This is a genomic window from Nocardia vermiculata NBRC 100427 (genome assembly GCF_001613265.1).
GTDB lineage: Bacteria > Actinomycetota > Actinomycetes > Mycobacteriales > Mycobacteriaceae > Nocardia > Nocardia vermiculata.
In genome coordinates this window covers 113,247-170,140 of sequence record NZ_BDCA01000010.1, presented here as the reverse complement: position 1 = coordinate 170,140, position 56,894 = coordinate 113,247, and the positions used below count along the sequence as shown (strand labels likewise).

Genomic DNA, 56,894 nt, shown 5'->3' with positions numbered 1-56,894 from the left:
CAGCAGGGTGAGGCCCTTGTGCTTCTCCGGCCCGGTCCGCACCGCGACCACGAACAGATCACCGTTCTGGCCGTTGGAGATGAAGGTCTTACTGCCGTTGACGATGTACTCGTCGCCGTCGCGCACCGCGGTGGTGCGGATGCCGGTCAGATCGCTTCCGGTGCCCGGCTCGGTCATCGCGATGCCGAGCACGGTCTGTCCGGTGACCACTCCGGGTAGCCAGCGGGCCCGTTGCTCGTCGTCGGTGAGATCGGTCAGATAGGGCAGCACCACATCGTTCTGCAGCGAGAAAGCGATTCCGGCCGATGCTGCACCGACACACGTGATCTCCTCGATCACGATGGCGTGATAGCGAAAATCCTCGACTCCGGGCCCGCCGAACCGTTCCGGCACCGGGAACCCCAGCAGGCCGAGCTTGCCCGCCTCGGTGAACAGGGAACGGTCCAGGCAGCCGGCCTGCTCCCAGTCCTCGTGCACCGGGACCACCGCCTGCTGCACGAAGTCTCGGACCACCTGCCGGAACTGGCGATGCTCGGAGTCGTACTCCAGTCGTGCGTTCATCGAATGACCTCTTGTCGAAAATATGTCAGCGGAAGGCGTTCTGGCCGGTGAAGGCCTGACCGAGTACCAGCTGGTGCATCTCCGGGGTCCCCTCGTAGGTGAGGACGGACTCCAGATTCACCATGTGCCGGATGATGGGGTACTCCAGTGAGATGCCGTTGCCGCCCAGCACCGTTCGCGCGGTGCGGCAGATCTCGATGGCCTCGCGGGTGTTGTTGAGCTTGCCGAAGCTCACCTGCTCGGGGCGCAGCCCCACCGAATCCTTGAGCCGGCCCAGATGCAGCGAAAGCAGCTGCCCCTTGTGCAGCTCGACCGCCATATCGGTGAGCTTGGCCTGGGTGAGCTGGAATCCGGCGATCGGGCGGCCGAACTGGTTGCGCTGCATCGAATAGTCGCGGGCCGCCTCCCACGCGGAGCGTGCGGCACCCATCGAGCCCCAGATGATGCCGTAGCGCGCCTCGGACAGGCTCGACAGCGGTGCCTTCACCCCCTTGCCCTCCGGCATCATCGCCTCGGCGGGCAGCCGCACGTCGTCGAGAACCAGCTCGCTGGTGACCGAGGCGCGCAGTGAGAGTTTGTGCTTGATGGTGTGGGCGGTGAAACCCTTGGTATCGGTCGGCACGATGAAGCCGCGGATACCCTCGCCGGTGTTCGCCCACACCACCGCGACGTCGGCGATCGAGCCGTTGGTGATCCACATCTTGCGGCCGTTGAGGATCCAGTCGTCGCCGTCGCGCACGGCGCGGGTCTGCATCGCCGAGGGATCACTGCCCACATCGGGCTCGGTCAGACCGAAGCAGCCGATGGTCTCGCCCGCGGCCATGCCCGGAAGCCAGCGTTGTTTCTGCTCCTCGGAGCCGTTGTTCCAGATGGAGAACATTGCCAGCGAGCCCTGCACCGACACCAACGAGCGGATCCCGGAATCGCACGCCTCGAGTTCCAGACAGGCCAGCCCGTAGTGCACGGCCGAGGATCCGCTGCAGCCGTAGCCCTCGAGGTGCATGCCGAGGACCCCGAGTTTGCCGAACTCTCGCGCCAGTTCCCGGGCGGTGGGCAGCTCGCCGGCCTCGAACCAGTCGGCGATGTGCGGGGTGATGTGTTCGGCGCAGAAGCCGCGCACGCTGTCGCGTACTGCCCGTTCGTCCTCGGAGAGCAGCGAATCGAGGCTCAGCGGATCGAGTGCGTCGAATGCGGGTGGCCGGGTGGCGCTCATACGTTTTCCTTGTCCGGGTAGGTGAACAGTCCGGCTTCGGCATCGCCGCGAGCCTGCTCGGTGACCTTGTAGTGCAGCTTCTTACCGGTGGCCGAGACCGGCAGCGAGTCGACGAACCGGTAGGCACGCGGGCGTTTGAAGGCCGACAGCATCGGATGCTCACGGCAGTGCCGGTCCAGATCGGCCACCCCGAGTCCGGGGTCGGCGGCCACGACATAGGCGACGACGAGCTGACCCCACCGCTCGTCCGGAATGCCTACGACCAGCGAATCATTCACTCCGGGATGTTCATTGAGCGCCTCCTCGACCTGGACCGGGTGCACGTTCTCACCGCCGGAGATCAGCATGTCGTCCTTGCGGCCGACGATGGTGACGAACTCCTGTTCGTCCCAGGTGGCGAGATCACCGATATACAACCAGCCGTCGTGGAATTTGCGGGCCTCCTGATCGGGCGAGTCGAAGTAGGCGTTCGACCCCTTCGGGGAGCGGACGATCACCTCACCCACCTCGGTGCCGTCCCTGGCGACCGTTTCGTGCGGCGCGGCTACCCGGTCGTCGAAGATCTTGACCACCGCGACGTCGTCGTCGATGCAGGCGCGGCCCGCGGTACCGGCCATGGCGGGCAGATCGGTGGGCCGCAAGAAGGTGTTCCAGAATCCCTCGGTACTTCCGTAGCCGTTGAAGATGTTGGGATTCAATACGTTCTGGTACCGCAGTGCCGCCTCCCGCTCCAGCGGCGCACCCATCGTGACGATACCGCGCAGGCTGGACAGATCACGCGGACGGGCTTCCTGTGCGTGCGCGAGCATGGCCAGATTGGTCGGTGCGCCGATGAGGAAGGTCAGCCCGTAGCGCTGCACGTAGTCGAGGGTGGTGTCCGCGTCGAAGGTGCGCATCGGCACCAGTGACGAACCCAGATAGAAGGTGGGATTGGGGCCGGCGCAATAGAGTCCGCCGCGGTGGAACCACGGGGTCATATTCATCGCCTTGTCCTCCGGCGACAACGGAAAATGCATGATCACGTCGTGCGCGCTGAAGATCTCGGCCATGCTGTTGAGCGGCACGCCCTTCGGCATTCCGGTGGTGCCGGAGGTGTAGAGCCGGGTGGTTTCGTCCCACACCGTGCGGTGCACGTCCAGTGGGCGTGGCGCTTCGGCGAACAGTTCGCCGAAGCGGACGGCCCCCGGCAGCGGCTCACCCGCGCCTACAGCGACCAGCACCGGTGGGCGAAAAGCGCTGCGCTCCAGTGCGCCACGCACCATATCGGTGAGGTCGGTGTCGTAGACGAAGACCCGGGGGCGGCTCGAGTTCAGGATGTAGGACGTCTCACCGGCCGCCAGCCGGAAGTTCATCGGTGAGCCGACCGCGCCCGCGGCCTGGGTCGCCAGATACAGGGTGGCGAACTCGATTCCGTTGAACAGCTGGTAGGCCACGACATCGTCCGGAGCGACTCCCGCATCGGCGAGACCGGTGGCCAGCCGGTCGACCTGCTCGCCGAGTTCGGCGTAGGTGAGGGTGGTCCCGGTCAGGGGATCCTCGATGGCCGGGCGGTGGGCGTAGCGGTGGACGTTGCGCCGAAAACCGTTGAGATAGGTGAAATCGTGCTCGAAATACTGCCGGTAGGCTTGCGCGTCGTACATCTGAATCGTCCTCCGAGATCTCCGTCGGCCCGTCAGCCGGCCATGGTGAGGCCGCCACTGACGCTTATCACCTGGCCGGTGATGAACGACGCGTCGGGGGAGGCGAAGAAGAGTGCCGGTGCCGCGACCTCCTCGGGCCGGGCCAGTCGGCGGAACGGAATCGCCTTGATCAGAGCCTCTTTCAACCGTTCCTCCTGTGCCTGGAACAGCGGGGTGTCGGTGGGGCCCGGGCAGACACAGTTGACGGTGATCGAGTGCCGGGCCATTTCACGAGCCAGTGATTTGGTCAGTGCGATGACGCCGCCCTTGGCGCCGGCGTAGATGGTCTCTCCCGAACTGCCCACGCGGCCCGCATCGCTGGCGAGGTTGACCACCCGACCGCCGCCGGCCTCCACCATGCCGGGCAGGAAGGTGCTGCACATGTGCACCGGGCCGAGGTAGTTGATCGCAACGACCTTCTGCGCGAATTCCGGTGTGGCGTTGAGGAATTTGTCGGTGCGGTCCCAGCCGGCCGCATTGACCAGCACGGTCGGCACACCGACCTCGGCGTGAACCTGGTCGCGCAGGGCTGCGACCTGCTCGGGGTCCGCGATATCGACCTTCATGGCGAAAATTCGGTCCGCCTGCTCGTCGGCCGTGCGTTCGGCCGCATCGAGATCGAGATCCGCGGCGACGACCTTGTCGCCGCGGGCGGCGAGCGCCAGGGTGATGGCGCGGCCGATACCCGAGCCCGCGCCGGTGACCAACGCAATGGTGTTGTCGCTCATATCGTTTCCTCAGTTGCTGGTGGGCTGGGCGGAGGGGAACTGTGGTGCGCGCTTCTCCCGCAGCGCGGTGTAGCCCTCGGTGACGTCGGGGCCCATGAAGCAGAGCATTTCGTAGGCGGCGGACTGGTCGAAGATCGGACCGGCCTGCTTGAGCCAGTTGTTGAGCGCCTTCTTCGTCCACCGGATCGCCAACTGCGAGCCGCCGGCGAGCTTGTTCGCGACCGTCAGCGCATCGTCGAGTACCTGCTCCCGCGGCACCGCGCTGGTCACCATGCCGATCCGCTCGGCCTCGGCACCGCCGATCATCTCGCCGGTCAGCAGGTAGTACTTGGCCTTGGCCATCCCGGACAGCAGGGGCCACAGGATCGCGGCGTGGTCGCCGGCGGCGACGCCGAGCTTCACGTGCCCGTCGCCGAGTTTGGCGTCCTCGGCGCAGATCGAGATATCCGAGAGCAGGGCCACCACCAGCCCCGCGCCCACGGCGACGCCGTTGATCGCGGCCACGACCGGCTTCTCGCAGTTGATCATGTTGTAGACCAGATCGCTCATCTCGTGGAGCATGTTCGCGACCCGCTCGTGGTTACCCGCCATGCGTTCGACCATCGCCAGATCGCCACCCGCGGAGAACGCCTTGCCGGCGCCGGTGATCACCGCGACCCGGGTTTCCGGATCGGCCGACACATCCGTCCAGACCCGCGCCAGCTCGGCATGCATTTGCTCGTCGGCGGCGTTGTACTTCTCCGGCCGGTCGATCGTGATGAGCAGGACGCCCTGGTCGAGGCGTTTGAAGGTGAGCTGTTCGTAGGTCGAGAAATCCATGGTGCTTCCCTCGCGTCGCTGGTGCGGCGAACCCGTGTCCACCGGATGAGTGAATTGATATTTGTTGTGAATGAACGTACATTCATCTCTGATCATGTGTCAAGGACCACATTCGTCAGCGGGGATGAAACCGTGATCCGATTCCAGGAGAAGAGGCAACAATGAGCGCATTTCCCACCCGAACTGCGGTGATCGGCGGCGGCCGGATGGGGATCGGCATCGCCCACGTATTCGCGGCGGCCGGCGCCACGGTCACGGTGTGCGAGGCCGGCGATCTCGATGCGGCCCGGCAGCGGCTGGCCCGCAGCCTGGCTCGAGCCGAAGAGCGGGGGAAGCTGGGTGACACGGTCGAGGTCGTCACCGCGCGGGTCTCGTTCGTCAGCGAGGTGAACAGGATCGGGGCCGACGTCGAACTCCTGGTCGAGGCGGTTCCCGAGGTCATGGCGCTAAAGCTGGAGGTACTCGCGGCAGCCGAACGGATACTTCCTGAGACGGCGGTGCTGGCCACGAATACCAGTTCGCTCTCGGTCGGCGAGATGGCCGCGGCCCTCGAGCGACCGGGGCGCTTCCTGGGCACCCACTTCTTCAACCCGGTCCCGGCCTCGGCACTGGTGGAGATCGTGCGGCCGGTCGACGTCACCGACGAGGGGGTGAATGCGGTCACCGCCTGGGTGCGGACACTCGGCAAGGAACCGGTGGTGGTACGCGATTCCCCCGGCTTCGCGACCAGCCGGCTCGGGGTGCTGCTGGGACTGGAGGCGATCCGAATGGTGGAGGAGGACGTCGCCGACGCCGAATCCATCGATAAGGCCATGGAGCTGGGCTACCGCCACCCGATGGGCCCACTGCGCTCTACCGACCTGGTCGGCCTCGATGTCCGGCTCGCGGTCGCCGACTACCTGCGTTCGACGCTCGGTGAAAGGTTCGCGGCACCGCAGCTGTTGCGCGACAAGGTGGAACGGGGAGAGCTGGGGCGCAAGACGGGGCACGGTTTTTACGGTTGGTGAAGGAGGTGCCTAGCTGCCCGCTCGGAGGGCAGCGAAATGACAGCGAGGTGGGAAGTGTCGAACCTCAACCTCTGCCAAAAATGTTGCGGTTCTGCGATCTGGTGCGGAACTCGACGACATTCTCTCCCAACTCAAATCTCGCAAGCGCTGTGTTCTACACGCCATCAGCGGGAAAGTAGCGGTGGTTGATCAAGAGGGCTCCTGGCAACCGGTAGGGTGCCAGCTTTACGTGCGCTCCTCCTCGATCAGCAGTAGGTACGCCGCTTCCAGATGCACGATGCATTCGTCGGGAGGGTGTCGGCGGTGGATATCTATGAGTTGTCGGGCGCGGTCGGCGGTCAATTCCATCATGTGCACCTGGCACATGAACTCGGCGAGTGTGCCATCAGCATGAACGAATACTCTGTGCTCCATAGTTTTTGGGCCGATCATCCAAGCTCTGTTGGTTGCATGGCTGGTGGGGCGATCTCAATCCCCCCTGGGAACCGAGGGGCGGTTCCCCAGGGCTGCTGATGGCAGTAGGGCGTGAGGCGGCCTTGCGACGGCCGCGATGTTGGGGTGAAGGGGTTTTAGGGGATGCCGCGAACCGGCCGCCCTCGGAACGCGGCAAATGAGCACTGACGGGTGTCAGTTGTGGCTCATTTGCCGTCTCGTGAAACGGATTTGCTGTCCTACACCGCTCGATAGGTAGCCAAGACCTGCTGCACGGCGTCCGTGACGGGCGGCTCGTCCTTCGGCTCTGTCCAGGTGTACGCGTCGTGTTCTTGAAGCTGCACGGAATCAGGGTTCTTCACGTCTACAGCGAAGTTGAATTGACGGGAGGCCCTACCGCTGCCGGACCGGTAGTCGAAGCTGCCGAGGTAGGTGCGCAACGCGGTCACGTCGAGTGCTGTTTCTTCTGCAACTTCTCGAATCAGGGCTTGGTCGAGGCTCTCCCCGGCTTCGACTTTTCCGCTCGGGAGTTCCCAGATGCCGCCCATGAAGTCGTCTTCGGGGCGTTGCAGCAGTAGCACTTTGCCTTCGTGATGGACGACGGCGCCGACGACGAGTTGCTGTATGCCGTCGTTCGCGGCTTCCGTGGTGAGCCTTTCGACCAGTTCGGCGTCCATACGGTTCATTGCGGGAACAACGGTCCTGGTTCCTGGAACAGCGGAAGGAGGTTGAGCGGACAGGTAGAGCCAGGACGGTCCAGCTCGACGCAGCCCTCGGCTTTGAGGGCCTCGTACAGCCGGTCGATGGAGAGGCTGTGTGCGTCCTCCTCATATTGCAGCGCAAGGCCATACCAAGAAGGGCGAGTATCGGAATCCGTTCGAGGTGGGGTGATCGCAGCGAGATCGGCGAGCTCTCCGCAGATTTTGTTGGCGACCTTGGCTCGTGCTTCCAGGTGCTCATCCAGCCGAGGGAGCTGCTCCAGCGCGATTGCGGCGGCCAGTGGGTGGATTCGGTGTTTCAGCCCCATGCCGGTAACCCCGAATCGGCTCAAGCTGAAACTTGGCGGTATCTCGTTTCGGCAGCGCTTGTTGTACTGCCCATGCAAGAGGGTTCGGTAGTAGACCTGTTCGTCGTCGGTGAGAATGAATCCGCCTTCGCCGGCCGAGAGCGGTTTCGGGCCATTCATGCTGAATGCGGACGCCCGACCGAAGATGCCTACCTTCCGGCTGCCGACCATCGCGCCGTGGGCGTGCGAACCGTCCTCGAGAAGTTGTACTCCGTAGACGTCTGCCAGGCCGGCTAAGCTGCGGATTTGCGCGGGCATTCCCCACATGTGCTGAACGACGATCGCCTTGGTGTGTTCTGTGATTCGCCGTGGGATGTCGTGGGGGTCCAGGTTCCCGTTGCGATCGCAGTCGGCCAGTATTGGCACGGCGCCGAGATGTAGCAGCGGGGTTACGGTGAACCTGTTGAGCCCGTTCGATCTGAATGCCGTCCCTGCTGACTATCTTCGTGATGTCGATTCGGTTGATCGGGTCGGTTGGTCTGATGTCGACAAAGTGAAGGCGGCAACTCGCTTGGCGGCTTCGTCGGAGAATCTTCATGGCGGCGGCTCGGCGAGCAGCGTCGCGGGAGAACATTTGCATCTGTTCGTTCCGCTCCTGACCGGACGGGCGGTGCCGGCGACCCGCCGTGCACTACTCGAAGCGGTGGGAAATTTGAGTGGTGTAGCCGCGTTCTCAGCATTCGATATAGCGGACTACGCCGAATCCGAGCGCCATTTTCGGTTCGCGCTCTGGTGTGCCGACTCTGCCGGTTCCTGGGAGCTGCGCGCCAGTACCCTGGCCGATATGGCACGGAAAGTGGCATATCTGGGTAGCGCCGATGACGCGCTGTCCCTGATCGAACTCGCGCAGGTTCGATCGGATCGGCTGTCTGCGACGGCCCGAGCAATGCTCGGAGCCCTTCGAGCGCAGTTCCTCGCGGCAGTTGGAAGGCCCGATGCGGCGATAGCTGAAGTCGCACGTGCCGATGAGCATTTCGCTGAGCATACGACTGAACCCGCTGTGCCATGGTTGTGCTACTACGACGAAGCTGAGCATATGGGCAGTACAGGTAAGGCCATGGTGCCTGTCGCCGAAGCTCGGGAGCGAATCGAACTGGCCGCCCCACGTATTCGACGGGCGGTGCAACTCCAAGGCGCGGAGTATCCGCGTTCCCGCACCTTTTCGCTCATCCGCCTGGCCACAATCACCATGCGGCTGGGGGACCCAAGAGAGGCTGCAGCGATTGGGCTGCAGGCAGTTGAGAACGCAAAACACTTCAGTTCGCACCGCATTTACGATGAACTGACGGCGCTCGGTCGAGCCGCCTCAGCACATCGTCGCATCAGGGATGTCGACGAGATGCACCAGCTCATCGCCAACAGCCCGAAGCCCTCATGGGTGTGAACGGCACGGCTTCGTCTACCGAAATATTGACCGAAGCAGCCAGTATCAGCGGCTTCGAGTCGGTGGCGCCGTTTCCATTCGCAACGGTTCGAACGCCATCTTCGAGTTACCGGATGGGGTCGTGGCCAGGCTGGGTAAGCGCGGCAGCGGCGCCGACGCTCTGCGCGAACTTCGAGTATCGCAGTGGCTCAATCAGTCCGGTGTTCCTACCGTCGAGGCGATCACCTCCGTGCCTCAGCCGGTAATGGTCGACGGCCGCCCGGTGACGTGGTGGCGCCTGATTCCGGACCACCGGCCATCGACCCCCGCGGAATTGGGTGCGGTGCTTCGCGCCCTGCACAGCTTGGCGCCGCCCACTGTGTTCGACCTGCCTGCCTACAACCCCTTCGTCGGTGTACAGACACGTCTGAACGATGCGGAGGTCATCAGTGACGATGACCGGCTCTGGTTGATCGATCACTGTCGGGCCCTCGAGGAGCAATACACCGAAGTGTCCGTAACGGATTCGCCGTCGGTGATTCATGGTGATGCGTGGCAGGGCAATGTAGTGGTCCCCGCGTCGGGTACCCCCGTCGTGCTCGATCTGGACAAGGTTTCGCTCGGGCGGCGCGAGTGGGATCTGATCCAGTTGGCCGTGGATTACACGGATTTCGAGCGGATCGGCGCGGACGACTACAAGGCGTTCGTCGCGGCGTACGGCGGCTGTGATGTCACCCAGTGGTCTGGGTTTCGGGTGCTTGCGGATATCCAGGAACTGCGGTGGGTGGCCTTCGCGCTCAGTCTGGCCGGCGCCCGACCGCTGCAGCGAGCGAAGCCGTGCACCGCATCGCCTGCCTACGGGGCACAGTCCCGAAACCGTGGACATGGAGCGCGTTGTGAGCACGAAGCAGCCGGCCGCAGCGTAATCGGTGGGGCTCCCTACTTCGTCTCGTTCGGGTGGCTGGTGTGTACCTGTTCCAGGTAGACCGTGCGATCCTCGACGAAGAACCCAGATGCGGGCGTTGCCCTTGAGTGTCGGCTTGTGTTGCCACCGCTGATGGGTCTTGCCCCCGCGGGAGATCGTCCCGAGCTCGCCGCGTAGTGGATAGTTCATCGGGGTGATCGCCAGAGGGGTTCGTGTCAGGAAGTCCCAGGCATCGGCGAGAGGATTGCGAATCGTCGCAGCGAGATCCCGCCACCCTTTACTCGCGTCGGTGGTGGCGTAGCGGATTTCGTACTCGATCTTCTTCGGGGGGCGAGGGACGAGCTCGCCGCGCTTGGCAGCCACCGCTACGGACGCTCGACGACGTCGTTGCCTGCAGTCTCGTCCAACCACTCCAGATCGGCTCGGCCGAGGCCGGCGGCGATGGCGGTCGCAGTCTCTTTCCAGGAAGTGAGCTCCGCGAGTACCAGATGCGGCTGGTCTGTGGAGAACGATGCCCGCGCGGCATCGACGAGGTCCTGAGCGCAGACGGCCCGGTCCTCGGCGGACAATGCGAGCATCCACGGAAAAGCCTTGGCCATTCGTCCGGCGAGCGGACCGTCGTCGTCCACGGCAACGCCGATGAGCTGCGCGGCGAATTGGAGCAAGCGAGTGCGGCTCTCTGCTTCGCGTTGCGACATGAGTACGAGCGCCTCGCCATCGCGCCGAGTCACCGTAACCGGGTGGTCCTCGGCCTCGGCGAACACCTCGGCGGAGTGCTTACTCAGATCTGAGGAACGGCGCGTGGTGGTGCGCAGCGCTGTTGTGGACATAACAACAACTATATTCGGAACGTATTCGGAAGTCCACTCGCTGGATCCCGCGCTCACGCGAAGGCGTTGATCCCCGTCTCCGACCGTCCGATCAGCAACTTCTGGATCTGGCTGGTGCCCTCGTACAGCGTCATCACCCGCGCATCACGCATGTACTTCGACACCGGGTATTCGTCGACGTATCCCGCCCCGCCGAACAGCTGGATCGCGTTGTTCGCAGCCCGGACCGCGGCCTCGGAGCAGAAGTACTTGGCCTTCGACGCCGCGGTGCCGAACGGTTTTCCGCGTTCGATCAGGTCGGCTGCGCGCCAGACCAGCATGCGGCCGGCGTCGGCATCGACGGACATGTCGGCGATCAGTTCCTGGATCAGCTGGAACGAGGCCAGCGGGCGGTCGAATTGCTTGCGGTGGGTGGCGTAGTCGATCGAGGACTCCAGGCAGCCCTGGATGATGCCGACGCAGCCGGCGCCCACCGAGACCCGGCCCTTGTCCAGGGAGTGCATCGCAATGGAGAAACCCTGGCCTTCGGCGCCGAGCATGCAGTGTGCGGGGATGCGCATATCGGTGAAGTACAGCTCGGCGGTGGCCTGGCCGCGCAAGCCGAGTTTGCCGTGGATTTCGCGACTTTCGAAGCCGGGGGTATCGGTGGGGACCAGGAACGCCGAAATCCCCTTCGGGCCCGGCCCGCCGGTGCGGGCGAAGACCAGGCACAGGTCGGCCCAGGTTCCGTTGGTGATGAAGATCTTGGAGCCGTTGACGATGTAGTCCGACCCGTCGCGCACGGCGCGGGTCTTCAGGTGGCCGGGGTCGGATCCGTTGTCGGGTTCGGTGAGCCCGAAACAGGCCAGCACCGCACCGGTGGCGATGCCCGGCAGCCACTGATGTTTCTGCTCCTCGGTGCCGTGCGAGAGGACGACCTTGCCGACCAGGCCCATCGACACCGACACGATGCCGCGCACCGCGGAGTCCGCGCGGCCGAGTTCCTCCATGCCGAGGCAGTAGGTGATGTAGTCACCACCCAGGCCGCCGTACTGCTCGGGGATGGTCATGCCGAAGAAGCCGATCTCGCCCAGTTTGGGGATGATCGCGGTATCCACCGATTCCGCGCGGTCCCAGGCGGCGCGGTGTGGAATCACCTCCTTGTCCAGGAAGTCGCGGGCCAGCTGTTGAAAGCTGTGCTGTTCCGGGGTCAGGGCGAAGTCCACGAGCACTCCTCGAGCGGCTGAGGGTGAAGAAAACGAATGGGCGTTCATTCCTGTGTGAATGTATATTCATTCACTGGATCGGTCAACCGCATGTCGGGTCTTCCCGGCGCGGACCCGGTATTCGCTGACAGGACGGGCGGTGAATGCCACGATGATCGGTATGGGCGATTCCGACGAACGCTGGTACTACTGCCTCAAGCATCACCGCGCCGAACAGGGCAAACGTTGCTGGTTCGCTGATCGGATGGGCCCGTACCCGGACCGGGCGACTGCCGAGCGTGCACTGGACATCGTGCGCGAACGCAATGCCAGCGCCGATGCGCGCGATCGCGACGATTGAGTGGGTAGTCCGATTCACATTCCCGCTGCACCGGGCAGCTCATTCCCGCCCGGGAGGGTGGGCTACGGTTCTCCCAGCAGCGTTGTTGCCCGGACCCGGTACGGGCGCGCAATCAGGTCGAATCGAGTGGAGGGCGACTTGTGAAGGTGACGGTGGTGGTGCCGACCTACAACGAGCGGGAGAACCTGCCCAAGGCGGTGGAGCGGTTGACCGCGCTGCCGGTCGCCGACCTGCACATCCTGGTGGTCGACGACAACTCCCCGGACGGTACCGGTGAGGTCGCGGACAAACTGGCCGCCGACCTGCCGGCCGTGGTCGGCGTGCTGCACCGCACCGAGAAGGACGGCCTGGGCCGCGCCTACATCGCCGGTATCAACACCGCGCTCGACCAGGGCGCCGATGTGGTGATCCAGATGGATGCGGATCTGTCCCATCCGGCCGAGGTCATTCCGGCGATGCTCGACAAGCTGGCGAACTCCGGAGCCGGTGTGGTGCTGGGGTCGCGCTACGTCGAGGGCGGCTCCACCGCCTCGGAGTGGAAGTGGTACCGCAAGGCGCTCTCCGCGTGGGCGAACTTCTACGTCAACGCGATCCTGCGGCTCGGCGTCAAGGACGCGACGGCCGGATTCAAGGCGTGGAAGGCAGACACCCTGCGCGCCATCGAGGTGGGCTCGATCCACAGCAACGGCTACTCGTTCCAGGTCGAGATGAACTACCGTGCGATCAAACAGGGAATCTCGATCGCCGAGGTGCCGATCCGCTTCGAGGAACGCACCCTGGGCGACTCGAAGATGAGCCTGAAGGTGCAGCTGGAGTCGGCGCTGATGCCTTGGAAGCTGCTGTTCGGCCGCAGCGTGTAATTCGCGCGGCGGATCAGTCCGCCGCCGGCCAGTCGAGCAGGGTATCGACGAACAGTTGCCGCACCCGCGCGATGTCGGCATCCATATCGCGCGGATCCCAGGCGCCGACATCGATCGGCGGCAGGACCGCCACGTCCACGGTGCCCTTGCGCACGACCGCCGAATTGCGCCAGGCGATCTCCCCGGCGTTGCGGATCACCAGCGGTATCACCGGAACGCCGGCCGCGATCGCGATGTGGAAGGCGCCCTTCTTGAACGGTCCGATCCGCGGTGTCAGCGAGCGGGTCCCCTCCGGTGCCACCACGATCGACAAGCCGCCGCGCAGTGTGTCCACCACCGGCTCCAGTGCGGTCTTCGCACTGGTCGTATCGGACCGGTCGATGAAGGTCGCCTCGGCGAAGCGCAGCAGCGGGCCGAAGACCGGATTGGTGGTGACCTCCTTCTTCACGATCGCGGTGAATCCGGAGCGCAGCACCGCGGCCAGCACCACCATGTCGAATTGGCTCTGGTGATTGAACAGGAATACCGCCGGACGCGGCGCTCGCGCATGGTCGGCGCCGGACACCCGGATCCGCACGCCCGTGCTGCGCAGCGTGGCCGCGGCAGCGGTGGAGATCATGGCGTCGGCCATCGGCCGGCGCTCCCGAGTGCCCGCGCGCGATGCGGCACCGAATGCCGCACCACTCAGTAGTCCGGTGAAACCGGCTGCGGTGCGGGCGAGATCGACCAGTCGGGGTGATTCGCGGGGCCGGAAGGACAGCACGGGCCATTCCCGTTGCCGGGCCGCCAGTACCATCCGCGGGCCGGGGTTGACCGCGATCGGCGTATTCGCCCATTCCAGCAGGGGGATATCGGGCGCCGCGTCCGCATAGGCGTAACTGCGGGCCGGGTCGATGTCGTGGTCGACGGCGAAGCGTGCCACGGCAGCGGCCTTCTCGGTGCGCCACAGCGGTTTTCCGTCGGTGAAACCGGTGAGCAGGCCGTCGGCGGTAGCCATCCGGGTATGTAATACATGGTCGATCCCGAGTTCCGCCGCGGCGGGCAGCACCTGGAATCCGGTGAGGCTCGTCGCCAGCACGACGGTGTGCCCCGCGGCCTCGTGCTCCCGGATCAATTGCCATGCTTCGGGATACAGGTGGCCGTGAATGGTGCTGCGGAACAGTCGCGCACCGATGTCGCGCAACTCCTCGGGCCGGTGCCCGCTCCACGCGTGAGTGGTGTGCTGGAGGAAATGCTCGAACTCGCCCTCCGTGCGCGCCCCGCGAATGCTGTGCAGGAGGGTGTCGGCCAGGGCGGCGTCGGAATCTCGGTGCCGCCACCGCCGCAGCGGCATGGCGGTAGGCGCGAATCCTGCCACCACCGTCCCGCCGAAATCGAAGACCGCGGCCACCTGTGGGCCCTGCGGTCCGGAACGAATCGCCGAAATAAGCTCCGGCAGTGTGATATTGCCGATCAGTTTCACGCAGACTCCCGGGGCGACCGGTTGGAGGGATCGAGCGCGGCCGCGCGCGAGATACGGTCGCCGATGCTGCGCAGTTCCGCCGCGAACTCCCGGCGGCGCTGCTGCAGGTCCTCGGTGACCGGTTCGATCAGACCGTAGTTGTCGGCGAGTTTCAATGCGCTCGAGAACAATTCGGAAGAGACCGACTCCGGGCTGTGCAGCCGTTGCTGCAACAGCATCTGCCGGCCGACGGCCAGGCATTCGTCGACGAACTGTTTGCGGTCGAACGGGATCGCCGGATCGGCGTCGGCCAGGCGTTCGGCCACGACCAGTTGGGCATCGACGAACGAGCGCACCACTCGGTGGGCCATGATGAATCCGGAATCGGCCAGGGCGCCGACCAATTCCCGGGCGGTGCTGCGCTGTTCCCATTTCCCGTCCACGAGGAGCATTTCCGCACCCATTCCGGCCGCGAATTCGATGCGATCGGAAAAGAAGAACTCGAACTTCAGCAGATCACGCAGCCGATAGGCGGCATCCCAGATCGCCTCGATACCGGGGGTCGCCTCGGCGTCGGCCACTTCCAGAATGGCCAGCTCGAGAATGGCGCGGTCGACGAACCAGTGCACCGCGCTGTTGCGGTAGAACGCCGCCTCGAGGTGCGCTCCGGTCTCGATCGAATACACCGGCTCCAGCCCACCGCGATACACCGTGACCACCTTGGCGACCGACAGGTGTTCCAGCACCGCGGCCAGGCCCTGATCATCGCGCAGTGTGTCGAGCTCGCCGGTGGGCAGACCGCGCCGGATGATGTACCCGCACACCGGTTCCAAGGTGCGCCGGACCTCACCGAGGGTGAGTGCCCGCTCGTGCACGCCGAGCAGGGCCAGCGTCACCAGGGCATTGACCGTGATCGGGGTGACCGCGTTGATCCCCACCGCCACCTCGAAGGCCAAACGCTGCACGGCCTTGTGGCGGCGATCGGTGAGGTCGTCGGCGCCCGCCCCGTCGCGGTGCGCGGCATCGATCAGGGTGCGCACCGGATCGCCGTGCGCGGCAAGGCGTTCGCGCGCGGACAGTGGCTCGCCGAAACGCACGTACACCCGTCCCGCGGAATGCTGCTGATTGCGGATGTAGCGGGCGAGCCAGGTGAGGCCTTCCGGCTTCTTCGCACCGCCCACCTGCTCGGTCGCGATGGATCCGAGTTCGTTGAGTCGTTCGTAGGTGATCGACACCGGTACCAACATCACATCGTCGATACGCCGGCCCCGGATCGCCGCGGCCAGATAGTTCAGCAATCCGAACCGCGGCGGACGCAATTTCCCGGTCCGTGTCCGACCGCCCTCGAAGTACCACTCCAGGTTGAAGCGTTTGGCCAGCAGATAGGCGAAGTACTCCTCGACCACGGCCTTGTAGACCTCGTCGTCACCGAAGCTTCGGCGGATGAAGACGGTGCCGGTGCGGCGGGCGATCGGCCCCATCGGCCAGAAGCTCAAATTGGCGCCGCCGATCACGTGGTTGGGTGGGAAGTCGTTGCGTGCCAGGGCGTCTCCCAGCACGAAGGCATCCACGTAGGAGCGGTGCGAGGGCAGGAACACCAGCGGATAGTTGTTGTTGAGCCGCCGCAGCGCGGCCAGTCCGGACCGGTCGCACTCCACCTTCCAGGTGGAGGCGTGTACTGGCCGCATCGCCTGGGTGAACAGGTCCGATACCAATCGGCTCTGGGCGGCGACGAGTTCACGCAGTGCCTTCTCCGCCCGGCGCCGCACCTCGCGCGGTTCGGCACCGGATTCGGCGGCGATGATGTCGAGCCGGCGCAGGAATTCGGGGGAGTCGAGGATCTCTTCGACCACCAGTCGCGGCACCTTGTAACGGTCGCCGATCACCGCGCGCTCGGCCCGTTCCAGCGCTACTGTGCCGGCGCGGACGATGGCGCGGGCGAAGGGGTCCGCGTGCGGGGCGATGCCGGGGTTGTTCGCGCGCAGCTCGCTGAGGCGGGCCGGATGCCCGGTCAGGATCAGATGGCGGTCGGGGGCCTTGTGTACCAGCCGGCGCTGCAGGATGCGGCGGGGGCGGCGCGGGTTGTTGAGCAGGGCGAGGTCCGCGAAAGTGGTGCGCCGCACGCCATCTCGTTCCGGCGGGAGCCACAGCACCCGGATCGGAACGACCAGCGGATCGTCGCCGCGCCGCACCAGCCGGGCCGAGATCGAGGCGGCGTCGAGATCTATCTGTGTGACCGGTACGTCGATGCCCAGTTCGGCCGCGATACCGCCCTCGGCGAGCCAGCCGCCGATCAATTCGCGTTCGACCGGTGTCACCGCGTCGACCAGCGCGACCGCGGAGCGCGGCGGATCGTCCGGGGTGTGCGGGGCCGGATTGCCGGCGGCGTGCTCGATCATGGGTGACCCTCCCTCGACGGCGCCTCACCATTCAAGCTCGCGGACCGGTGTTCGCGCAGGAACTTGGGCGTGACGCACGGCGATGGGCGATCGATGTGATCTCCGGCAGGCCGCCATCGGAAAGCAGGTAATGCTAACCTCACCTAGAGTTAGGTAAGCATAACCTTGGAGGAACGGTGTCGACCACGGACGAGCGGGTGCGAAACGGTTACGGGGACGGTCCGGGAGCGACGGCGATCGCACCCGCCGACGCCATGGCGGCGCTCGCCGCGGCCGACCGATTCGGCGAATACGTCAGCTACGAGGGTGACGACGGGTGGATCTTCGCCGCCGACCCGATCGGAACGGTCGAGTTGGACGCCGGTGAACTGCGAGTCGAATGGGAGGGCAGGACCAGCACCGAGCAGTGGCAGGGACGCCCGGCCGCGGTCATCGATGCGGCGCTGGCGAAGTTGCCGCTGGCCGGTCGCGGTGTGTACGGCTGGATCGGATTCGAATTCTGTGCGTGGGCGCTGGACTGCGAGGCCCATGTGCCGGACCGGACCACCCTGGCGCACCTGATGATTCCCCGCATCGAAGTGCGCATCGACGCGGCCGGAGTGCGAGTATCCGGCGCGACGGCCGACGAGACCGCCGCGATCCACGACCTGATCGAGCAGGCCCGCACCGCTGCACCGGCCCGGCCCAGGTCGCTCGACATCACTACGGACCCGACCGATTACCGCGGCCGGGTGGCCGAAGCGGTCGAGGAGATCGGGGCCGGGCGCTATCAGAAGGTGATTCTGTCGCGCAAAGTCGATCTGCCCTTCCCGGTGGATATTCCGCAGACGTATCGCCTCGGCCGGGCCAACAACACCCCGGCGCGGTCGTTCCTGCTGCGGCTGGGTGGGCTGGAGGCCGCCGGGTTCAGTCCGGAACTGGTGGTCTCCGTCGACGACGAGCGGGTGGTCACCACCGAGCCGCTCGCCGGTACCCGGGCGTTCGGCCGGGGCGTGGAGGTCGATGCGGCGGCGCGCGCCGAGCTCGTCGCCGATCCGAAGGAGATCGTCGAACACGCCATCTCGGTGCAGACGTCCTTCGGTGAAATCGCCGCCGTGGCCGAGGCCGGCACCACCGCCGTCTCCGATTTCATGGATGTCCGTGAGCGCGGCAGCGTGCAGCATCTGGCCTCCACCGTGCGTGGCACCCTCGCCACCGGCAAGAGCGCCTGGGACGCGCTGGAAATGTTGTTCCCGTCGGTGACCGCCTCCGGAATTCCCAAGCAGACCGGTGTGGATGCGGTGTTCCGTCTCGACCACGACGAACGTGGCCTGTATTCCGGTGCCGTGGTGAAGGTTTCCGGTTCCGGAGCGCTGGAGGCGACACTGGTGCTGCGCGCGGTCTATCAGACCACCGAAGGGGCCTGGTTGCGGGCGGGCGCGGGGATCGTCTCGCAGTCGAATCCGGAACGCGAATTCACCGAGACCTGCGAAAAGCTGGGCAGCGTAGCGCCGTACGTGGTCGAGGCCTGACCTCCACGCGGGCGAGGGCCTGCCGAGTGATCGGCAGGCCCGGTCCGGGCGTGCGGGCGGATAGCTAGCTTTCGTAGGTCGCCCGCAGCACTTTCTTGTCGATCTTGCCGACCGCGGTGAACGGCAGGACGTCGGCCTTTTCGAGGATGTCGGGCAGTTTGTAGGTGGCCAGACCGCGTGCGGTGAGGAACTCCTTGATCTCGACCAGGCTGGGCAGCTCACCGTCTACCACCAGTACGGCGCAGACCTTCTCGCCGAGCGAGGGATCGGGCAGGCCCACCGCGGCGGCGTGGCGTACGGAGGGATGGGCGAGTAGATGCTCCTCGAGTTCGTCGCAGGAGACGTTCTCCCCGCCGCGGTTGATCACATCCTTGATGCGTCCGGAGACGATCAGATGTCCGCTGGGCAACCGGCGCACCAGATCACCGCTACGGTAGAAGCCGTCCGGGGTGAAGCCGCGCGCATTGTGTTCGGCCGCGCGGTAGTAGCCGCGGATGGTGTAGGGGCCGCGGGTCAGGAGCTCACCTTCCTCGCCCGGCGGCACCTCGTTGCCCTCGCCGTCGACCACCCGCACCTCGTCGGCCTCGGACAACGGGCGTCCCTGGGTGGTGGCGACGAGCTCCGCGGAATCGTCGAGCCGGGTGTAGTTGAGCAGGCCCTCGGCCATTCCGAAGACCTGTTGCAGCTGCGCGCCCAGTGCGGGTGTGACCTCGCGGGCGTTGACCTCGGCGAGTTTCGCGCCGCCCACCTGGAGCAGGCGCAGGCTCGACAGGTCGGCCTCCTCCCATTCCACAGCCGCACACCACAACTGGGCCAGCGGCGGCACCACTCCGGTCACCGTCACGCCGGCTCGCTCGATGGTCGCGAAAGCGTTCTCCGGGCTCGGGTCGGCCAGCATGACGGTCGAGGCACCGACGGAGACCGCGCCGAGCAGCCCCGGGCACGACAGCGGGAAGTTGTGTGCGGCGGGCAGTGTCGCCATGTAGACGTCGTCGGAGCTCAACTCGCACAGCTCGGCACTGGCGCGGGCATTGAAGTGGTAGTCGTCGTGCGTGCGGGCGATGAGTTTCGGCAGGCCGGTGGTGCCGCCGGAAACCAGCATCACCGCGATACCGGCGGCCTCCACCTGAGGCAACTCGGCGCCGTCGCACGGGATCGAACGCAATGCGGTGTGCGCGCCGGGATCGCCGAGTACGAAGATCTGCCGCAGTGTCGGTACTCGCTGCGCGACCGCGGCCGCCAGCTCCCGGTAGTCGTAGTCGCCGATCCGATCCGCGGTGATATATCCGGTCGCCCCCGACAGTCGCGTCAGATGCTCGATCTCGGCCTGCCGGTGGGCGGGCAGGGCCAGTACCGGGACCACACCGGCGAAGAGCAGGCCGAACAGTACCTCGACGAATTCGCTGACATTGGGCAGCTGGACCAGCACGCGATCGCCCGGGGTGATACCCGCGGCGAGAAATCCGTGTGCCATCCGTTGTGCACGCCGGTCGAGTTCGGCGTAATCGATCGGTCCGTCGTCGGTGTGCAGCGCGGTGCGTTGCGGCCAGGTGCGTGCGGCGGTACGCAGCAGATCGCCCAGCGGTTCGCCGCGCCAGTAACCGGCGGCCCGGTATCGGTCGGCGAAATCGGCGGGAAACGGTACGAAACCGTCGAGAAGGTCCTGTTGGGCCGGGGATGTCGAAGTCACGGATATCGCCTCACGGGTCGAGCTGCGCAGTATCGAAGCTGCCTTAGATAGGTTAGGCAACCCTATATTAGAGTGTCGGTTCGTGTTCGGCCGGTTGGTTCGCCGCGCCCACGATCACTGTGGGCGGCACGGTGGACGCACAGCGCGAGGTAGTGACAACGACGGTGCGGAGCAGTGGGAACAACTGCGCAGTGCGGTGACTGCCCGCATAGACTCGTGCGAGTGAGCGGTTGGGACATCTCCGATATTCCGGACCAGAGCGGGCGCACGGTCATCGTGACCGGTGCGAACAGCGGCCTCGGTGCGGCCACCACCCGAGCGTTGGCGGCGGCCGGTGCGCAGGTCGTCATGGCCTGCCGTGACGAGGTGAAGGCTCGTGCCGTCGCCGACTCCATCGGTCCACGAGCGCAGGTGCGCCGCCTCGACCTCGCCGATCTGGCATCGGTACGAGAATTCGCACGCGGTGTGGACGGCGCCGATGTGCTGATCAACAACGCCGGAGTGATGGCGGTGCCGCTGCGCCGTACCGCCGACGGCTTCGAAATGCAGTTCGGCACCAATCATCTCGGTCACTTCGCGCTGACCGGACTGCTGCTGGACAAGATCTCCGACCGGGTCGTCACGGTCTCCAGCGGCGCCCACCTCATCGGCCGGATCGATCTCACCGACCCCAACTATCAGCACCGCAAATACGAGCGGTGGCGCGCATACGGCCAGTCGAAGCTGGCGAATCTCATGTTCGCCTACGAGCTGCAGCGCAGGCTGACCGCGGCCGGATCGTCGAAACTCTCGGTGGCCGCCCATCCCGGATACGCCGCGACCGAACTGCAGTCGCATACCGAAACCATGCTCGACGGCGTGATGGCGCTGGGCAATCGCATCCTCGGGCAGGCGCCCGAGATGGGGGCGCTGCCCAGCCTGTACGCCGCAACCGCGCAGGTCGAGCCCGGCGCCTTCTACGGCCCGTCGGCGCTGGGTGGGCTGCGTGGGCATCCGGCGCGGTCGGGCTCCTCGCAGGCGTCCAAGGACGAGGTCACCGCCCGGCGCCTGTGGGACCTGTCGGAGAAGCTCACCGAGGTCGATTTCTCGTTCGCCCGCCGCTGATCCCGGTGAGTGACCACCGTCACATTCGGCGGTGTCACACTTGGTGTGGCGGTGTCGTCGTCTTCATGTAGCAACGAAACGGCACAGGAGGACACGGTCATGGAACCTCGCTTCAACATGTTCGGTAACGAGATCGCGGCGAAGTTCGTCAAGCGGATCAACAACGCCGGGCAGGTGGTCGCGCAGAGCACGCTGCCCACCGCCACCCAGCACCTGGTGGAGCTGCGTGCCAGCCAGATCAACGGGTGTGGATTCTGCACCGATATGCACTCCAAGGATGCGGCCGCGGCCGGGGAGACCCAGGTGCGGCTGAACATGGTCGCGGCATGGCGGGAGGCAGTGGTCTTCACCGATGCCGAGCGGGCCGCGCTCGCGCTCGCCGAGGAGGGCACCCGGATCGCCGACAGTCATCCCGGCGTCAGCGAGGAGACCTGGGAGCTGGTGCGCAAGCATTACGACGACGAGCAGATCGGCGCGCTGGTCTCGCTGATCGCCTTGATCAACGCCTACAACCGGCTCAATGTCATCGCCGGGACCCCGGCCGGCAACTACGAGCCAGGCATGTTCGGCTGAGCACGGCACGGCGAATTGCGGCCCGGCACGGGATCTTTCGATCGCGGTCGGGTCGTGCCGTGTGGTGGTGGTCACCATCGTCGACTCGGGGTCGACACCGCCGGCGGACCGGCTGGTACAGTCGCCACCGTGCAGCGCGTGTATTTCTGGTTTATCGAGCCGGCCCTGGGTGGGTCGGTCGGTGAATCGCGCTGACCTTCTTCCACCCCGAGCCGGATGACAGACCGGTTCGTCGGGATTTCGCTCGGTGGGTCGGCCTGAGATAAGGAACCCATCATCATGACCATCGCCTCCGATGTCGATCCACGCCACAGTGACCTCGACCATCAGCGCACCCTCAGTGTGAGCCCGTTGCTCTCGCCCGCCGAGGTCCGGCGCGAGCACCCGATCGACGATGCGCTGGCCGCGACCGTGCGAGCGGGTCGTACCGCGACCGTCGCGACCCTCGACGGCAGCGACGACCGCCTCATGGTGGTTGTCGGCCCCTGTTCGGTGCACGATCCGGAAGCCGCGCTGGACTACGCGCGCCGGCTGGCCGCCGCCAAGGCGGAGCTGGACGACCGCCTGCACATCGTGATGCGGGTGTACTTCGAAAAGCCGCGCACCACCCTGGGCTGGAAGGGCCTGATCAACGATCCGCATCTGGACGGGTCGTTCGACGTCAACACCGGCCTCGGGCTGGGGCGCCGGCTGCTGGCCGATATCACCGCGCTCGGGCTGCCGGTGGCCTGCGAATTCCTCGATCCGATCACCCCGCAGTACATCGCCGACATGGTTTCCTACGGCGCCATCGGGGCCCGCACCGCGGCCAGCCAGGTGCATCGGCAGCTGTCCAGCGCGCTGTCCATGCCGGTCGGCATCAAGAACGGCACCGACGGTGATGTGCAGGTGGCGGTGGACGGGGTGCGCGCGGCGGGCGCCAGCCATGTCTTCCCGGGGACCGATCTCGACGGCCGCTCCGCACTGATCCGTACCAGCGGGAATCCGGACTGCCACGTGATTCTGCGGGGCGGCAGCTCCGGCACCAACTACGACGCGGCCTCCGTCGCCGACGCGTGCCTGCGCCTGGAGAAGGCCGGGCTGGCGCAGCGGGTGGTCGTCGACGCCAGCCACGGCAACAGCAACAAGGACCATGCGAAGCAGGTCGACGTCGTCACCGATATCTCCGAGCGCATCGCCGCCGGCGACCGCTCGGTGGTGGGCGTGATGATGGAGAGCTTCCTGGTCGCCGGACGGCAGGACCTGACGCTGGGCCACGCCGAGGAGCTGACCTACGGCCAGTCGATCACCGACGCGTGCTTGGACTGGGACACCACCGCCGCCCAGTTGGAGCGGCTGGCGGATGCGGTGGCGCGCCGCCGCGGCTGAAGAGCACCGGACGGTCGGCGAATACCGCGCACACCCTCGTCGGCGTGGTTCGGGCGAACGAGGGTGGCGCGGCGACTTCAGCGCACGGAATGGGGTGTGTGTAGGCGGGTGATCGCCTCGTCCAGCGTGGCATCGGTCTTGCAGAAGGCGAAGCGCACCAATCGGTTCCATGATTCGCGGTCGTCGGCGAAAACGCTCAGCGGGACCGCGGCCACGCCGAGCCGCGCGGGCAACTCCCGGCAGAAGGTCAGCGCATCGTCGGAGCTCAGTGCGCTGATGTCGGCGCAGACGAAATAGGTTGCGTCACTGCGCTTGACCTCGAAGCCGGCATCGGCGAGCGCACCGGACAAGCGAACTCGCTTCTCGGCCAGGCTGTCGCGCAGCTCCCGCACCCACTGCTGTTCGTGCTCGAGCGCATAGGCGACGGCGGGCTGGAAGGGGCTGCCGCCGACGAAGCTCAGGAACTGTTTGGCCGCGACCACGCCGTCGATCAGCGGCGCCGGCCCGCAGGCCCAGCCGATCTTCCATCCGGTGACACTGAAGGTCTTCGCCGCGCTGGAGACGACTACGGTGCGCTCCGCCATACCGGGCAGCGTCGAGATGCTGATGTGGACGTTGTCGTCGTAGACGAGATGTTCGTACACCTCGTCGGAGACCACCGTCAGATCGTGTTCGCGAGCCAGCTCGGCGATTGCCTCCAGATCGGCGCGCGGCAGGACCGTGCCGGTGGGGTTGTGTGGCGTGTTCAGCAGCAGCATCCGGGTTCTCGGCGTGATCGCGGCCCGCAGCGAGTCCAGGTCCAGCGCGAATCCGGCGCCGTCGGGGACCAGGCGCGCGGTACGTCGGGTGGCACCCGCCAACGCGACCACCGCTGCGTAGGAATCGTAGTAGGGCTCGATCAGCGCCACCTCGTCTCCGGGCTCGACCAGTCCCAGCACGGCCGCGGCCAGCGCCTCGGTGGCGCCGACGGACACCGTCACCTGACGATCAACGTCGTAGTCCAGGCCGTAGCGGCGGCGCCGGTCGTCGGCGATGGCATGGCGCAGCACCGGCAGGCCGCGTCCCGGCGGGTATTGGTTGACGCCCTCGGCGATGGCGGTGCGGGCGGCCTCCAGCATGGCGGCCGGCCCATCGGTATCCGGGAATCCCTGGCCGAGATTCACCGCGTCGTGCTGGACGGCGAGTTCGGTCATTTCCGCGAAGATCGTGGCGCCGAACGGGCGCAGGCGGGCCACGGTGGGGATGGCTGACATCGTCCTAAGGTAGCGACCGGTTCGCACGCTCCCGCTTGCCGCCGATTCGCTAGGGTTGCGATGCGATAGCGAACAGCTATGTTTCACATTTGATTCACCGCTCTCACCTGCATGGTTGTGCGGTTTCCGGCAGAGAGCTAGCCTCCCCGTGTTCTATCTCACAACCACTTCGGTGGTGGTTCGAAAGGGGCGGTGAATGGCCTCGTATCTCGACCTCCTGCTGCATCCGGCGGCGGGAATGGTGCTCGGATTCGTCAACGACACCCTGCACAACATCGTGAGCAACGACTGGGGGTGGGGTTCGTCCACGCCGGACTGGGGCGCCGGCTCGTCGACCGGAAATTGGGGACTCGGTTCGAGCACCCCGGATATGTGGACCGGTTCGACCGGCCCGTAACCGCGCCCGACCATCGCGGCCGGCTATCGTGCCGGCCGCACCCCGGTCAGCTTCGCGGGATTCGCCAGGTCGTAGGTGCCCCGGACCAGTCCGTCGGTGACGGTGAAGCCGAGCACGCGCGCCGGTGAACCGGGATAACCGTCGTGCGGTGCCCGCTCGTGCAGCAGCAGACCGAGCTGCCCGTTGACGCTGACGAACTCGACTTCCGTCGAATCGGCGCGGCCGAACTCCGCCGGATCGATCCCGTATTTGCGCAGCAAACCCAGTGCCAGGCGAGCGATCCGTTCCGGACCGGACACGAGGTTCGGGGCCGAACGAGTGGTGCCGCCGGTGTCGGCGACGAATTCCGACTCCGGGTGCAGGGCCGCGACCACTGCGTCCACATCGCCGGAGTACAGCGCTTCCAGCAGTCGCTGCACCGCCGCCACATGTTCGGCATCGGAGACCGGCTCCGGGCTCGCGGCCAGCGCCTTGCGTGCCCGCGAGGCCAACTGCCGGGCCGCGTCCGGGGTCACCTCGAGCAGCTCCGCGATCTCGTCGAAGGGGACCGAGAACCCGTCGTGCAGGACGAAGGCGACTCGCTGCGGCGGCGTCAGGGTGTCCAGCACCACCAGCGCCGCGAACCGGCAATCCTGTTTGCGGACCAGCGATTCCAGTGGCCCCACCATCGTGGACGGGGTGATCCCGGTGACGATCGGCTCCGGAAGCCACTGTCCCATATAGCTTTCCCGGCGTTTGGCGGCACTACGCAACCGGTCCAGGCAGATTCGGCTCACCACGGTGGTGAGCCAGGCGCGCAGATCCTCGATCTCGGATTGGCGGGTGGTGGCCAACCGCAGCCAGCTCTCCTGAACCGCGTCCTCGGCATCGGCCACACTTCCGGTCAGCCGGTATCCCACCGAGAGCAGATGCGCCCGATGTGATTCGAACAGATCGGCGAGCAACGCGGCAACCATCGATCGGATTCTACGGCGGTAAATGCGCTGGGCTGCCGCTGGGTTGCGTGCCAGCATGGGGCGATGGACGACTGTGTACTGACCGACGACGTGGTGTGGTTGTCGCGCCCCATCGCGTCCGATATCGCCGCGATCGTCGAATGCTGCCGGCAGCCGTCGATCGTGCGGTGGACGGTGGTGCCGCAGGAGTACGACCGGGGTGATGCCGAAGGTTTCCTGCGCACTGTCGTCACCCCGGGCTGGGCTGCCCGCAGTCCGACCTGGGGGGTGCGGACCTCGCCCGACGGCCCGATCGTCGGCATGATCGGGCTGGCCGCCGATACGCAGCCCGGCGCCGCCGAGATCGGGTTCTGGCTCGGGACACAGGCTCGTGGCCGCGGTCTCATGACCGCCGCGGTCCGCCTGGCCTGTGATTTCGGATTCGCGCCCGACGGCCTCGCGCTGACCCGCATCGAATGGCGGGCCTACGCCGGGAACCGGGCCTCGGCCGCGGTCGCGCGGCGTGCGGGCTTTCACTACGAGGGTTTGTTGCGGCGGGCAGGCCCGCAGCGTGGTGTGCGCCACGATTGCTGGATCGCCGGACGGCTCGCGAGCGACCCCGCAACGCCCACCACCGGATGGCCGGCCTCGACCGGCGCACCGGTGCCGCAGTGACCTGCGATTTCCCCCACAGCGAAGGTTAGTGCAGCTCGCGTAGGGTTGTTGAATGATTGTCGGGGGGTCCGGCAACAATGTGGACGACGGGGACCGGCCCGGAAACCTGGAGGAGGTGCCGTGACGGACGGACCGCTGATCGTGCAGAGCGATAAAACCCTGCTGCTCGAAGTCGATCACGAACAGGCCGATGCGGCCCGGCAGGCGATCGCGCCGTTCGCCGAATTGGAGCGCGCACCCGAACACGTGCACACCTACCGGGTCACTCCGCTGGCACTGTGGAATGCCCGCGCCGCCGGACACGACGCCGAACAGGTCGTCGACGCGCTGGTCAACTATTCGCGCTATGCCGTACCGCAGCCGCTGCTGGTGGACGTGGTCGAGACCATGGCCCGCTACGGACGGTTGCAGTTGCTCAAACACCCCGCCCACGGGCTGGTGCTGGTGAGCCTGGACCGTGCCGTACTGGAAGAAGTACTGCGGCACAAGAAGATCGCGCCGATGCTGGGTAACCGGATCGACGACGATACGGTCGCGGTGCATCCGTCCGAGCGCGGCCGTATCAAACAACTGTTGTTGAAGATCGGCTGGCCCGCCGAGGATCTGGCGGGTTACGTCGACGGCGAAGCGCACCACATCGAGCTGGACTTTCGGACCCACGCCTGGCAGCTGCGCGACTATCAGGAGCTGGCGGCCGATTCCTTCTGGGCCGGTGGCTCCGGTGTCGTGGTGCTGCCGTGCGGTGCGGGTAAGACGATGGTCGGCGCCGCGGCGATGGCCAAGGCGCAGGCGACGACGCTGATCCTGGTCACCAATACCGTTGCCGGCCGGCAGTGGAAGCGGGAACTGCTGGCACGGACCTCGCTGACAGAGGAAGAGATCGGCGAATACTCCGGCGAACGCAAGGAGATCCGCCCGGTCACCATCGCGACCTATCAGGTCGTCACCCGTAAGACCAAGGGCGAGTACAAACATCTCGAGCTGTTCGACAGTCGCGACTGGGGCCTGGTCGTCTACGACGAGGTTCATCTGCTGCCCGCTCCGGTGTTCCGGATGACCGCGGACCTGCAGTCGCGCCGCCGTCTCGGACTGACCGCCACCCTGGTGCGCGAGGACGGCCGCGAGGGCGACGTGTTCTCGCTGATCGGCCCCAAACGCTACGACGCGCCCTGGAAGGACATCGAGGCGCAGGGCTGGATCGCCCCGGCCGACTGCGTGGAGGTCAGGGTCACCCTCACCGATGCCGAGCGGATGGCGTATGCGACCGCCGAACCGGAAGAACGCTACAAACTCTGCTCCACCGCGCGCACGAAGCTGCCGGTCGTCGAGTCGATCCTGGCCCGGCACCAGGGCGCCCCGGCCCTGGTGATCGGCGCCTACCTCGATCAGCTGGACGAACTCGGCGAACATCTCGACGCACCGGTCATCCAGGGCTCGACCCGGACCAAGGAACGCGAGGCGTTGTTCGACGCCTTCCGCAACGGCGAGATCCCGGTGCTGGTGGTGAGCAAGGTCGCGAACTTCTCCATCGATCTACCGGAAGCGTCGGTGGCGGTCCAGGTCTCGGGCACCTTCGGGTCCCGGCAGGAGGAGGCACAGCGGCTCGGCCGACTGCTGCGGCCCAAGGCCGACGGCGGCCAAGCGCACTTCTATTCGGTGGTCGCCCGTGACACGCTGGATGCCGAGTATGCCGCACACCGCCAGCGTTTCCTCGCCGAACAGGGATATGCCTATCGCATCACCGATGCGGACGATCTGCTGGGACCGACGATCGGGTAGGCGTGGCGCTGTGCCACCGCTGCCGCCGGATGTGAGGATTGAATACGTGCGACGCTTCGAATTCGCGATCGACCGCGAACACGCCCGGGCGGTGAACGAAGTCGTTCGCGATATCCGGCGGCTGCGCCTGCTGGCCATCGCCGCGGCGGTCGTACTCGGCTTGGGAACGGCCGGGTTGATCTGGTTGAGCCATCCCTATTCGTTTCTGTTGGCGGTGGCCTTCGCACTGGGGACCATCACCGCGCTGTTCATCGCGCTGTGGACGCCGTACCGCTCCCGGATCGAGAAGTTGTATGCCGAGGGGGAGCTGATTCCGGCGGTGGTGTCGGGCCACCATCCCAAGGGGGTCACGCTGCTGGCGTTGGTGAATCTGGCCAAACCCGGCGCGGTGCCGCGCTATGCGCTGATCACTCGCGTGGTGCGGGCGCTGCCCGGCCACCGGACCGACGCCGGTGAGCAGGTACCGGCGGTGACAGTGCGCGCCGACCGCGCTCCGCGCTCCGTCGGTGATTTTCGTCAGCCCGTCAGCCCGATGCCGATCGCCTGGGGCACCCGCGATCCCGGAGTGATCGAGCGGGCCCGCACCGCGATCAGCGATGTCGAATGGAAGCTGCTCGCCGACAATCTGAGCCTGGCGGAAAAGGTGAGCACCGTCGATTCGCACCGGCTGCTGCTCGACCCGCGGCAGCTGCCCGAGGAGTTGCGCGGCTGAGGGGTGTGGCGGCGGCCCGGATCGAGGCGCCGGGCGGCTAGCATCGTCGATTGCACCGCACTCGGCGGGCGGAAATGGGGTGGAGTGTCGGATGAGTTCGCGTAGCTGGGCCTGGTATCTGACGGCCGGAGCCCTGTTCGGTGTGGCGTTGGTGCTTCCGGCGCAGGCCCAGCCGGCACAGGCGCAGCCGCCGGCCGATCCGCTCGCGGGTTCGTCCGGTCTCGGCGATCCGTACTACCCCGAGGACGGCAACGGCGGCTACGACGTCCGGCATTACGACGTCGCGATCGATTACGATCCGCCCAGCCGTCAACTCGTCGGCAAGGCGAGAATAGATGCGACCGCTACCCAGGCGCTGCACGCGTTCAATCTCGACTATGCCGGGCCGGCGGTCAGTGCGGTGTCGGTGAACAACCTCCCGGCCGGTTTCGTCCGGCACGGCGAGCACGAACTGACCGTCACACCCGCGCTGCCGGTACTGCCGGGCCTGCCGTTCACCGTCACCGTCGACTACGCCGGAGCCGAGGGCGACACCGCCAACAACGGCTGGACCATCTCGTCGAGCGGCGGCGCCTTCGCTGCGGGCGAACCACATTCGGCGACCAGCTGGTACCCGCTCAACGACACCCCGATGGACAAGGCGACCTTCGATCTGCAGGTGACCGTTCCGCAGGAATGGCAGGCGGTGTCGAACGGGCTGCGGGTCGGTGACCGTGTCGAGGGCGACAAGCGCGTGGTCCGCTGGAGTACGCAGCGTCCCACCGTCGGCTATCTGACGACCGTCGCCATCGACCATTTCGACTTCCTCGAACAGCGCCGAGCCGACGGAACACCACTGATCAGCGCCTTCGCTCCCGACGCGGATCAGGACAAGAAGCTGGAGCAGCGGCTGCCCGAGATCCTGGACTTCATCGAATCCGTCTACGGCCCTTATCCTTTCGAGAGCGGCGGCGGGATCTATGTCGACACCGATCTGCCCTTCTCGCTGGAGACCCAGACCCGGCCCATCTACGCGCCCTGGACCGATCTGAATACCGTCGTACACGAGAACACCCACCAGTGGTGGGGTGATTCGATGTCGGTACGCAACTGGTCCGATGTCTGCCTGAACGAGTGCTTCGCCAGCTACACCGCCGATTATCTCTGGCCGGAACGTAAAGAGGGCAAAGACGTCGACGCGATGTACCGCGAGACCCTCGCCAAAACCCTGGATATGCCGAAGTTCTGGGAGATCCCGCTACAGAACCCGGGCGCCGGACGTGAGTTCACCGCGGTCTACTACCGTGGCCCCCTGTTCCTGCACGCGTTGCGCCACGAACTCGGTGACGATGTGTTCTTCCCGGCGGTGGCGCAATTCGTGCAGTCGCACGCCTACGGTAATGCGTCGATGCCGGAGTTCCGGGAGTTCATGCAGTCCCGTGCGGCGACGGATCTGAGCGGCTTCTTCGCCGCCTGGCTCGACAGCACCACCGTGCCGCCGGACCAGTACCTGTACCCGGGTGACCTGCGCGGCTGAGCGGGCGGGACCCGACGCGGACAGCGGGGGTGGTGGTCCGGTCAGTCGCCGCGCAGCCGATCGAGGTGTTCGCGGGCGCGCTCGAGCTCGTGTTCTGTGCGACGGAGTGCGGCCCCGGCCGCGTCCGCGGCGGATGCGGTGAAGCGCCGGGTGTTCTCGGTGCGTTCCAGTTCCGCCTGTAGCGCGGTGATCCGCTCGTCCAGTCCGGTCAGCTCCGCCTGCTGCCGGGTGAACTCCTGCCGTGCCGAATCACGTTCCGCCCGAGCGGTGTCCACCGCTTCGACAGCGGTGTCGAGGGCGGCGGTATCGGGTGCTGCTGCTGCCTCGGGTGCACGTGCCGCACCGGCCTCGTCGGGTAGATCCGATACGGCGCTCAGCGTCGCCCCGGCCGGGCCGAACCCCGCATAGTCCACCGCTGCGGACAGCACTCCCGCGCGAACCTGGACCGTGACCTCTGGATCCGCCAGCGCCGCGGTCAAGGTCTGCGCCACGGCACGTTGTCCCGGTTCGGCAAGCTGCCGCCCCGCCTCCGCCGCAAGCCGAGTGGCGGTGCCGGTGAGGGCATGCACCGCCTTGCGACGTTGTTCGGTGAGGGTACGCATGCGGTCCGCGGACAGCTTCTGCTGCGCCTCGCGCAACGCCTCGCCGAGGTCCAGCAGTGCCCCCAATTCCTGGGTCGCCTTGTGCGCCAGCAGATTTACCGCCCAGGCCGCGAGCGTTGGCCGCCGCAGCCGGGAAATCTCCGTGGCCAGCGCTTTGTCTCCGTCGGCGCGGGCGGTGCGGGCGTGCCGATCGCGGGCCGCGACGAAATCCGACGGGTCCAGGGCGTAGAGCTCAGCGCTGATCTCCTCCAGCCTCATATCTCCGAGCGTAACGATTCGGACACCGAGATCGACTACAGGGCGCGTGCGTGTGGTGTGCACACGTTCGAGTGTCGGAAAGGTGTCACTTGTGAATTACTTCGGGCTCCAGCTGCTGAACAACCTGCTGCCCAGTGTCGTCAACTACTCCCTCATGGGGATGTACGGCATGCACTCGCTGCGGATGTGAGACGAAGCCCGCTCGGACGGCCGGGCGGGTATTCTCCCCACCACGTTCGCCATTGGTGAACGGTTCGGCGAGAAAGGTTTTCGTAGGTGAAATTCGCAGGACCGAGACCCCTCCGAGGTCTCGTGCTGGTAGTGACGGCGCTCGCCGCCCTCATGGTGACCGGCTGTTCGATGTTTTCCGATGCGTCCAAATCCGACACCGCCCGCGCGCAGGTCGGCGACTGCATCAATGTTGTCGAGGGTTCGCCCTCCGATTCCCGGACCGAGCCGGTGGACTGCTCCTCGGGGAAGGCCGTGTACACCGTGAAGTCGACCTCGGACACCAAGCAGGACTGCGGTGCCGAGTACTCCTCCTACGAGGAGACCTTCAACGGCGGTACCTCGGCATATCTGTGCCTGGCGCCCAATCTGAAAGAGGGCAGCTGCTATCACGACGACAAGACGACCGGCTTCTCCTTTGCCGAATGCGAGTCGGCGGAGGCGACGGTGAAGGTCGTCAAGCGAATCGACGGACAGAGCGATGAATTCCTCTGCGACGCGAATTCGACATTCCTGACGTTGTCCGATCCCAAGACGACGTTCTGCCTGGCGAATCCGAAGGCCTGAGCCGCGCACCGACCCGGTGTCACGGTTCCACCAGCGCCACCGACGCGATCCGGTGCAGGGCGAAGTGCCGGAGCGCGCCGGTGCCCGGGTCGGTGGCATCCAATTGACCGCCGGCCACCCGCACCGGTTCCACGATGCGCTGGGTGGCCACCCCTTGGGCGTCCACGTAGCCGATATGCACCGGGCGGTGCACTCGTACCGCCAGCTGCAGCAACGCCAGCGCGGCTGCGGTACTGGTCCGGGTGCCGTCACTGCGCACCTGCCGGCCGGACCGCGAACGCGCCGCCCGTTCCCCGGCGCGCAGTTCGTCAACCAGCAAGCGCAGCTGTTCGATACTGGGCGGGGTGGGACGCCAGGTGCGTCGCTCGCCGGGGCGGCTCGACAACCGCGCGCCCCGCGGCCGCAGATCCACGATGGTGCCGGAGGAGTCCTCCCCGGCCGGGCTGAATCCGGCTGCGCGTAGCTGTTCGAGAACCTCGCCGAGCGGGGCCTGTGAGATCGCGACGGTCGGCGCGATCGTGCGTAGTGCGAGCTGACCGGCCACCGGCGCCGCCAGCACTTCGGCCAGCAGTGCCGGATCCTCGCTGCGCAGGAACGATTGCGCCATCCCGGCCCGCAGCCGCCCGTGCCGGCGTGCCACGTCGTCGATGAGGTAGGTGAGCGACTGCGGTACGGGGGTGCGCGAATGCACGGTGAACAACTGATGCAGCTCGGCCGCCGTCATTCCCGCATCGAGTGCGCGCCGCACCGAGCCTTCACCGACCCGGTAGACGGTGGCCGCGCCCGCGGATTCGATATCGGCGACCAGGGCGATGCGTTCCCGCAGTTCGGGAATCAACGGTCCGGGCGCGACGACGGTCAGATCTGCCTGAACCAGGACATGGTCCACCGGTTCGGGCAGTGCCGACTCCATCTCCGACTCGGCGTCGGCCGGGGTGCCGTGCAGTAGCGCCCGGCCCGCCGAGGTCAGTGCCCCCCGGCCGGTGATGCCCAGCGCCGCCGCCTCCGCCAGGGTGTGCTCTACGGCATCGATCCGGAAATGCCTGCGTCGCCGGGGCATCCGCCACGACAGCAGGCGGGCCACATCGGCACCGGAAATCGCGGTTCCCGGCGGGTACTCCGCGGTGACCGCGAGGATCGCGCGCCGGTCGGCGACGGCGTGCGCGCTGCGCAGTTCCTCCGACAGTGCTGCCAGAGGTTTGTCGCCCGCATCGCGCATTCCGATCAGCCAGGGCAGCCGATCCAGCTCCAGCCAGGCATGGGCCAAAACGGTCCAGCGTCGCGCGGCGGGTGCCTCCAGCCAGCCGTCGGAAGCGAGCGTGGGCGCCCAGTAGTCTTCGCCCGCATCGCCGTCGGGGGCCGGCTCCGGAATCCCCTTGCCCAGGAGGTTGGCGGCCGTCAGCACCTCCACCAGCAGACCGGCCCGGGATTCGGTCACACCGGCCTGTTTGGCGATCCGGCGGAGCTCTCGCACCCCGAGCCCACCGGCGCGCAGCACCGGTGCCGGGGCCGTGGAAAGCACCTCGAGAATGTCGGTGGTGTGGCGGAGCAACTCACCGACCTCGCCGGCGGCCGCGGCGTTCACATCGGCGGCGGTGTGTTCGCGCGGCTGGGTGTGCGGGGGTGTGAGTGCGTGTGGATCGGTGACGGGTTCGCGTCGTAGCACCTGTCCGGCGGCCGCGGGCAATTCGACGGTTTCGTCGTCGATCCGGATCAGTAGCCGGCGGGCCAGCAGCCGTGGGACGGGTCGCTCGGCATCGGCGCCGGGTGCGGCGTCGCGCGTGCGGCCGCGCGGACCCGTGGTGGCCAGCTTGTCCAGTAGCGCGCGCTCGGAATCGGTGATCTCGCGCAGCGCGGCTTCGATCTCGGGTTCGGTCAGTGCGTCGGGCAGTTGGGTGGTGGCGCCCAGCTGCCAGGGCAGTGCGTCGGGGGCGGCGGCGACCACGAGTAGTTCGTCCTCGCCCCACACCAGGGCACGTTCGGTGAGCCGGGCCAGTGCGCCGTCCACGGCGGCGGTGCCGACCCGGTCGGCGAGTAGTTCGTTCAGGCGCGTGCGGGGCAGAGGGCGCTCCGAGCGGGAGCCGCCGTAGGCACCGTGCGCGGCGAGCGTCTCGAGCACCGCGAATTCCAGCGTGTTCAGATCGTCGGCGGCACGCAGTACCGATGCGCGCTGTTCGGCCCGCGCAGCCAGGACGGTCATGGAACCGGGCAGTGGTACCGCCAGATCGGGCCGCAGGTCGAGTAACCGGACGAGATCATCGTCGCTGCGGGAACTCAGCCAGTCGGTGAGCGTGCCGAGCTCGTCGGGGCCCGTTCCGGTACCGGAGTGCGTCCCGGCACCGTCGTCGGAGGCGCGGGCATCGGTCGTGGTCATCCAATCCAGACTACGGCGAACGAACATGCCAGAATAAGGCCGTGGTGAACAAATCGAAGAAACCCTACGTCGACAACGGCTGGCCCCAGGTGGCCGACGGCGAGCATGCGGTCACCGAGCTTTCCTCGGCCCGCTCCGGAAACCTGTCTCCCTTCGGCGAGGAAACCGAATTTCCGCTGCCGGCGAGCGACCTGCCTTATGTGCATCCGCACACCGTGGTCAACCGCTGACGGCAGAACGACTGGGGCCCGCATCCGAACGGATGCGGGCCCCAGTCGTTGGTGGAGTATGTACCCCGGCGATCAGTTGGGCAGCAGGCCCTTGTTCGCCTGGTAGAAGTTCACGATCGACGGATCGAGTTCGGCTCCGCTGGACTTGAAGCCGTTGTAGGTGTCGAGCACCTGCTGGGGCAGCTGCACGCCCTGCGCCTTGGCGGCGGTGACGGCCTTGTCGACAGCGGTGAAGACCTGCTCGCTCTGGTTGACGGGAGCCTGGGCCGAGGCCTGGCTCTCCGGGCCGGAGTGCCAGCTCGGGGCGGGGGAGCTCGGGACCTCACGCGGGGTCGAGGTGCCCTGCAGGCCGAGGCTGGAGGAGCAGGAAGGCCATGCGCCCCAGCCCTGGCTGGCGAGAACCTTCTCGGCTACCGCGATCTGCTGTTCGCGGGAGGCTTGGTTGGCAGAGGGGGCGTAGTCGGTACCGCCGTGAGATGCCCAGGTCGACTGGGAGAACTGCAGGCCACCCTGGAATCCGTTGCCGGTGTTGATGCCCCAGTTTCCGCCGGATTCACACTGTGCGAGCTGGTCCCACTCCGAATCGGGAGCCGCGGCGGCGTTTCCAGCGAGAGCCACACCGGCGCCACCCATGACGGCGCTGGCGACAGCGACCTTGGCAACGGTGCGACCGGTGTTGGTCTGCTTGCGATGGCGTCCACTCATATCGGGTCGTCTTCCTCTCGTCCGCGCCTGCGAGGTGAGCTGTCGGGTTCGGACTGAGAGGCCGTCCGGTCCCGGGTTACCGGGACTTCACCCCAAGGGATCGTCCGTTTCCGGCCGGTCCCGCTTCCCTGCGGAGGATCTTCGATCCTCGGTGGGAACGTGGGTTCCCCGCCCTCGCCCCTGATTCCGTCGGGGTCCGTACCCGCGGGGCGAGGTTCGGTGCGGCGGGCCGGTGGTGCCGGGATGCCCCGGCTGCGATAGACGGTACGAGAAACCGGCGGAAAAATCACTATTTGGTAACCGGCGTGTACGTCGGGACCGTCTGCGGCGCAATAGCTTTTGCTCAGGCGTCTGTGCAGGTGAGTGCGGCGTGTCTGATGCGAGTGCAGCTCGTGACCGTGGCGTTATCGCACTGTGATGTGACGAAGCTCACATGTGTAGCCGTCGGTGTGTCGGTCAAATACCTACCGGACGCGCCGTCCGGACCACAGCGCGAAGACGATCGCGAGCAGTAGGCCCAGCGGTGTCCCGGCCATCGCCACCAGGTACAGCCACAGTGGGGGGTCGCCGTCGGTGACCACCGGGGTCAGAAATATGGCGATGATCGCCAGTACGCCGATCGCGAAGAGTCCGAGGGCTAGGCGCAGCAGCACATCGCCGGCGCGCCGGGGTGTGCCGCGCGAAGAGGTATCTGGCATTGATGCACCGTAAAACGGGTGTGCTCGCGGGCCCCTCACCGGGGTAGACTTGTATCCCATCGCGTCCTGCAGAGCTGTGTGGGGCGCGTTCTTTCGCACAGAGACAGGTTTCGGCGAATCGCCGGAGCCTGCGACCGTGTCCGGGGGCCTTCGCTGCTCATGCGGATGCGGACGAACCGGACAACGATGACGAACGGGTGAGCGCAGTGCCGACCGGCAAGGTGAAGTGGTACGACGTCGACAAGGGTTTCGGCTTCCTTTCCCAGGATGAGGGTGAGGACGTCTACGTCCGGTCGTCCGCCTTGCCCAAGGGCGTCGAGGCGCTCAAGCCCGGTCAGCGTGTCGAATTCGGGATGGCGGCCGGCCGTCGCGGCCCGCAGGCGCTGAGTCTGAAACTGCTCGACCCGCTTCCTTCGGTCCGCAATGCCCAGGGTCGCAATGCGCACGGTCGCAAGGAGGCGCCGGCGCATCCCCGCAAGGCCCCCGACGATCTGCACGGAATGATCGAGGACATGATCACCCTGCTGGAGGCGACGGTGCAGCCGGATCTGCGCAAGGGCAAGTATCCCGATCGCAAGACCGCCCAGCGCATCGCGGAGGTCGTCCGCGGCGTGGCCCGCGAACTCGATCACTGAGCTCGCGAGCCGGACCGGTCACACGGTGTCGATCGACCATGCCTGATAGGGCATGAACGACTGGTTGCCCAACTGGTCCTGGGTGAGGACCACCAGCTGAATCTCGAGATGCGTCAGCCGCAGATCCGGTTTCAGCAGTGAGGGAATGGTGACCGCTCGGGTGCCCTTCTCGTAATCGAGATAGGTGATCCGCAGCGGCTGCGTCGTCCCGTCCGGGGCGACGTACTCCAGCCTGATCATCCACGGCGCGCCGACGAGGTAGTCGGGCAGTGAGAGCTGCACCGGGTATCCGGGAGGTGCCGGCAGCGATGCGGTGGTCCGGCTGTCCGGCTTCTGCACGATCGAAATTCCGTCGGCCCCACCCTGCTCGATCGACCAGAAACGGAACGGCGGCACCTCCACGGTCTTGCCGTGCGCGTACGCGGTCACCGTCGGCTCTTTCTCGGGTGCGTTGTGCACGGCCACCGCCACGATGCCGGCGACGGCCGCGACGACCACCAGAACCGCCGCGACGGCCAGCGCGAGAATCGTGCGGGTGCTGGGCTTGCTCACTGTGGCTGATTTCCTGTCGCTAGGGGGACTTCCTGTTTCGCGTGCTGGGGCCGGTTTCCGCCGAATCCGGGGAGCAGCGAATGCCCACGGTAGCTGACGAAGGTCTGCGCCAACCCGGCAGCCAATACCGCCGTGACCACCGCGAAACCCTCCCAATAGGTGGTGGGCAGCAGCACGCCGCCAGCACCTCCGATCACCCAGGACAACTGGAGCACCGTCTCCGAGCGGCCGAATCCGGAGGCGATCGACTCCGGCGGCAGATCGTCCTGGATCGAGGCATCCAGCGAGACCTTGGCCAGCGCGCTGGCACAGGAGGCGACCAGGGCCGCGACCGCCGCACCGATCAGGTTGTCCAGCAGTGTGGCCAGCAGTGCCGCCACCGCACACGCGGCGGCGCACTCCACCACGATCAGCGAGGGCCGGCCCAGCTTCAGCCGCGCGCCGGTGGCATTTCCGGCGAAGTTGCCGATCGCTGCCGCCGCTCCGACCACGCCGAGCATCGCGGCCTGCTGCACCGGACGATGCTCGGTCGACTTGGCGACGAAGGCCACATAGAAGGTGAGGAATCCGGTCAGCACGCGGATGGTGCTGTTGCCCCACAGTCCGGTCACCACCGAACGACCCAGTGGCTGCCGGCGGCGGTTCGGTTTCACCGGTGACTTTGCGCCGCGATCGAGGACATCGGTCGAGCCGCTGCGGCCGTGATAGCCGAGGGTGGCGGGTACCTCACCCTCGGTGACCTCGACCCACGACGGAATACGCAGGCTCAGATAGGCACCCGCCGCGGCGAGCAGGGCCGCGAAGACCAGTGCACCGACCGACCCCGCGACCGCGGCGACCATACCGGCCAGGGCGCCCGCACCGAGCGTCCCGCCGACCAAGCCGAACACGGTGAGCCGGGAATTGGTGCGGACCAGATCGATACCCGGTGGCAGCACTCTGGGCGTGACCGCGCTCTTGAGCACCGCGAACGATTTACTGGAGATCATCATGCACAGCGCGAGCGGATACAGGGCCCAGCTGTCGAAATTGAAGATCAGCAGGATCGCGAAGACCACCCGGATCGCGAACGACGCCGCCAGCGCGAGTCTTCGGCCGCGCTGCAACCGGTCCAGCAGTGGGCCGATCAGGGGCGCGATCACCGCGAACGGTGCGATCGTGATCAGGAGATACAGCGCCACCTTGGTCTTGGATTCGGCGGTGGCGCTGGCGAAGAACAGCGTGTTGGCCAGCGATACCGCGATCGCGGCATCGAGGGCGAAATTGGCCATCGTCGCGTAAACGAGTGCGGTGAGCCCGGATTCGCCCGCCCCGTCGGCGCGGGCCGCGCGCTGGAAGGTGTGGAACCCCTTCTCGGTGAGCTCGATGCTGCGCATGGCCATGACCCGGGTCACGGTCATCTTGCGCGGAACCCGCTTGCGCCCGGCGATCTTCTCGTCCTTGGGGCGCGGACGTTCGGAGGCGTGGCCTGCCCCGGCTCCTGATGCGGATGCCCCGGCTCCCGGTGCGTCCGGCTCGTCACCGGAATTGTCGTACCCGGCCTCGGGGGCCTCGTATTCGTCGGCGCGGGGCTCCCGCAGTGGGAGGGTGCGCGGCGGTTCACCCGACGCCATGCGGCGGGTCACGAATTCCGGGACGTCCGCCTCGTCACCGCGCGCCGCCGGTCTGTCACCTCCGCGTGGGGGGAGCGGTGGCAGCGGTGGTGGCGGGGGCGGTGACGGTGGGTGCGACGACGGAGTGTTCGGGGGTGGGTACCGGTCGTAGCCAGGGTGCCGGCGGGTAGCTGGATACTCCTCGCCGTCCCACGGACCGGGCTCGGTGCCGGAGGGGTCGCGGGAGGCAGTCACGTGTCGATTCTCCCGCACGCCGCCGGCGCGTGGGCGGCGGCCGTGCTGTGATCCCTGCCGTGTCATCGCACTCCGCTCACTCCGGGACGAAACGGACTTCGAACATGGTGGGCCAGTATTTGCCGGTGATCAGGAAATGATCGGTCCCGGGAAGTTGGGCGATGCCGTTGAGGACGTCGGCATCGGCCTGCTCGGTCGGCGGTAGCAGCCCGCCCGCATCGATATCGGCCAGCACCGCACCGCTGTCGGGATCGATGTGCAGGATGTGGTCGGTGGGCCACGCATTGGCGTAGATGGTGCCGTCGGCAGCGCAGTCGAGTTCGTTGAGTCGTGCCGCGCGGTGGCCGTCGATGCGGACCGTGCCGGTCGGTTCGAAGGTGTGCGGGTCGCGGAAGGTGAGCGTGTCGCTGCCGTTGCTCATAACCACCCGGTTGCCCCGGGTGCACAGGCCCCAACCCTCACCCTCGTAGTGCACCCGGTGACGTTCGGCCAGGGTCTCGGGATCGCGGGCGAATGCGGTTTCGTTCTTCCAGCTGAGCTGCCACAGGGTGGACCCCGCCCGGGTGACGCCCTCGCCGAAGTAGTCGCCCGGCAGGGCGGCGCGGGCAAGTCGTTTCCCGGTGGCCAGTTCGGTCGCGGTGACGGTGGATGCGCCTTCCATCCCGGTGCTCTCGTAGAGCACCGGTCCGTCCACCTCGAGGCCCTCGGTGAAGGCGGTCCGATCGTGCGGTCTGGTGCCCACCACCTCGACCCGATACCGGGGCGCATCCGAACCGGTGTCGCAGCCCGTCACGGACAGCATTGTGGACGCTGCGACCAGTACTGCTGCGGCCGCCGCACGGCGTTGGCGTTTCATACGGCAAAATGTAGGACGTGAGCGCAGTGTCTGTTTCGGAGTCCGGCGTGCGACCGATCCTGGCGGAGGCGGCCGAACCGGCTCGTCGTGCGCTCCTGGAGTTGCAGCCCACGGGAGTGGGTGAATATCTGGGTGTCACCGGCGAGGACGAATACGCGGCCACGCACCGCTTCGCCGCGACCTTGCCCGGGTACCACGGCTGGCAGTGGGAGGTCGTGGTCGCGGCCGCACCGGGGGCGACGTATGCCACCGTCAGCGAGTCGGCGTTGCTGCCCGGCCCCGACGCGCTGATCGCACCGGACTTCGTGCCCTGGGAGCAGCGTGTCCGCCCGGGTGATCTCGCCCCTGGCGATCTGCTCGCCCCGCGTGCCGACGACGAGCGGCTGGTGCCGGGATACGTCGAGTCCGGAGATCCGGCCACCGACGAGGTGTGTGAGGAGATCGGCCTGGGTCGCCGCCAGGTTCTCAGCCGTGAGGGCCGCGTCGAGGCCGCCGAGCGTTGGTACTCCGAATTCGGCCCGGGCACCGATATGGCACGTTCGGCCCCCGGCACCTGTGGGGTGTGCGGATTCTTCGTGCCGCTCGCCGGATCGCTGCGCGCGGCATTCGGTGTGTGCGCCAATGCGTTGGGCGCCGACGGCCGGGTGGTACACGTCGAATACGGATGCGGCGCCCACTCCGATACCGAAATCCCCACCGGCGCCGGCTCCCCCCGGTACGAGCCCTACGACGACGCCGCGGTCGAGCTGATCCCGGCGAGCGAATCCAGGCGCCCCACCGAGCAATCCACCGAGCCGGCCTCGGCGTCGGATGAACCGCCCGCGGTAGCCGGCGATCCCGTGATTGCCGACAGTGCAGCGGGCGAGGCGGCCCCGATCGGTGAGGTCCCGGCGCTCGCCTCGGCGAACGGCACCGCAGCGAAGATCGGCGAATCCACCGGCACCGAGTCGGCACCGGATACCGAGGGTGCGGCGACGACCGCTCCCGTGGCAGAGGCGGATATCGAGTCGTCCACCGCAGCGGATGCGCCGACTACCGGTGCAGCGCAGGGCGAGAACACCGCGGCGGCCGGTACGTCGGGGCACGCACCAGCGGAGCGGCCGACCGAGGCCGAGGCGGCGGGGGAGAACTGACGGGCGCGGACGGGGGAGCCGTAGGGGTGGCACAGGATCCGTTCGGCACCGCCGCATTGCGGGACGGTGTGCTGACCGCATGGCGCAGTTCGCCGACCCGGCTCCGAGAGGACGCCGCGACCGAGGCCGATCTGGTCCGGGCGGGCTATCGCGATCGACTCCTCACGGAACTGGCACAGAATGCCGCCGATGCCGCGGTCAAGGCCGGGGTCCCCGGACGGATGCGGGTGCAGTTGTGCGGCAGGGCGCTGCATATCGCCAATACCGGTGCGCCCCTGGATATCGCCGGAATCCACGCGCTGACCGCGTTGCGGGCCTCCGGGAAGACCGGGACTGCGGTCGGTCGGTTCGGCGTGGGTTTCACCGCGGTGTTGTCCGCGGGTGAGGAGATCGAATTCCGTTCCACCACCGGCTCGGTGCGCTTCTCCCGGGTCCAGACGGTGGAACTGCTGCGCACCGAAGGAATCGATATTCCGGACAGCGAAGCGGGCCCGGTGGTTCCGGTGCTGCGGCTGGCATGGGCGGTCGACACCGCCCCCGAGACCGGGTTCGACAGCGAAATCGTGGTGTGGTTGCGCGACGATGTAGACGCCGGAGCGCTGCTGGATGCCATGCGTGCCGAGGTGGTCGACCTGCTGCTGGAACTGCCCGGCCTGCAATCGATCCGGATCGCCGACGACGAAACCTGGCGTTCTGCCGAGGATTTCGGTTCCGGTCTGCGGCAGATCGTGGTCACCGCGCTGTCGGGTGCCGAGGCGCGGTGGTGGGAATACACCACCGAGCGGGCGCGCTGGCTGCTCCCGCTGCACGACGGACGGGCGGTCCCCGCCGGCTCGGACGTGTTGCGCGCACCCACTCGCACGGACGAGGAATTGTCCCTCCCGGCCGTGCTGATCGCCGATATCGCGCTGCAACCGGATCGTCGTCGACTGCTCCCCGGGGCCCGACTCGCCGAATTGGCCGACGGGTACGCAGATTTCGCCCGCGCCCTCCCACCCGCGGACCGGGTAACTCTGATTCCGGCCCCGGGCTTCGCCCGCAGCGAAGCCGACGCGGTGCTCCGCGAGGCACTGCTGACACAACTCCGTGAACATCCGTGGTTGCCGGTGGTCCCCGCTCCGGCATCCGAGCACATCGCCCCCTGGGACACCGCGGCGCCGAACGCAACCGAGCCGGAAGACACCACGGCCGATGCTGCTGCCGCGTCGGCCGGCTCGACGGTGCACGAGGCCGCTGCGGCCCGGCAGCGAACCACGACACCGGCCGCGGCGACGGCACCGATGAACTCCGCGCCGGGCGACACCGTGGCCGCCCCCGTGCGGGCGAGCGTATTCCTCGGTATCACCGCGGAACTGGCGGAGTTGCTCGCCGAGGTACTGGGACCGCTGGTAGTTCCGGAGCTGTCCGGCCGGGCCAGTGCCGACCTGCTGGCGACGCTGGACGTGCACCGCATCGGTTTGGCGCGCATCGCGGAACTCACCGGCAGCGTGCAGCGTCCGCCGCAATGGTGGTATGCGCTCTACGACGCGCTGGAACCGTTCGTCACCGATCCGTTGGCGGCCGAGGAGCTCGGTGCGCTGGCGGTGCCGCTGTCCGACGGCCGGCTGGTCACCGGGCCGCGCACGGTGGTCCTCGACGATCAACTCGACGATGTGGTGGCCGTGCCGTGGGCGCGGCTGGTCCATCCGGAGGCGGCGCACGACCTGCTCGCCCGCTTGGGGGCGCAACCGGCCGGCGTGGAGGACCTGCTCACCGATGCGGCCCTGCGCGCCGAGCTGGATATGCGTCCGGCCGACGAGGAACTCCGTGATGCGGTCCTCGGCCTCGCCGCCCATCTTCCGTCCGGCACGACGCTGCCGCCCTGGTTGGGCGGCCTGGAACTGCCCGACGACTCGGGTGAATTGCGTCCGGCCGACGAACTGCTGCTCCCGGAGGCACCGCTGGCGGAGGTGTTGATCGCCGATTCGCCGTTCGGCACCCTCGATGCCGACCTCGCCCCTCGTTTCCCGGTCGAGGCGTGGCGCGCGATCGGTGTCGGCTGGGGTTTCACGGTTGTCACCGAAACCGATCCCACCGGACCCGATCACGATCTCGACGACGAAGATCGCTGGTGGCAGGGACTTTCGGAGGATCCACCGGAACTCGCGGCGGTGCGCGACCTGGATCTGGTGGACGACGATGCGTGGCCGCGGGCGCTGCGGCTGCTGCTGTCCGAGCCCGGAACTCGGGCCCTGCTCGCCGATCGGGACGGTTACACCGCCTGGTGGTTGCGCCGGCACGCCCGCGTCGACGGTCGTCCGCTCGGAGTGTTCCGCTCCGGGGCGGATACGGCTTTCGCCGACCTGCTACCGGCACTCCCGGATTTCTCCGCCACCGATATCTCCGTTCTCGGCACGGTGCTGGCCGATCCGGACCTGGTCACCGTGGACTTGGCCGTCGCACTGCTCGAGGCGCTGGCCGACCCGGCGAAAACTCCGTCACCGGAAGCTGTTTCCGATACGCACCGCCGGCTGGCCGAAGCGGTGCCGCAGCTCGATCTGGACGATATCGGTGTGCCCGAGCGAGTGCGCGCGCTGTCCGGCGCGGTTATCGATCCGGAACACGCGCTGGTGCTCGACCAGCCCTGGTACGGGCTCGCCGTGCCACCGGATCGCCTGATCGCCGGTGATATCGCCAATGCCGGCGAGTTGGCCACCCTGCTCGATGTCGCGCTGGTTTCCGAAGCCGTCCGGGCCGAGGTCCTCGGTACCGGGCAGCGCAGCGACTGGGCCGACGAGCCGCTGGGAGTGCTGTTGCGTCTGCAATTCGGCCTGCCCGCGCCGACCGGCGACCTGGTGCTACACGACCGGCTGGAGGTGCGGCTCGACGGTGCCTTCGCGGCGACCGTGACGGTGCCGTGGTGGCGAGAGGGAGAGACCACCCATGTCCAGCGGCAGCCGGGCGCGGTGGCCTAGTCCGCGTACGAGGTGACCATCTCCGACAGCACGTCGAGCTGTGCGCGGGCCGCGGCGCTGTCGTCGTCGACGAGCCAGCGCAGCACCACACCGTCGATCACGTTGAGCGTGAACCGGCTCAAAGTCTCTACCGGAACGCGCCATTCGGTTCCGGTCGCTACGCGCGCATGCTCGAGGACATCGGCGACGGTGGAGTCGTTGAACAGGTACTGTTCGCGCGCGATCGCGAGCTTGGCCGGGGTCTGCTCACTTTCACGCAACGCGTAGGTGGTGGTTTCGTAGGTGAGTAGTTGCCGTTGCGCCGAGGATTCGATGTTCAGCCACAACAGTTCCAGGCTCGCGCGCACCAAATTTTGAAGGGAATCTTTTCCACTTCCGACTTCCTGCCAGACCGTTTCATTGGTCTCCACGGAATCGCGCAATTCCATCGACAACGCTTTGACCAGTTCGGTCATCAACGCATCTTTGTTTTCGAAACAGTAATGAACCACTCCGAGTGAAACCCCGGCCGCCTGCGCGACATCGCGCGTGGTCACACCGGCTACACCCTTCTTTTCGGCGAGACCGATGGCCGCCTCGATAAGGTGGGCACGGCGTTCTTCGACGCTCAATCGAGAGGACACGCAAGGGAGTTAAGCCGCAATGACGGCGACAGTCAATTCGCACACCGTAAAATCGGCGTGCTTCGCCCGCGAGGCGTGTTCGGTATCGCGGAGCCGGATCTCACAGGCCTTTCTGGGCACCTTTGTCACCCCGGCGTGAACCCCGGCGCTGAATCAGGAAAATTCCGGTCGCCAGCAGTCCGACCACCAGACCCATCAGACAGATCGGCCGGGCATCGGCCCAGTTGTCGTTGCACCACACCACAATGGTCGCCACCAGCCACACCAGGCTGCCGACCACGAGCACCGGCCGCGGATCGGTCAATCGCGGCGGAATCTCGGGGACCGGGGATTCGGGCGGATCGGGGGTCACGCCGACAACGATAGCGGCGGGAACCAGCAGAGCGCCGCAGCGGTGTCCCGTATCGTTCTGCTCTGTGAGAGAGCCTTCCGAAATCCGTGCACTCGCCGGTGATCTGTCCCTGGCGGTCGTGCGGCTGACACGGCATCTGCGTGGCCGGCGCCCCGACGCCCAGATTTCGCTCACCCAGCTGTCGGCCCTGGCGACCCTGGCCACGGATGGGGCGATGACGCCCGGAGCCCTGGCCGCCAAGGAGCGCGTGCAGCCCCCGTCCATGACGCGCGTCATCGCATCGTTGTCGGAGATGCGACTGGTCAACCGGGACCCGCATCCGACCGACGGCCGCCAGGTGATCGTCTCCCTGGCCGAAGCGGGACAGGCGCTGTTGCGCAACGAGACCAGCGCACGTGAGGAATGGATGTCGGAGCAGCTGGCCGGGCTCAGTCCCGAGCAGCTACGCACACTCGCCGACGCCGTGACGATTATGAGACAACTGGTCGCCGAACCCGAGTAGCCGCGCGGGCGAGCCTCGATCAGGCGCTGAAAGCGCGGTCGCTGGAAACGATTTCGCGCCCGAGCGGCATCAGCGACACCGGGATCAACTTGAGGTTCGCCCAGCCGAACGGGATACCGATGATCGAGATGAACAACGGGATGCTGGTGACCAGATGCCCGATCGCGAGCCAGAAACCCGCGAAGATCACCCAGATGATGTTGCCGATCAACGAGGGCGCTCCCGCACCGGGCTGCGCTACGACCTCGCGCCCGAACGGCCACAGGACATAGGCGCCGATCCGGAACGACGCGATTCCGAACGGGATCGTGATGATCAGGATGCAGCAGATGATTCCGGCCAGGAAGTAGCCGACGGCCAGCCAGAATCCGGCGAAGATCAGCCAGAGCACATTCAGCACGAACCGGAGCAGGGTCATCCTTCGAGCATGCCAGGGTCGCGGCTCGCCCACCAGGTATGACGGCGGATCAGAAGAACCAGCCCAGCACCGGCTGCCGCTCACCTCGGAACGCGTGGTCCATATCCCGCAATACCCGCGGTCCGGCGGCCCGCAGCCGGTTCGCGGCAGCGAAGGTCCGGGCGGAGTAACCGCCGAGGTAGAGGCTCCCCAGCACGTCGATACCGAGTTCGATATCGGGGGTGCGGTCGGTCGGCTCGCATTCGGCCTGCCCGTCGCGTACCCGCAGCGCGAAGGTGCCCCCGGCGCCGCGGAACGGATCTGTCACCGCCACAGCGATATCCAGGTCGCCGTCGTAGCCGCGCGCGGTCAGCGCCGCCGGGACGTCCATCAAACGCACCCACAGCGCATCGGTGCGGTCGGTGGTCCGGACCAGGCGCGAGTCGGTGAGCAGCTGGGGGAGCGGGTCGTCGTCGGCGAGGGTAGCCGTGACGGTGTGGACCAGATCCAGGCCGAGCAGAGCACGCCACAACGCGGCGTGTGCGGCCTCGGTGACGGCACGCAGCTCCACCACCTCGACGGTGAGATTCTTCCGGTCCGAGGCGACGTGGCGGTAGAGCACGTAGCCGTCGGGATGGACCAGTGCGAACAACGCGCCTTGGCCGCCGTTCGCGACCAGCTGGATCATCCAGGCCGCATGTGGGCGGGCCTGGGCGCCGGGGACCCGCAGTCGCCAGCGGTCGTAGATCTCGGGGATCCGGGCGACCGCATCCTCGAGTGGCATTGCCGCCACACCCCCGGGATCCGGTGCGCTGGGCAGGAATTCGGCAAAACGCCGGTCGATGGAGATCTGGTTTTCCAGCACCGCGGGCCCGTAACCGAACCGGCCGTAGATACCGGCGCGACTGGCGGTGAAGATGGTCAACGGTAGCCCCGCTGCCTCGGTGCGGCGGTGCACCTCGGTATACATCGCCCGCAGCAGACCGCGGCGCCGATGTGTCGAGGCCACCGCGACGCCGGCGATGCCGCTGACCTCGACGGTGCGCTCACCGGGCACCGTCAACGTCATCGTGGTGTCCCGGGTGTGGCCGATCAGCTGGTCGCCGTCCATCGCGACGAGGGTGCGCTCGAGCGGGAACAGTTTCATCGCCTGCTGCACCAGCACCGGGTCGCGCTGGGGTGAGCTGACGAAAGCGCTGGACAACAGCAGGTTCGCGGCGGGGACATCCTCCTCGGTCGCCGCACGCAGCACGATCCCCTCCGGAAGCACCATGCTACGAGCCTCGCACACCGATCCCACCTCCTGCACTCCGATTACCGGCTCGGCCGGGCTGGCTGGCGGGTCGGGCGGCCGCGGCGGCCGGTGCGTTGCGCTGTGTCTGCGCCGGCAGACCGCACCGACAGCGGGGCGCATCAACGGCGGGCGGGGCCCGGGCAGTCCGATATTCCTGGAGACCAGTCGGCGGCAGGAACGTGGGTGGGGCGAGCGCTGGGCCGTCCGGACCTCGTTGTCGCACCCGCGCCGTTGCGGGTGGTGGACGCGCCCGCGCTCGCGCGGTGGTCGAGGGGAGCTCCGGGCCTGTCCTCCCCTCCGAGACAGGCCCGGATTCCGGCGACCCGGTGTGGGTTCCGGGCCGCGAGGTTCATGGTGCCGCCACGAGCCAGTGGCTCGCTTAACGACCGCTTGGCACCGTAGAAACGACGAAACCCGCTTCCCCTGCGGGAAACGGGTTTCGAATGAGAGCGGGACTCAGCGACCGGAGATGTCGTGGTAGTCGCGGGCACCGTAGCCGGTGTAGATCTGGCGCGGACGGCCGATCTTGAGCGGCTCGCTGTGCATTTCACGCCAGTGCGCGATCCAGCCGGGCAGCCGGCCCATCGCGAACAGCACGGTGAACATGCGGGTCGGGAAGCCCATCGCCCGGTAGATGACGCCGGTGTAGAAATCGACGTTCGGGTACAGGCGGCGATCGACGAAGTAGGAGTCGGTCAGGGCCGCCTCTTCCAGGGCCTTGGCGATGTCGAGCAGCGGGTCCTGCACACCCAGCTTGCCGAGGATCTGGTCCGCGGTCTTCTTGACGATGGTCGCGCGCGGGTCGTAGTTGCGGTAGACGCGATGCCCGAAGCCCATCAGCTTCACGCCGTCTTCCTTGTTCTTGACCTTGCGGATGAATTCCTTCACCGCGGCGTCGACCGTGCCGTTGCCGATCTCGGACTTGATGCCGTCGAGCATCTCCAGCACCGCCTGGTTGGCGCCGCCGTGCAGCGGGCCCCACAGCGCGTTGATACCGCCGGAGACGGAGGTGAACAGGTTCGCGTCCGACGAGCCGACCAGGCGCACGGTCGAGGTGGAACAGTTCTGCTCGTGATCGGCATGCAGAATCAGCAGCATGTCCAGCGCCGCGGCCAGTTCCGGGTCGACCTCGTAGGGTTCGGCCGGGAAGCCGAAGGTCATCCGCAGGAAGTTCTCGACCAGGCTCAGCGAGTTGTCCGGGTACAGGAACGGCTGGCCGACCGACTTCTTGTAGGCGTAGGCCGCGATGGTGGGCAGCTTGGCCAGCAGCCGAATGGTGGACAGCTCGACCTGCTCGGGATCGCGCGGGTCCAGCGAATCCTGGTAGTAGGCCGACAGCGCGTTGACCGCGGACGACAGCACCGGCATCGGGTGCGCGTTGCGCGGGAAGCCGTCGAAGAAGCGCTTCAGATCTTCGTGCAGCAGGGTGTGGCGGCGGATCCGGTCGGTGAAGTCTTCCAGCTGAGCCTGGGTCGGCAGCTCGCCGTAGATGAGCAGGTAGCTGACCTCGATGAAGGTCGAGTTGTCCGCGAGCTGCTCGATCGGATAGCCGCGGTAACGCAGGATGCCGGCCTCGCCGTCGATGTAGGTGATCGACGACTTGGTGGAGGCGGTGTTGGTGAAGCCCGGGTCGTAGGTGACGTATCCGGTGCTGGCCAGCAGCTTGCCCAGATCGATACCGTCATTGCCCTCGACCGCCGGGGCGACCGTCATGGGGTACTCGCCGCCGGGGTAGTACAGCACCGGCTTGGCGTCGGCCGAGCCGTTCTTATCGGACGGCGATTGCGCGACTTTGATGTTCTCAGCGGGCACGGAAGGATCCCTCTCAGGCTAGAACCGTAGGCGTCGGGCGCGGTCGGCGTCCGGCGCACTTACCTCAACGCTAGCGGCTCGCCGGTAACGTCGATTCGTGAGGGTCGCCATCGGCTACCTCACGGTCACATGCGTGCGATGTGAGTTCACGGTGCCACTCGTGCTAGTGGCTCGCACCCCGGGTGCGGGGGTCTCGGTCGTCGGGAATCTCGGCGTGGGCACGGGGAACGCGGTAGCGGACGAAGGCCGGGAACACCGCCGCGGCGAGCACGACACCGATCACCACCAGCACACCGCCCCCCGCTGCTGCCACAGCAGTACCCATGGCGGCGGCGGTGAAACCGTGGGCAACATCACCGATGCGGGGGCCGCCCGCGACGACCACGGTGAACACGCCCTGCAACCGCCCGCGCATCTCGTCGGTCGCGACTTGCTGCAACATACTGGTCCGCAGTGCAGCGGAGAACATATCGACGGCACCGCCGAAGGCCAAGCAGCCCAGTGCGATCCACAGGCCGAGTCCGGTGCTCAGCTGATGGCCGGTGGCACCGACGGCGAGGCCGAACCCCAGCATCGCCACACCCCACAGCGCGATACACACCACCACGGCCAGGCCCTGCCTGCGTACATGGCCGAGCCAGCCGGAGAACACTCCGCCCGCGACCGCACCCGCGGACATCGCGGCGAACAGCAGTCCCAGGGCCGTACCGCCACTCACGGGATCACCGAAGGCGTCGTGTGCCATCTGGGGAAACAGTGCGCGCGGCATGCCGAACACCATGGCGATGATGTCGACGGCGAAGGAGGCCAACAGGATCGGCTGGGTGGCCAGATAACCGAAGCCCTCCACGACCGTGCCGAGCCCGGCGCGCCGTTTCGTCCCGGTCGGTGGGATGGGCGGCAGTTTCCATACCGCCCACAGCGTGGCGAGCAGTGCGATCGAGTCGAGCAGGTACAGCATCGACAGTCCGGTCACGTTGATCAGCGCGCCCGCGGTCACCGGCCCGGCGATGGCGCCGAACTGCATCACGGTCATATTCAGCGAGTTGGCCGCCGGGAGCAGTTCGTCGGGCAGCAGTCGCGGAATGATCGCGGCCCGGGTCGGCTGGTTCATCGCGAAGAAGGCCTGCTGCACCGCGAACAATCCGAGCACCAGCCAGACGTTGTTCACGCCCGCCGCGGCCTGTAACCAGAAGCCCACCGAGGTCAGGCCGGTGCCCACGCTGGTGATCAGCAGCAGGGTGCGCCGGTCCATCACGTCGGCGACGGCACCGCCCCACAGGCCGAACACGATCAGTGGGACCAGCCCGAAGACGCCCGCGAGTCCGACATATCCCGAACTGCCGGTGATCTGGTAGATCTGCTGCGGTACCGCGACCACCGAGAGCTGGGCGCCGATGACGGTGACGATATTGGTCGTCCACAGCCGGCGGTAGTCGAGATTGCGCAGGGGAGCGGTATCGGCGAGGACTTTCACGACGAGACTTCCCGCCGGATCGAGGGTGTCGCGCACGCCTGCCGGAGGGATGCCGCCCGCTCGACCGGCGGCACCCGGACGGGCTGCGCTGTGAGTCCGGTCGGCTGCCGACCCCTGGAAAACATCCCATGAATATATCCGGGTCGGCCGGATCCGCGACTCGGCACATTCGCACCGACCCGGGCGTGGGGTCGGTGCGACGGCTCAGGGTTGCAGGCGTTCGATCCGCGCAGACGCCGTCGCGGACGGGCCGTCCGGCAGCGTCACCCGAACGCGGTTGTGCAGGCGGCTGCGCCGTCCCTGCCAGAATTCGACCTGCTCCGGCCGCAGGATGTATCCGCCCCAGTTCGCCGGTACCGGGATCTGGTCCACGCCCTCGAAACGGGTCGTGACATCGGTCAGCGCCCGATCCAGGTCCGCCCGCGAGGCGACCGGCTGCGACTGCCGCGACGCCCACGCGCCCAACTGCGAATTACGCGGCCGCGAACGCCAATACACGGTGGTGATCTCGGAGGCGACCTGCTCCACCCGGCCACGCAGGCTCACTTGCCGGCCCAGTTTCGGCCACGCGAAGGTTGCCGCCGCGTACGGGACGGCGTGCAGTTGCAATCCCTTTGCCGAATCGTAATTCGTGTAGAAAGTCACACCCTCGGACGACAGTCCTTTACACAGGACGGTGCGCGAGGCGGGCCGGGGTCCGTCGTCGGTCAGTTCCACGGTGGCCAGCACCATTGCATTGGGTTCGGTGATCCCGGCGCTGGTGGCCATTTCGATCCAATTGCGCAACAACGGTTCCCAGCCGTCGGCCGGCCAGTCCTCGGAGAGGTCGGGGTCGCCGCCGTATTCGGCGCGCATGGCGGCGATATCGAGATCGGCGCGGGCCGCGGCGTCGAGACTGTCGATGTCGTCTCCCACGGAGCCCGGCGAATTCTGCTGCTCGCGCATGACGCAGACGTTACCCCCCAGTACTGGGGAGATAAGGTTGCAGGTGATCGGCCGGAGTGGCACATGGCCGGCGAGCACCACTTTGCAAGGAGAGTCGAAACATGACTACCAGCGCTGCGGCTCCTACTGCTTCGGCCGTACCCCCCGATTTCGTCAGTGGCCTGGAAGGTGTGGTGGCGTTCACCACCGACATCGCCGAGCCGGACAAGGACGGCGGCGCACTGCGCTACCGGGGCGTGGATATCGAAGATCTGGTCGCCAACAACGTCACCTTCGGTGATGCCTGGGCACTGCTCGTCGACGGGCAGTTCGGGCAGGGACTGCCGCCCGCCGAACCGTTCCCGCTTCCGGTGCACACCGGTGACGTGCGGGTCGACGTCCAGGCCGGACTCGCGATGCTGGCTCCGATCTGGGGCTACCAGCCGCTGCTCGATATCGACGATGCGACGGCCCGGGAGAATCTGGCGCGCGCCTCGGTGATGGCGCTGTCCTATGTGGCGCAGTCCGCACGGGGCATCTATCAGCCTGCGGTGCCGCAGAAGGAGATCGACGAGTCCCGCACCATCACCGAACGCTTCATGCGCCGGTGGAAGGGTGATCCGGACCCGCGCCACACCGAGGCGATCGACGCCTACTGGGTGTCGGCCGCGGAGCACGGTATGAACGCCTCCACCTTCACCGCCCGCGTGATCGCCTCCACCGGCGCGGATGTGGCGGCGAGCCTGTCCGGCGCGATCGGCGCCATGTCGGGTCCGTTGCACGGCGGTGCTCCGGCCCGCGTGCTGCCGATGATCGAAGAGGTCGAGAAGTCCGGGGACGCACGGGCTCTGGTGAAGGGCATCCTGGACCGCAAGGAAAAGCTGATGGGCTTCGGACACCGGGTGTACCGGGCCGAGGACCCGCGCGCCCGGGTGCTGCGGGCCACGGCGAAGCGGCTCGACGCACCGCGCTACGAGGTTGCTGCCGCGCTGGAGCAGGCCGCGCTGGCCGAACTGCGCGAGCGCCGTCCCGATCGCGCCATCGAAACCAATGTCGAGTTCTGGGCCGCGGTGATCCTGGATTTCGCCGAGGTGCCCGCGCACATGATGCCGGCCATGTTCACCTGCGGCCGGACCGCGGGCTGGTGTGCGCACATCCTCGAGCAGAAGCAGCTGGGCAAGCTGGTGCGTCCGGCCGCGATCTACACCGGACCGGCGCCGCGCAAGGCGGAGACGGTGCCCGGCTGGGAGAGCGTCGGCCGGTAGCTCCCGGTGCGCGCACCCACCACCTGCGAGACCCGCGTCACGCTTTAGGATCGATGCCATGACCGCTGCCTTTCCGAGCCTTCCCGACGATCTGAAGCCCGCCGACGGCCGGTTCGGCTGCGGCCCCTCCAAGGTCCGCCCCGAACAGCTGCGCTCCCTCGTCGAGGTCGGCTCCTCGGTGATGGGCACCAGCCATCGCCAGAAGCCGGTCAAGGACGTGGTGGCGCGGGTCCGCACCGGACTGCGGGACCTGTTCTCGCTGCCCGAGGGATATGAAGTGGTGCTCGGTAACGGCGGTACCACCGCGTTCTGGGATGCCGCGGCCTTCGGCCTGATCCGGGATCGTTCGCTGCATCTGACCTACGGCGAGTTCAGCTCCAAGTTCGCCGCGGTCGCCAAGCGCAACCCATTCATCGGTGACCCGATCGTGGTGTCGTCGGATCCGGGCACCGCACCCGAGCCGGTATCGGATTCGTCCGCCGACGTGATCGCCTGGGCGCACAACGAGACCTCCACCGGTGTGGCGGTTCCGGTGCAGCGTCCGGCCGGTTCCGACAATGCGCTGGTGGCCATCGACGCCACCTCCGGTGCGGGCGGCCTGCCGGTCAATATCGCCGATACCGACGTCTACTACTTCGCGCCGCAGAAATGCTTTGCTTCGGACGGCGGTCTGTGGGTGGCGTTGATGAGCCCGGCGGCGCTGGAGCGGGTCTCCGAAATCAAGGACTCGGGTCGCTACACCCCGGAATTCCTGTCGCTGCCGATCGCGATCGACAACAGCCTCAAGGATCAGACCTACAACACTCCGGCCCTGGCCACCCTGTTGCTGTTCGCCGATCAGATCGAGTGGATGAACAACAACGGCGGTCTGGACTGGACGGTCAAGCGCACCCTCGATTCGTCCTCGCGGCTGTATTCCTGGGCCGAATCCAGCGAATTCGCGACACCGTTCGTGAAGGAGCCGGAGCATCGGTCGCAGGTGGTCGGCACCATCGATTTCGATCCGTCGGTGGATGCCGCGCAGGTGGCGAAGGTGCTGCGGGCGAATGGCATCGTCGATACCGAGCCGTACCGGAAACTGGGCCGCAACCAGCTCCGTGTCGGAATGTTCCCGGCGATCGATCCCGAGGACATTTCCCAGCTGACTCGCTCCATCGACTGGGTGGTTCAGCAGATCAACGCATGATCATTTTGCCGTGAGGCGAAAAGCCGCGGAAATTCCTCCGGGAATTCCGCGGCTTTTGCGTTTACGCTGATGTGGTGCGCGCCAACCGAAATCCGTCTCGAGCCTCGCCGAGACACCCGGCAGCGTGCGTGGAAACAGAGAAGATTAGCCGTCTGCAGCACCGCGGCGTTAGATTTCAATGCCGCGTGTCTCGCCACACGGACCACAGGAGTGCACTACTGTTCCAGAACGTGGGTGGTGACGCGAGCTGGATGGTGCTCGGCGCAGCTGTGATCGACGCAGCGCGATAAGGAGGTAACGGTGCGTGAACTTCGAGTGATCGGATTGACGCCCGATTCCGCGCACATCGTGTGCGTCGATGCCGAGTCCGGTCAGAAGTACCGGCTCCCCGCCGACGAGAAGCTGCGTGCCGCGGCGCGTGGAGACCTTGCCCGATTCGGCCAGATCGAGATCGAAACGGAGGCGACCATGCGTCCTCGCGATATTCAGGCTCGTATCCGTGCGGGTGCGTCCGTCGAACAGGTCACCGAAGAATCCGGCATGCCGGCCAGCCGGGTGGAGCGCTTCGCCTATCCGGTGTTGCTCGAGCGTGCCCGCGCCGCGGAACTGGCGCAGAAGGCACATCCGGTTCGCAAGGACGGTCCGGCGGTGGAAACGCTGATCACCGTCGTGTCCGCCGCCTTCGCCGAGCGTGGGCACAATATCGACATCGCCGAATGGGATGCGTGGAAGGACGAGAAGAACTTCTGGGTCGCCCAGCTGCAGTGGCAGGCCGGTCGATCGGTGATTGCCGCGCACTGGCGCTATCAGCCCGACGCGCACGGTGGTTCGGTGGTTCCCCTCGACGATCCGGCCTCCGACCTCATCGATCCCGATTTCGGTCGCGCACTGCGCGGACTGGCCACCATCCTGCCGGAAGCCGCAGCCGAACCCGCACCCGTGGTGGAGCCGGTACCTGCCACCGCCGACCAGACCGCGGCCGTGGTCGAGGCGGAGCGGCCCGAAGTCGAGGAGTATTTCGAGCACCGTCCCGCGGTCGGCGGTTCGGCCGTCCCGGTCAGTGCCAAGGCGCCGGCGGCCGCCAACCCGACGGGCACCGGATCGAATTCCGGTTCGGCGGCACCCGCATCCTCGGCCCCTCCGGCCCCGTCCACTCCGGCGGAACCGGTGGCTCCCGCCGCGGAGCCGGCCCCGGCTCCGGTCGAGCCCGCGGCGACGCCGGCCGTGGAGTCGGCTCCGGCCGCCAAGGCCGCTCCGGCCAAGGCTGCCCAGCCCAAGCCCGAGCCGGCCAAGCCAGCACAGAAGTCCGCCCGGGCCAAGCGCGGTAAGGCGCCCATGCCCTCCTGGGAGGACGTGCTGCTCGGGGTGCGCAGCTCCGGGCACTGATCCCGGAAGGCGGCGCGTCCGGAAGTCGACGGGCAGGCCGCGGCGATTGTGCGATTCATCACCAGTACCCGTTCGAACTCGGGAGGTGTCGCAGGTGCCGTCCACAGCCTCGTCGATCTGGTATGTCGACGAACCGGATCCCGCCGCCGTGCTGCGTGCCCATCCGGATCCGGACCCCGAGGCCGCCCTCGCCCTCGCCGAACAGCTCAATCCCGGTGTCGCGGTGACGCCGGTGCACTCCGGCACGTTGGGGCAGTGGTCCGGGCCGGACCCGGGGTCGCTGTACATCGGCTGTTTTCCCGGGGTCACGGTGATCTGCACGGTGGATGCGTCCCGGAGCCACCCGACCCAGCTGCCCGAACTACTCGTTCGCCCCCTGGCCTCCGAACACACTTATCTCGTGTCCTACGACATGCCGCTCGGCTGGGGCGCTTTCGCGCACTGGGAGCGCGGGGAACTGCGCCGCGCGTTCAGCGCGACCCGCGTGCACATCGTCGAGGACGAGGGACTGCCGCTCGTGTGGGAGCGGGGATACTGGGCAGGGGAACATCCGGTCCGTTTACGGCCCGGCGATTTTCCCGACCCGCAGATCCTGCCTTTCGAGCCGCCCGAATTCGCCGACGCCGCCAATGAGCAATGGCTCGGATTCCGGTACGGCACCGGAAGTTCCGGAACTGCGCTGCGGCCGGAGGAGATCGCGGTGTGCGGATTCACCATCGGTGCGGACGGGCGGAAACCGGAGCACGGACGGTCCCGGACCACACTGTCGGCGAAGCGCTGGTTCGGCTGGTTGCGCAACCGCGATCGGGTGTGCTGAGCGGGCGGGCCGAGGACTATCGGACCGCGGCGCCGACGAGCAGAACGACCCAGCCGACGAGAACTCCGACGCCGATTCCGGCCAGTACCCAGCGGGTGACCGGCGTATGCCGCCAACGCCACGCGGTCGGTGCGGTACCTCCGGCGGCGATCACGTTCACCGCGACCGCGAGCGTCCAATGCACATGAGCCAGTGCGATTCCGAACGAATACACCGCCGCGCCGGTGAGTACGGCGATGAACGCGCTCACCGTGAGACCCATCGCCCACGGTGTGGGCTCCGGCGCACCGGCCGCGGCAGTGGGGTCCATCGGGTCGTGCACATCACCGGGCCGGGTCACGAGGTGCGCACCCGTTCGTAGAACGCCATCGCTGCCGCCGTCGCGACATTGAGTGAATCGGTACCGGGGGTCATCGGAATCCGCGCGCGAATATCGGTGGCCCGCATCGCCGCCTCGGTCAGGCCGGGCCCCTCCGCGCCGAGCAGCAGGGCGACGCGGTCGCCGGTCATCGCGGTCGCCAGGTTCATCGCTTCCGGATTCGGGGTGAGCGCGATGATCTGGAAACCTTGTTCGCGCAACTCGTGTAGCCCGTCGGGCCAGGTGGGCAGCGAGGCGAACGGCACTCGCAGCGCATGTCCCATCGATACCCGCACCGCGCGCCGGTACAGCGGATCGGCGCAGCGATCACCGAACAGCACCGCGTCGGCGCCGAGCCCGGCGGCATTGCGGAAGATCGAGCCGATGTTCTCGTGATCGTTGACCCCTTCGAGAACCGCCACCGTACGCGCGGTGGGCAGGATCTCCTCCGACAGGAACTCCGGCGGGCGGTACGCGGCGG

The 56,894-nt window shown here is 67.1% G+C and carries 55 protein-coding genes and 1 riboswitch (2 of these 56 cut by a window edge); of the genes, 24 read left to right on the top strand and 31 right to left on the bottom strand.

Annotated features, from left to right (window positions below; translation table 11 throughout):
• The 5 genes in view from NV2_RS13875 to NV2_RS13855 are tightly spaced (at most 32 nt apart) and all read right to left on the bottom strand, a layout consistent with a single transcriptional unit that may run on beyond the window.
• On the bottom strand, positions 1-561 hold the beginning of the coding sequence (locus NV2_RS13875) for an acyl-CoA dehydrogenase family protein (RefSeq protein ID WP_067873027.1). The gene continues 588 nt to the left of window position 1, outside the view; 561 of the gene's 1,149 nt are visible here — the first part of the coding sequence; its start codon is at positions 559-561; the stop codon falls past the left edge of the window.
• A gap of 25 nt (positions 562-586) precedes the next feature.
• Positions 587-1,774 carry an acyl-CoA dehydrogenase family protein gene (locus NV2_RS13870; RefSeq protein WP_067873024.1) on the bottom strand — a complete coding sequence of 396 codons (1,188 nt, stop codon included), beginning with the start codon at positions 1,772-1,774 and terminating at the stop codon, positions 587-589.
• The gene (locus NV2_RS13865; protein WP_067873021.1) at positions 1,771-3,414 is read right to left on the bottom strand and encodes a class I adenylate-forming enzyme family protein; all 1,644 of its coding nucleotides are present in this window, start codon (positions 3,412-3,414) and stop codon (positions 1,771-1,773) included. Before NV2_RS13865 ends, NV2_RS13870 begins: the two co-directional genes overlap by 4 nt.
• A gap of 32 nt (positions 3,415-3,446) precedes the next feature.
• Complete coding sequence (locus NV2_RS13860; RefSeq protein WP_067873018.1) at positions 3,447-4,181, bottom strand: SDR family NAD(P)-dependent oxidoreductase; 735 nt, start codon at positions 4,179-4,181, stop codon at positions 3,447-3,449.
• 9 nt (positions 4,182-4,190) lie between these two features.
• Positions 4,191-5,000, bottom strand: a complete 810-nt coding sequence (locus NV2_RS13855) for an enoyl-CoA hydratase/isomerase family protein (protein ID WP_067873138.1) — start codon at positions 4,998-5,000, stop codon at positions 4,191-4,193.
• A 161-nt stretch (positions 5,001-5,161) separates the two neighbouring features.
• Between NV2_RS13855 and NV2_RS13850 the strand changes: the two genes are divergently transcribed.
• Positions 5,162-6,007, top strand: coding sequence for a 3-hydroxyacyl-CoA dehydrogenase family protein (locus NV2_RS13850; protein ID WP_067873015.1), 846 nt, complete (start codon positions 5,162-5,164; stop codon positions 6,005-6,007).
• A 225-nt stretch (positions 6,008-6,232) separates the two neighbouring features.
• Here NV2_RS13850 and NV2_RS32695 read toward each other — a convergent pair whose 3' ends face one another.
• The 3 genes from NV2_RS32695 to NV2_RS13835 all read right to left on the bottom strand — a co-directional run bounded on the left by NV2_RS32695 (position 6,233) and on the right by NV2_RS13835 (position 7,871).
• Complete coding sequence (locus tag NV2_RS32695; protein WP_281198539.1) at positions 6,233-6,358, bottom strand: hypothetical protein; 126 nt, start codon at positions 6,356-6,358, stop codon at positions 6,233-6,235.
• A gap of 320 nt (positions 6,359-6,678) precedes the next feature.
• Entirely contained in the window at positions 6,679-7,116 is a 438-nt protein-coding gene (locus NV2_RS13840; RefSeq protein ID WP_067873009.1) for an NUDIX domain-containing protein, read from the bottom strand.
• Positions 7,117-7,121: 5 nt separating this feature from the next.
• On the bottom strand, positions 7,122-7,871 hold the full coding sequence (locus tag NV2_RS13835) for a DegT/DnrJ/EryC1/StrS family aminotransferase (protein ID WP_067873006.1): 750 nt from the start codon (positions 7,869-7,871) through the stop codon (positions 7,122-7,124).
• Between the two features lie 37 nt (positions 7,872-7,908).
• Here NV2_RS13835 and NV2_RS13830 point away from each other — a divergent pair, with 37 nt between their 5' ends.
• On the top strand, positions 7,909-8,889 hold the full coding sequence (locus tag NV2_RS13830) for an NsdA family TPR-like regulatory protein (RefSeq protein ID WP_157102891.1): 981 nt from the start codon (positions 7,909-7,911) through the stop codon (positions 8,887-8,889).
• A gap of 121 nt (positions 8,890-9,010) precedes the next feature.
• Entirely contained in the window at positions 9,011-9,853 is an 843-nt protein-coding gene (locus NV2_RS13825; protein WP_210749469.1) for a phosphotransferase, read from the top strand.
• A gap of 305 nt (positions 9,854-10,158) precedes the next feature.
• On the opposite strand, the gene NV2_RS13820 is transcribed toward NV2_RS13825, so the two are convergent.
• A complete protein-coding gene (locus NV2_RS13820) occupies positions 10,159-10,623 on the bottom strand; it encodes a type II toxin-antitoxin system Phd/YefM family antitoxin (protein WP_067873000.1) in 465 nt (154 codons plus the stop codon).
• Positions 10,624-10,676: 53 nt separating this feature from the next.
• Complete coding sequence (locus tag NV2_RS13815; RefSeq protein WP_067873136.1) at positions 10,677-11,828, bottom strand: acyl-CoA dehydrogenase family protein; 1,152 nt, start codon at positions 11,826-11,828, stop codon at positions 10,677-10,679.
• A gap of 160 nt (positions 11,829-11,988) precedes the next feature.
• Between NV2_RS13815 and NV2_RS13810 the strand changes: the two genes are divergently transcribed.
• On the top strand, positions 11,989-12,168 hold the full coding sequence (locus NV2_RS13810) for a hypothetical protein (protein WP_067873132.1): 180 nt from the start codon (positions 11,989-11,991) through the stop codon (positions 12,166-12,168).
• A gap of 158 nt (positions 12,169-12,326) precedes the next feature.
• The gene (locus NV2_RS13805; protein ID WP_067873130.1) at positions 12,327-13,028 is read left to right on the top strand and encodes a polyprenol monophosphomannose synthase; all 702 of its coding nucleotides are present in this window, start codon (positions 12,327-12,329) and stop codon (positions 13,026-13,028) included.
• Positions 13,029-13,041: 13 nt separating this feature from the next.
• On the opposite strand, the gene NV2_RS13800 is transcribed toward NV2_RS13805, so the two are convergent.
• Entirely contained in the window at positions 13,042-14,490 is a 1,449-nt protein-coding gene (locus NV2_RS13800; protein WP_157102890.1) for an HAD-IB family hydrolase, read from the bottom strand.
• Positions 14,487-16,868 carry a glycerol-3-phosphate 1-O-acyltransferase gene (locus tag NV2_RS13795; RefSeq protein WP_084474584.1) on the bottom strand — a complete coding sequence of 794 codons (2,382 nt, stop codon included), beginning with the start codon at positions 16,866-16,868 and terminating at the stop codon, positions 14,487-14,489. The genes NV2_RS13800 and NV2_RS13795 overlap by 4 nt, the downstream gene beginning before the upstream one ends.
• 176 nt (positions 16,869-17,044) lie before the next feature.
• On the opposite strand from NV2_RS13795, the gene NV2_RS13790 reads away from it, so the two are divergent.
• On the top strand, positions 17,045-18,379 hold the full coding sequence (locus NV2_RS13790) for a salicylate synthase (RefSeq protein WP_067872997.1): 1,335 nt from the start codon (positions 17,045-17,047) through the stop codon (positions 18,377-18,379).
• Between the two features lie 64 nt (positions 18,380-18,443).
• Here the strand turns inward: NV2_RS13790 and NV2_RS13785 are convergent, their stop codons facing one another.
• Positions 18,444-20,069, bottom strand: coding sequence for a (2,3-dihydroxybenzoyl)adenylate synthase (locus NV2_RS13785; RefSeq protein ID WP_067872994.1), 1,626 nt, complete (start codon positions 20,067-20,069; stop codon positions 18,444-18,446).
• Between the two features lie 222 nt (positions 20,070-20,291).
• Between NV2_RS13785 and NV2_RS13780 the strand changes: the two genes are divergently transcribed.
• From NV2_RS13780 to NV2_RS13770, 3 genes are all read left to right on the top strand, one after another.
• Positions 20,292-21,173 carry an oxidoreductase gene (locus NV2_RS13780; protein WP_067872991.1) on the top strand — a complete coding sequence of 294 codons (882 nt, stop codon included), beginning with the start codon at positions 20,292-20,294 and terminating at the stop codon, positions 21,171-21,173.
• 99 nt (positions 21,174-21,272) lie between these two features.
• The gene (locus NV2_RS13775) at positions 21,273-21,746 is read left to right on the top strand and encodes a carboxymuconolactone decarboxylase family protein (protein WP_067873121.1); all 474 of its coding nucleotides are present in this window, start codon (positions 21,273-21,275) and stop codon (positions 21,744-21,746) included.
• Positions 21,747-22,025: 279 nt separating this feature from the next.
• Complete coding sequence (locus NV2_RS13770; protein ID WP_067872988.1) at positions 22,026-23,114, top strand: 3-deoxy-7-phosphoheptulonate synthase; 1,089 nt, start codon at positions 22,026-22,028, stop codon at positions 23,112-23,114.
• A 77-nt stretch (positions 23,115-23,191) separates the two neighbouring features.
• Here NV2_RS13770 and NV2_RS13765 read toward each other — a convergent pair whose 3' ends face one another.
• Positions 23,192-24,367, bottom strand: a complete 1,176-nt coding sequence (locus NV2_RS13765; RefSeq protein WP_067872983.1) for a pyridoxal phosphate-dependent aminotransferase — start codon at positions 24,365-24,367, stop codon at positions 23,192-23,194.
• Positions 24,368-24,563: 196 nt separating this feature from the next.
• On the opposite strand from NV2_RS13765, the gene NV2_RS13760 reads away from it, so the two are divergent.
• Positions 24,564-24,764: a hypothetical protein gene (locus NV2_RS13760; RefSeq protein WP_067872980.1), complete on the top strand. Its 201-nt coding sequence runs from the start codon at positions 24,564-24,566 to the stop codon at positions 24,762-24,764.
• A 23-nt stretch (positions 24,765-24,787) separates the two neighbouring features.
• Here the strand turns inward: NV2_RS13760 and NV2_RS13755 are convergent, their stop codons facing one another.
• The gene (locus NV2_RS13755) at positions 24,788-25,720 is read right to left on the bottom strand and encodes a sigma-70 family RNA polymerase sigma factor (protein WP_067872977.1); all 933 of its coding nucleotides are present in this window, start codon (positions 25,718-25,720) and stop codon (positions 24,788-24,790) included.
• 63 nt (positions 25,721-25,783) lie between these two features.
• On the opposite strand from NV2_RS13755, the gene NV2_RS13750 reads away from it, so the two are divergent.
• The 4 genes from NV2_RS13750 (at position 25,784) to NV2_RS13735 (ending at position 30,381) form a co-directional block, all read left to right on the top strand.
• Complete coding sequence (locus tag NV2_RS13750; RefSeq protein ID WP_067872975.1) at positions 25,784-26,374, top strand: GNAT family N-acetyltransferase; 591 nt, start codon at positions 25,784-25,786, stop codon at positions 26,372-26,374.
• A 120-nt stretch (positions 26,375-26,494) separates the two neighbouring features.
• Entirely contained in the window at positions 26,495-28,153 is a 1,659-nt protein-coding gene (locus NV2_RS13745; RefSeq protein WP_067872972.1) for a DNA repair helicase XPB, read from the top strand.
• A 46-nt stretch (positions 28,154-28,199) separates the two neighbouring features.
• On the top strand, positions 28,200-28,865 hold the full coding sequence (locus NV2_RS13740) for a DUF3239 domain-containing protein (RefSeq protein WP_067873118.1): 666 nt from the start codon (positions 28,200-28,202) through the stop codon (positions 28,863-28,865).
• A 91-nt stretch (positions 28,866-28,956) separates the two neighbouring features.
• Entirely contained in the window at positions 28,957-30,381 is a 1,425-nt protein-coding gene (locus NV2_RS13735; RefSeq protein ID WP_067872969.1) for a M1 family metallopeptidase, read from the top strand.
• 41 nt (positions 30,382-30,422) lie between these two features.
• On the opposite strand, the gene NV2_RS13730 is transcribed toward NV2_RS13735, so the two are convergent.
• Entirely contained in the window at positions 30,423-31,241 is an 819-nt protein-coding gene (locus tag NV2_RS13730) for a hypothetical protein (RefSeq protein WP_067872966.1), read from the bottom strand.
• A gap of 312 nt (positions 31,242-31,553) precedes the next feature.
• Here NV2_RS13730 and NV2_RS13725 point away from each other — a divergent pair, with 312 nt between their 5' ends.
• Entirely contained in the window at positions 31,554-32,036 is a 483-nt protein-coding gene (locus NV2_RS13725; RefSeq protein WP_245662591.1) for an LppU/SCO3897 family protein, read from the top strand.
• 19 nt (positions 32,037-32,055) lie between these two features.
• Here NV2_RS13725 and NV2_RS13720 read toward each other — a convergent pair whose 3' ends face one another.
• A complete protein-coding gene (locus NV2_RS13720) occupies positions 32,056-34,410 on the bottom strand; it encodes a helicase-associated domain-containing protein (RefSeq protein ID WP_084474621.1) in 2,355 nt (784 codons plus the stop codon).
• A 41-nt stretch (positions 34,411-34,451) separates the two neighbouring features.
• Between NV2_RS13720 and NV2_RS13715 the strand changes: the two genes are divergently transcribed.
• Positions 34,452-34,640, top strand: a complete 189-nt coding sequence (locus NV2_RS13715) for a hypothetical protein (protein ID WP_067872959.1) — start codon at positions 34,452-34,454, stop codon at positions 34,638-34,640.
• Positions 34,641-34,712: 72 nt separating this feature from the next.
• Here NV2_RS13715 and NV2_RS13710 read toward each other — a convergent pair whose 3' ends face one another.
• Both NV2_RS13710 and NV2_RS13705 read right to left on the bottom strand, forming a co-directional pair.
• The gene (locus NV2_RS13710) at positions 34,713-35,345 is read right to left on the bottom strand and encodes a resuscitation-promoting factor Rpf1 domain-containing protein (protein ID WP_067872956.1); all 633 of its coding nucleotides are present in this window, start codon (positions 35,343-35,345) and stop codon (positions 34,713-34,715) included.
• Between the two features lie 9 nt (positions 35,346-35,354).
• Positions 35,355-35,547: riboswitch (cyclic di-AMP (ydaO/yuaA leader) on the bottom strand.
• 262 nt (positions 35,548-35,809) lie between these two features.
• The gene (locus tag NV2_RS13705; RefSeq protein WP_067872953.1) at positions 35,810-36,043 is read right to left on the bottom strand and encodes a hypothetical protein; all 234 of its coding nucleotides are present in this window, start codon (positions 36,041-36,043) and stop codon (positions 35,810-35,812) included.
• A 206-nt stretch (positions 36,044-36,249) separates the two neighbouring features.
• Here NV2_RS13705 and NV2_RS13700 point away from each other — a divergent pair, with 206 nt between their 5' ends.
• Complete coding sequence (locus NV2_RS13700; RefSeq protein WP_174550589.1) at positions 36,250-36,678, top strand: cold-shock protein; 429 nt, start codon at positions 36,250-36,252, stop codon at positions 36,676-36,678.
• An 18-nt stretch (positions 36,679-36,696) separates the two neighbouring features.
• Here the strand turns inward: NV2_RS13700 and NV2_RS13695 are convergent, their stop codons facing one another.
• The 3 genes from NV2_RS13695 to NV2_RS13685 all read right to left on the bottom strand — a co-directional run bounded on the left by NV2_RS13695 (position 36,697) and on the right by NV2_RS13685 (position 39,933).
• The gene (locus NV2_RS13695) at positions 36,697-37,230 is read right to left on the bottom strand and encodes a DUF2771 family protein (protein WP_067872949.1); all 534 of its coding nucleotides are present in this window, start codon (positions 37,228-37,230) and stop codon (positions 36,697-36,699) included.
• The gene (locus NV2_RS13690) at positions 37,227-39,077 is read right to left on the bottom strand and encodes an MFS transporter (RefSeq protein ID WP_067873112.1); all 1,851 of its coding nucleotides are present in this window, start codon (positions 39,075-39,077) and stop codon (positions 37,227-37,229) included. The genes NV2_RS13695 and NV2_RS13690 overlap by 4 nt, the downstream gene beginning before the upstream one ends.
• A gap of 76 nt (positions 39,078-39,153) precedes the next feature.
• The gene (locus NV2_RS13685) at positions 39,154-39,933 is read right to left on the bottom strand and encodes a glutaminyl-peptide cyclotransferase (RefSeq protein ID WP_067872947.1); all 780 of its coding nucleotides are present in this window, start codon (positions 39,931-39,933) and stop codon (positions 39,154-39,156) included.
• A gap of 17 nt (positions 39,934-39,950) precedes the next feature.
• Between NV2_RS13685 and NV2_RS13680 the strand changes: the two genes are divergently transcribed.
• A complete protein-coding gene (locus NV2_RS13680; protein ID WP_067872945.1) occupies positions 39,951-41,066 on the top strand; it encodes a DUF3027 domain-containing protein in 1,116 nt (371 codons plus the stop codon).
• Between the two features lie 26 nt (positions 41,067-41,092).
• A complete protein-coding gene (locus NV2_RS13675) occupies positions 41,093-44,020 on the top strand; it encodes a sacsin N-terminal ATP-binding-like domain-containing protein (protein WP_067872943.1) in 2,928 nt (975 codons plus the stop codon).
• Here NV2_RS13675 and NV2_RS13670 read toward each other — a convergent pair.
• Both NV2_RS13670 and NV2_RS13665 read right to left on the bottom strand, forming a co-directional pair.
• Positions 44,017-44,643: a TetR/AcrR family transcriptional regulator gene (locus NV2_RS13670; RefSeq protein WP_084474578.1), complete on the bottom strand. Its 627-nt coding sequence runs from the start codon at positions 44,641-44,643 to the stop codon at positions 44,017-44,019. The two genes, NV2_RS13675 and NV2_RS13670, sit on opposite strands and share 4 nt — an antisense overlap.
• A 100-nt stretch (positions 44,644-44,743) precedes the next feature.
• Complete coding sequence (locus NV2_RS13665; protein WP_067872940.1) at positions 44,744-44,995, bottom strand: DUF2530 domain-containing protein; 252 nt, start codon at positions 44,993-44,995, stop codon at positions 44,744-44,746.
• Positions 44,996-45,059: 64 nt separating this feature from the next.
• On the opposite strand from NV2_RS13665, the gene NV2_RS13660 reads away from it, so the two are divergent.
• On the top strand, positions 45,060-45,497 hold the full coding sequence (locus tag NV2_RS13660) for a MarR family winged helix-turn-helix transcriptional regulator (RefSeq protein ID WP_067872937.1): 438 nt from the start codon (positions 45,060-45,062) through the stop codon (positions 45,495-45,497).
• Positions 45,498-45,516: 19 nt separating this feature from the next.
• Here the strand turns inward: NV2_RS13660 and NV2_RS13655 are convergent, their stop codons facing one another.
• The 5 genes from NV2_RS13655 to pdxH all read right to left on the bottom strand — a co-directional run bounded on the left by NV2_RS13655 (position 45,517) and on the right by pdxH (position 51,332).
• A complete protein-coding gene (locus NV2_RS13655) occupies positions 45,517-45,915 on the bottom strand; it encodes a YccF domain-containing protein (protein ID WP_067872935.1) in 399 nt (132 codons plus the stop codon).
• Positions 45,916-45,964: 49 nt separating this feature from the next.
• Positions 45,965-47,167, bottom strand: coding sequence for a GNAT family N-acetyltransferase (locus NV2_RS13650; protein WP_067872932.1), 1,203 nt, complete (start codon positions 47,165-47,167; stop codon positions 45,965-45,967).
• A gap of 477 nt (positions 47,168-47,644) precedes the next feature.
• On the bottom strand, positions 47,645-49,000 hold the full coding sequence (locus tag NV2_RS13645) for a citrate synthase (RefSeq protein WP_084474572.1): 1,356 nt from the start codon (positions 48,998-49,000) through the stop codon (positions 47,645-47,647).
• Positions 49,001-49,163: 163 nt separating this feature from the next.
• On the bottom strand, positions 49,164-50,477 hold the full coding sequence (locus NV2_RS13640; protein WP_084474615.1) for an MFS transporter: 1,314 nt from the start codon (positions 50,475-50,477) through the stop codon (positions 49,164-49,166).
• A gap of 204 nt (positions 50,478-50,681) precedes the next feature.
• Positions 50,682-51,332: a pyridoxamine 5'-phosphate oxidase gene (gene pdxH / locus NV2_RS13635; RefSeq protein WP_067873103.1), complete on the bottom strand. Its 651-nt coding sequence runs from the start codon at positions 51,330-51,332 to the stop codon at positions 50,682-50,684.
• Between the two features lie 191 nt (positions 51,333-51,523).
• Between pdxH and NV2_RS13630 the strand changes: the two genes are divergently transcribed.
• The 4 genes from NV2_RS13630 (at position 51,524) to NV2_RS13615 (ending at position 56,055) form a co-directional block, all read left to right on the top strand.
• On the top strand, positions 51,524-52,666 hold the full coding sequence (locus tag NV2_RS13630; RefSeq protein WP_067872926.1) for a citrate synthase 2: 1,143 nt from the start codon (positions 51,524-51,526) through the stop codon (positions 52,664-52,666).
• 58 nt (positions 52,667-52,724) lie between these two features.
• Entirely contained in the window at positions 52,725-53,852 is a 1,128-nt protein-coding gene (serC, locus tag NV2_RS13625) for a phosphoserine transaminase (protein WP_067872923.1), read from the top strand.
• Positions 53,853-54,152: 300 nt separating this feature from the next.
• Entirely contained in the window at positions 54,153-55,238 is a 1,086-nt protein-coding gene (sepH, locus tag NV2_RS13620; protein ID WP_067872920.1) for a septation protein SepH, read from the top strand.
• A gap of 94 nt (positions 55,239-55,332) precedes the next feature.
• Positions 55,333-56,055, top strand: coding sequence for a DUF6928 family protein (locus NV2_RS13615; RefSeq protein WP_245662590.1), 723 nt, complete (start codon positions 55,333-55,335; stop codon positions 56,053-56,055).
• 16 nt (positions 56,056-56,071) lie between these two features.
• Here the strand turns inward: NV2_RS13615 and NV2_RS13610 are convergent, their stop codons facing one another.
• The gene (locus NV2_RS13610) at positions 56,072-56,365 is read right to left on the bottom strand and encodes a DUF2537 domain-containing protein (protein WP_067873101.1); all 294 of its coding nucleotides are present in this window, start codon (positions 56,363-56,365) and stop codon (positions 56,072-56,074) included.
• Positions 56,366-56,391: 26 nt separating this feature from the next.
• Positions 56,392-56,894 carry the 3' portion of a TrmH family RNA methyltransferase gene (locus NV2_RS13605; protein WP_067872914.1) on the bottom strand. It continues 301 nt past the right edge of the window, so only the last 503 of its 804 coding nucleotides appear in the window; its start codon lies beyond the right edge, outside the window; its stop codon occupies positions 56,392-56,394.

Excerpts from the sequence above, each read along its gene's own strand:
- NV2_RS13870 (WP_067873024.1), bottom strand. The coding sequence starts at position 1,774 with ATGAGCGCCACCCGGCCACCCGCATTCGACGCACTCGATCCGCTGAGC.
- NV2_RS13760 (WP_067872980.1), top strand. The coding sequence starts at position 24,564 with ATGGCCTCGTATCTCGACCTCCTGCTGCATCCGGCGGCGGGAATGGTG.
- NV2_RS13765 (WP_067872983.1), bottom strand. The coding sequence starts at position 24,367 with ATGTCAGCCATCCCCACCGTGGCCCGCCTGCGCCCGTTCGGCGCCACG.
- pdxH (WP_067873103.1), bottom strand. The coding sequence starts at position 51,332 with ATGCGCGCCGAATACGGCGGCGACCCCGACCTCTCCGAGGACTGGCCG.
- NV2_RS13630 (WP_067872926.1), top strand. The coding sequence starts at position 51,524 with ATGACTACCAGCGCTGCGGCTCCTACTGCTTCGGCCGTACCCCCCGAT.
- NV2_RS13865 (WP_067873021.1), bottom strand. The coding sequence starts at position 3,414 with ATGTACGACGCGCAAGCCTACCGGCAGTATTTCGAGCACGATTTCACC.
- NV2_RS13730 (WP_067872966.1), bottom strand. The coding sequence starts at position 31,241 with ATGAGGCTGGAGGAGATCAGCGCTGAGCTCTACGCCCTGGACCCGTCG.
- NV2_RS13855 (WP_067873138.1), bottom strand. The coding sequence starts at position 5,000 with ATGGATTTCTCGACCTACGAACAGCTCACCTTCAAACGCCTCGACCAG.
- NV2_RS13860 (WP_067873018.1), bottom strand. The coding sequence starts at position 4,181 with ATGAGCGACAACACCATTGCGTTGGTCACCGGCGCGGGCTCGGGTATC.
- NV2_RS32695 (WP_281198539.1), bottom strand. The coding sequence starts at position 6,358 with ATGATGGAATTGACCGCCGACCGCGCCCGACAACTCATAGATATCCAC.
- NV2_RS13705 (WP_067872953.1), bottom strand. The coding sequence starts at position 36,043 with ATGCCAGATACCTCTTCGCGCGGCACACCCCGGCGCGCCGGCGATGTG.
- NV2_RS13750 (WP_067872975.1), top strand. The coding sequence starts at position 25,784 with ATGGACGACTGTGTACTGACCGACGACGTGGTGTGGTTGTCGCGCCCC.
- NV2_RS13850 (WP_067873015.1), top strand. The coding sequence starts at position 5,162 with ATGAGCGCATTTCCCACCCGAACTGCGGTGATCGGCGGCGGCCGGATG.
- NV2_RS13840 (WP_067873009.1), bottom strand. The coding sequence starts at position 7,116 with ATGGACGCCGAACTGGTCGAAAGGCTCACCACGGAAGCCGCGAACGAC.
- serC (WP_067872923.1), top strand. The coding sequence starts at position 52,725 with ATGACCGCTGCCTTTCCGAGCCTTCCCGACGATCTGAAGCCCGCCGAC.
- NV2_RS13755 (WP_067872977.1), bottom strand. The coding sequence starts at position 25,720 with ATGGTTGCCGCGTTGCTCGCCGATCTGTTCGAATCACATCGGGCGCAT.
- NV2_RS13655 (WP_067872935.1), bottom strand. The coding sequence starts at position 45,915 with ATGACCCTGCTCCGGTTCGTGCTGAATGTGCTCTGGCTGATCTTCGCC.
- NV2_RS13720 (WP_084474621.1), bottom strand. The coding sequence starts at position 34,410 with ATGACCACGACCGATGCCCGCGCCTCCGACGACGGTGCCGGGACGCAC.
- NV2_RS13710 (WP_067872956.1), bottom strand. The coding sequence starts at position 35,345 with ATGAGTGGACGCCATCGCAAGCAGACCAACACCGGTCGCACCGTTGCC.
- NV2_RS13820 (WP_067873000.1), bottom strand. The coding sequence starts at position 10,623 with ATGTCCACAACAGCGCTGCGCACCACCACGCGCCGTTCCTCAGATCTG.
- NV2_RS13735 (WP_067872969.1), top strand. The coding sequence starts at position 28,957 with ATGAGTTCGCGTAGCTGGGCCTGGTATCTGACGGCCGGAGCCCTGTTC.
- NV2_RS13770 (WP_067872988.1), top strand. The coding sequence starts at position 22,026 with ATGACCATCGCCTCCGATGTCGATCCACGCCACAGTGACCTCGACCAT.
- NV2_RS13685 (WP_067872947.1), bottom strand. The coding sequence starts at position 39,933 with ATGAAACGCCAACGCCGTGCGGCGGCCGCAGCAGTACTGGTCGCAGCG.
- NV2_RS13810 (WP_067873132.1), top strand. The coding sequence starts at position 11,989 with ATGGGCGATTCCGACGAACGCTGGTACTACTGCCTCAAGCATCACCGC.
- NV2_RS13650 (WP_067872932.1), bottom strand. The coding sequence starts at position 47,167 with ATGGTGCTTCCGGAGGGGATCGTGCTGCGTGCGGCGACCGAGGAGGAT.
- NV2_RS13775 (WP_067873121.1), top strand. The coding sequence starts at position 21,273 with ATGGAACCTCGCTTCAACATGTTCGGTAACGAGATCGCGGCGAAGTTC.
- NV2_RS13795 (WP_084474584.1), bottom strand. The coding sequence starts at position 16,868 with ATGATCGAGCACGCCGCCGGCAATCCGGCCCCGCACACCCCGGACGAT.
- NV2_RS13610 (WP_067873101.1), bottom strand. The coding sequence starts at position 56,365 with ATGGACCCCACTGCCGCGGCCGGTGCGCCGGAGCCCACACCGTGGGCG.